The organism is Tropicimonas marinistellae (assembly GCF_001509585.1).
Lineage (GTDB): Bacteria > Pseudomonadota > Alphaproteobacteria > Rhodobacterales > Rhodobacteraceae > Tropicimonas > Tropicimonas marinistellae.
In genome coordinates, this window is record NZ_LNCI01000012.1 from 1 (window position 1) to 57044 (window position 57044).

At 61.6% G+C, this 57044-nt stretch carries 56 protein-coding genes and 1 pseudogene (1 of these 57 running past the window's edge); 36 read left to right on the forward strand and 21 right to left on the reverse strand.

The features are described from left to right. The 5 genes from ARC39_RS21280 to ARC39_RS21300 form a co-directional block, all read right to left on the reverse strand. A partial coding sequence (locus tag ARC39_RS21280; RefSeq protein WP_236545334.1) for a VIT1/CCC1 transporter family protein occupies positions 1 to 440 on the reverse strand: 440 nt, incomplete at its 3' end. A 130-nt stretch (positions 441 to 570) separates the two neighbouring features. Next, positions 571 to 1008 carry a diheme cytochrome c gene (locus ARC39_RS21285; RefSeq protein ID WP_068117614.1) on the reverse strand — a complete coding sequence of 146 codons (438 nt, stop codon included), beginning with the start codon at positions 1006 to 1008 and terminating at the stop codon, positions 571 to 573. A gap of 18 nt (positions 1009 to 1026) precedes the next feature. Then, on the reverse strand, positions 1027 to 1419 hold the full coding sequence (locus ARC39_RS21290; RefSeq protein ID WP_068117617.1) for a DUF1924 domain-containing protein: 393 nt from the start codon (positions 1417 to 1419) through the stop codon (positions 1027 to 1029). Further along, positions 1416 to 2546 (reverse strand): cytochrome b/b6 domain-containing protein, encoded by a 1131-nt coding sequence (locus ARC39_RS21295; protein WP_068117620.1) that lies wholly within the window; start codon positions 2544 to 2546, stop codon positions 1416 to 1418. The genes ARC39_RS21290 and ARC39_RS21295 overlap by 4 nt, the downstream gene beginning before the upstream one ends. 172 nt (positions 2547 to 2718) lie before the next feature. Further along, on the reverse strand, positions 2719 to 2937 hold the full coding sequence (locus tag ARC39_RS21300; RefSeq protein ID WP_068117623.1) for a GDCCVxC domain-containing (seleno)protein: 219 nt from the start codon (positions 2935 to 2937) through the stop codon (positions 2719 to 2721). Between the two features lie 439 nt (positions 2938 to 3376). Between ARC39_RS21300 and ARC39_RS25425 the strand changes: the two genes are divergently transcribed. Next, positions 3377 to 3763 (forward strand): MerR family transcriptional regulator, encoded by a 387-nt coding sequence (locus tag ARC39_RS25425; protein WP_078059401.1) that lies wholly within the window; start codon positions 3377 to 3379, stop codon positions 3761 to 3763. A 67-nt stretch (positions 3764 to 3830) separates the two neighbouring features. Here ARC39_RS25425 and ARC39_RS21310 read toward each other — a convergent pair whose 3' ends face one another. From ARC39_RS21310 to ARC39_RS21325, 4 genes are read right to left on the reverse strand one after another with little or no spacing between them, the layout of a single operon-like run. Continuing rightward, on the reverse strand, positions 3831 to 5174 hold the full coding sequence (locus tag ARC39_RS21310; protein WP_068117630.1) for a sensor histidine kinase: 1344 nt from the start codon (positions 5172 to 5174) through the stop codon (positions 3831 to 3833). Further along, entirely contained in the window at positions 5171 to 5842 is a 672-nt protein-coding gene (locus tag ARC39_RS21315) for a response regulator transcription factor (RefSeq protein WP_068117633.1), read from the reverse strand. The genes ARC39_RS21310 and ARC39_RS21315 overlap by 4 nt, the downstream gene beginning before the upstream one ends. A 4-nt stretch (positions 5843 to 5846) precedes the next feature. Beyond that, positions 5847 to 6194, reverse strand: a complete 348-nt coding sequence (locus tag ARC39_RS21320) for a PepSY domain-containing protein (protein ID WP_078059402.1) — start codon at positions 6192 to 6194, stop codon at positions 5847 to 5849. A gap of 50 nt (positions 6195 to 6244) precedes the next feature. Continuing rightward, positions 6245 to 6730 carry an EF-hand domain-containing protein gene (locus ARC39_RS21325; protein WP_161471002.1) on the reverse strand — a complete coding sequence of 162 codons (486 nt, stop codon included), beginning with the start codon at positions 6728 to 6730 and terminating at the stop codon, positions 6245 to 6247. A 401-nt stretch (positions 6731 to 7131) separates the two neighbouring features. Between ARC39_RS21325 and ARC39_RS21330 the strand changes: the two genes are divergently transcribed. Beyond that, positions 7132 to 7752, forward strand: a complete 621-nt coding sequence (locus ARC39_RS21330) for a class I SAM-dependent methyltransferase (RefSeq protein ID WP_068117640.1) — start codon at positions 7132 to 7134, stop codon at positions 7750 to 7752. A 285-nt stretch (positions 7753 to 8037) separates the two neighbouring features. Here the strand turns inward: ARC39_RS21330 and ARC39_RS21335 are convergent, their stop codons facing one another. The 3 genes from ARC39_RS21335 to ARC39_RS25430 all read right to left on the reverse strand — a co-directional run bounded on the left by ARC39_RS21335 (position 8038) and on the right by ARC39_RS25430 (position 10550). Then, entirely contained in the window at positions 8038 to 8994 is a 957-nt protein-coding gene (locus ARC39_RS21335) for a cation diffusion facilitator family transporter (protein WP_068117644.1), read from the reverse strand. Beyond that, positions 8984 to 9745, reverse strand: coding sequence for a transglutaminase-like domain-containing protein (locus tag ARC39_RS21340; protein ID WP_149866507.1), 762 nt, complete (start codon positions 9743 to 9745; stop codon positions 8984 to 8986). The genes ARC39_RS21335 and ARC39_RS21340 overlap by 11 nt, the downstream gene beginning before the upstream one ends. 376 nt (positions 9746 to 10121) lie before the next feature. After that, on the reverse strand, positions 10122 to 10550 hold the full coding sequence (locus ARC39_RS25430; RefSeq protein ID WP_078059404.1) for a MerR family transcriptional regulator: 429 nt from the start codon (positions 10548 to 10550) through the stop codon (positions 10122 to 10124). 173 nt (positions 10551 to 10723) lie between these two features. Between ARC39_RS25430 and ARC39_RS21350 the strand changes: the two genes are divergently transcribed. The 7 genes from ARC39_RS21350 (at position 10724) to ARC39_RS21385 (ending at position 14897) form a co-directional block, all read left to right on the forward strand. After that, positions 10724 to 11326: an SCO family protein gene (locus tag ARC39_RS21350; protein WP_068117650.1), complete on the forward strand. Its 603-nt coding sequence runs from the start codon at positions 10724 to 10726 to the stop codon at positions 11324 to 11326. Between the two features lie 56 nt (positions 11327 to 11382). Beyond that, positions 11383 to 12140, forward strand: a protein-coding gene (locus ARC39_RS25435; RefSeq protein ID WP_149866508.1) for an IS5 family transposase whose coding sequence is annotated in 2 segments (ribosomal slippage) — positions 11383 to 11704 and positions 11704 to 12140 — 759 coding nt in all. Because the reading frame shifts where the segments join, the coding sequence is not laid out codon by codon here. A gap of 40 nt (positions 12141 to 12180) precedes the next feature. Next, complete coding sequence (locus ARC39_RS21365) at positions 12181 to 12603, forward strand: disulfide bond formation protein B (protein WP_068117658.1); 423 nt, start codon at positions 12181 to 12183, stop codon at positions 12601 to 12603. Next, positions 12600 to 13259 (forward strand): DsbA family protein, encoded by a 660-nt coding sequence (locus ARC39_RS21370; protein ID WP_068117661.1) that lies wholly within the window; start codon positions 12600 to 12602, stop codon positions 13257 to 13259. The genes ARC39_RS21365 and ARC39_RS21370 overlap by 4 nt, the downstream gene beginning before the upstream one ends. A gap of 27 nt (positions 13260 to 13286) precedes the next feature. Further along, entirely contained in the window at positions 13287 to 13751 is a 465-nt protein-coding gene (locus ARC39_RS21375; protein ID WP_068117663.1) for a copper chaperone PCu(A)C, read from the forward strand. Then, positions 13751 to 14374: an SCO family protein gene (locus ARC39_RS21380; RefSeq protein ID WP_068117665.1), complete on the forward strand. Its 624-nt coding sequence runs from the start codon at positions 13751 to 13753 to the stop codon at positions 14372 to 14374. Before ARC39_RS21375 ends, ARC39_RS21380 begins: the two co-directional genes overlap by 1 nt. A gap of 73 nt (positions 14375 to 14447) precedes the next feature. Continuing rightward, complete coding sequence (locus tag ARC39_RS21385; protein WP_068117668.1) at positions 14448 to 14897, forward strand: DUF411 domain-containing protein; 450 nt, start codon at positions 14448 to 14450, stop codon at positions 14895 to 14897. A gap of 26 nt (positions 14898 to 14923) precedes the next feature. Here the strand turns inward: ARC39_RS21385 and mntR are convergent, their stop codons facing one another. Continuing rightward, positions 14924 to 15382: a manganese-binding transcriptional regulator MntR gene (gene mntR / locus ARC39_RS21390; RefSeq protein WP_068117672.1), complete on the reverse strand. Its 459-nt coding sequence runs from the start codon at positions 15380 to 15382 to the stop codon at positions 14924 to 14926. Between the two features lie 216 nt (positions 15383 to 15598). Here mntR and ARC39_RS21395 point away from each other — a divergent pair, with 216 nt between their 5' ends. Genes ARC39_RS21395 through phnE form a run of 4 tightly spaced genes read left to right on the forward strand, consistent with a single transcriptional unit; the run spans position 15599 to position 19768 of the window. After that, positions 15599 to 17356: a cytochrome c peroxidase gene (locus ARC39_RS21395; RefSeq protein WP_236545336.1), complete on the forward strand. Its 1758-nt coding sequence runs from the start codon at positions 15599 to 15601 to the stop codon at positions 17354 to 17356. Then, positions 17356 to 18231: a phosphate/phosphite/phosphonate ABC transporter substrate-binding protein gene (locus tag ARC39_RS21400; RefSeq protein WP_068117677.1), complete on the forward strand. Its 876-nt coding sequence runs from the start codon at positions 17356 to 17358 to the stop codon at positions 18229 to 18231. The genes ARC39_RS21395 and ARC39_RS21400 overlap by 1 nt, the downstream gene beginning before the upstream one ends. Beyond that, positions 18228 to 19010 carry a phosphonate ABC transporter ATP-binding protein gene (locus ARC39_RS21405; RefSeq protein ID WP_068117680.1) on the forward strand — a complete coding sequence of 261 codons (783 nt, stop codon included), beginning with the start codon at positions 18228 to 18230 and terminating at the stop codon, positions 19008 to 19010. The genes ARC39_RS21400 and ARC39_RS21405 overlap by 4 nt, the downstream gene beginning before the upstream one ends. Then, the gene (phnE, locus tag ARC39_RS21410) at positions 19010 to 19768 is read left to right on the forward strand and encodes a phosphonate ABC transporter, permease protein PhnE (RefSeq protein WP_068117684.1); all 759 of its coding nucleotides are present in this window, start codon (positions 19010 to 19012) and stop codon (positions 19766 to 19768) included. The genes ARC39_RS21405 and phnE overlap by 1 nt, the downstream gene beginning before the upstream one ends. Before the next feature lie 35 nt (positions 19769 to 19803). Here the strand turns inward: phnE and ARC39_RS21415 are convergent, their stop codons facing one another. The 4 genes from ARC39_RS21415 to ARC39_RS21430 all read right to left on the reverse strand — a co-directional run bounded on the left by ARC39_RS21415 (position 19804) and on the right by ARC39_RS21430 (position 24462). Further along, positions 19804 to 20316, reverse strand: a complete 513-nt coding sequence (locus ARC39_RS21415) for a L,D-transpeptidase family protein (protein WP_068117687.1) — start codon at positions 20314 to 20316, stop codon at positions 19804 to 19806. Between the two features lie 63 nt (positions 20317 to 20379). Continuing rightward, positions 20380 to 22728, reverse strand: coding sequence for a heavy metal translocating P-type ATPase (locus tag ARC39_RS21420; RefSeq protein ID WP_078059405.1), 2349 nt, complete (start codon positions 22726 to 22728; stop codon positions 20380 to 20382). A gap of 229 nt (positions 22729 to 22957) precedes the next feature. Beyond that, a complete protein-coding gene (scpB, locus tag ARC39_RS21425; protein WP_068117689.1) occupies positions 22958 to 23539 on the reverse strand; it encodes an SMC-Scp complex subunit ScpB in 582 nt (193 codons plus the stop codon). 2 nt (positions 23540 to 23541) lie between these two features. Beyond that, positions 23542 to 24462, reverse strand: a complete 921-nt coding sequence (locus tag ARC39_RS21430; protein ID WP_068117694.1) for a DUF1403 family protein — start codon at positions 24460 to 24462, stop codon at positions 23542 to 23544. Positions 24463 to 24621: 159 nt separating this feature from the next. Between ARC39_RS21430 and ARC39_RS21435 the strand changes: the two genes are divergently transcribed. Further along, positions 24622 to 25731 carry a tyrosine-type recombinase/integrase gene (locus ARC39_RS21435; RefSeq protein ID WP_068117696.1) on the forward strand — a complete coding sequence of 370 codons (1110 nt, stop codon included), beginning with the start codon at positions 24622 to 24624 and terminating at the stop codon, positions 25729 to 25731. A gap of 4 nt (positions 25732 to 25735) precedes the next feature. Here ARC39_RS21435 and ARC39_RS21440 read toward each other — a convergent pair whose 3' ends face one another. Continuing rightward, complete coding sequence (locus ARC39_RS21440; RefSeq protein WP_068117699.1) at positions 25736 to 26044, reverse strand: type II toxin-antitoxin system RelE/ParE family toxin; 309 nt, start codon at positions 26042 to 26044, stop codon at positions 25736 to 25738. After that, positions 26031 to 26276 (reverse strand): type II toxin-antitoxin system ParD family antitoxin, encoded by a 246-nt coding sequence (locus ARC39_RS21445; RefSeq protein WP_068117965.1) that lies wholly within the window; start codon positions 26274 to 26276, stop codon positions 26031 to 26033. The genes ARC39_RS21440 and ARC39_RS21445 overlap by 14 nt, the downstream gene beginning before the upstream one ends. A 122-nt stretch (positions 26277 to 26398) precedes the next feature. On the opposite strand from ARC39_RS21445, the gene ARC39_RS21450 reads away from it, so the two are divergent. The 12 genes and pseudogenes from ARC39_RS21450 (at position 26399) to qatD (ending at position 40833) form a co-directional block, all read left to right on the forward strand. After that, a complete protein-coding gene (locus tag ARC39_RS21450; protein ID WP_068117701.1) occupies positions 26399 to 27280 on the forward strand; it encodes a recombinase family protein in 882 nt (293 codons plus the stop codon). Positions 27281 to 27609: 329 nt separating this feature from the next. Next, entirely contained in the window at positions 27610 to 28812 is a 1203-nt protein-coding gene (gene repA / locus ARC39_RS21455) for a plasmid partitioning protein RepA (protein WP_068117703.1), read from the forward strand. Next, positions 28812 to 29777, forward strand: a complete 966-nt coding sequence (repB, locus tag ARC39_RS21460) for a plasmid partitioning protein RepB (protein WP_068117706.1) — start codon at positions 28812 to 28814, stop codon at positions 29775 to 29777. The genes repA and repB overlap by 1 nt, the downstream gene beginning before the upstream one ends. 225 nt (positions 29778 to 30002) lie before the next feature. Then, a complete protein-coding gene (repC, locus tag ARC39_RS21465) occupies positions 30003 to 31097 on the forward strand; it encodes a plasmid replication protein RepC (RefSeq protein ID WP_068117709.1) in 1095 nt (364 codons plus the stop codon). Positions 31098 to 31231: 134 nt separating this feature from the next. Further along, positions 31232 to 32958, forward strand: a pseudogene (locus ARC39_RS21470) (ParB/RepB/Spo0J family partition protein). A gap of 198 nt (positions 32959 to 33156) precedes the next feature. Beyond that, positions 33157 to 33984 carry a type IV toxin-antitoxin system AbiEi family antitoxin domain-containing protein gene (locus ARC39_RS21475; protein WP_068117712.1) on the forward strand — a complete coding sequence of 276 codons (828 nt, stop codon included), beginning with the start codon at positions 33157 to 33159 and terminating at the stop codon, positions 33982 to 33984. Further along, on the forward strand, positions 33981 to 34844 hold the full coding sequence (locus ARC39_RS21480) for a nucleotidyl transferase AbiEii/AbiGii toxin family protein (protein ID WP_068117714.1): 864 nt from the start codon (positions 33981 to 33983) through the stop codon (positions 34842 to 34844). Before ARC39_RS21475 ends, ARC39_RS21480 begins: the two co-directional genes overlap by 4 nt. Positions 34845 to 34914: 70 nt before the next feature. Then, a complete protein-coding gene (locus ARC39_RS21485) occupies positions 34915 to 35820 on the forward strand; it encodes a restriction endonuclease (protein WP_068117717.1) in 906 nt (301 codons plus the stop codon). 145 nt (positions 35821 to 35965) lie between these two features. Beyond that, positions 35966 to 37882, forward strand: a complete 1917-nt coding sequence (gene qatA, locus ARC39_RS21490) for a Qat anti-phage system ATPase QatA (protein WP_068117721.1) — start codon at positions 35966 to 35968, stop codon at positions 37880 to 37882. Next, entirely contained in the window at positions 37882 to 38745 is an 864-nt protein-coding gene (gene qatB / locus ARC39_RS21495) for a Qat anti-phage system associated protein QatB (RefSeq protein WP_068117724.1), read from the forward strand. Before qatA ends, qatB begins: the two co-directional genes overlap by 1 nt. Then, positions 38742 to 40085 carry a Qat anti-phage system QueC-like protein QatC gene (gene qatC, locus ARC39_RS21500; RefSeq protein ID WP_068117727.1) on the forward strand — a complete coding sequence of 448 codons (1344 nt, stop codon included), beginning with the start codon at positions 38742 to 38744 and terminating at the stop codon, positions 40083 to 40085. Before qatB ends, qatC begins: the two co-directional genes overlap by 4 nt. Then, complete coding sequence (gene qatD, locus ARC39_RS21505; protein ID WP_068117729.1) at positions 40075 to 40833, forward strand: Qat anti-phage system TatD family nuclease QatD; 759 nt, start codon at positions 40075 to 40077, stop codon at positions 40831 to 40833. Before qatC ends, qatD begins: the two co-directional genes overlap by 11 nt. A gap of 50 nt (positions 40834 to 40883) precedes the next feature. On the opposite strand, the gene ARC39_RS21510 is transcribed toward qatD, so the two are convergent. Continuing rightward, on the reverse strand, positions 40884 to 41129 hold the full coding sequence (locus ARC39_RS21510; RefSeq protein WP_068117731.1) for a WGR domain-containing protein: 246 nt from the start codon (positions 41127 to 41129) through the stop codon (positions 40884 to 40886). Next, complete coding sequence (locus ARC39_RS21515; protein ID WP_068117734.1) at positions 41119 to 41937, reverse strand: BrxR family transcriptional regulator; 819 nt, start codon at positions 41935 to 41937, stop codon at positions 41119 to 41121. Before ARC39_RS21515 ends, ARC39_RS21510 begins: the two co-directional genes overlap by 11 nt. Before the next feature lie 71 nt (positions 41938 to 42008). On the opposite strand from ARC39_RS21515, the gene ARC39_RS21520 reads away from it, so the two are divergent. The 10 genes from ARC39_RS21520 to ARC39_RS21565 form a co-directional block, all read left to right on the forward strand. Beyond that, positions 42009 to 43154 carry an exonuclease SbcCD subunit D gene (locus ARC39_RS21520; protein WP_068117738.1) on the forward strand — a complete coding sequence of 382 codons (1146 nt, stop codon included), beginning with the start codon at positions 42009 to 42011 and terminating at the stop codon, positions 43152 to 43154. Continuing rightward, entirely contained in the window at positions 43151 to 46207 is a 3057-nt protein-coding gene (locus ARC39_RS21525; RefSeq protein WP_068117741.1) for an AAA family ATPase, read from the forward strand. The genes ARC39_RS21520 and ARC39_RS21525 overlap by 4 nt, the downstream gene beginning before the upstream one ends. Positions 46208 to 46222: 15 nt before the next feature. After that, the gene (locus ARC39_RS21530) at positions 46223 to 46513 is read left to right on the forward strand and encodes an HNH endonuclease domain-containing protein (protein ID WP_068117744.1); all 291 of its coding nucleotides are present in this window, start codon (positions 46223 to 46225) and stop codon (positions 46511 to 46513) included. Positions 46514 to 46995: 482 nt separating this feature from the next. Next, positions 46996 to 48729, forward strand: coding sequence for a J domain-containing protein (locus ARC39_RS21535; RefSeq protein ID WP_236545338.1), 1734 nt, complete (start codon positions 46996 to 46998; stop codon positions 48727 to 48729). Positions 48730 to 49098: 369 nt separating this feature from the next. After that, a complete protein-coding gene (locus ARC39_RS21540; protein ID WP_068117750.1) occupies positions 49099 to 50028 on the forward strand; it encodes an ArdC family protein in 930 nt (309 codons plus the stop codon). A 73-nt stretch (positions 50029 to 50101) separates the two neighbouring features. Beyond that, entirely contained in the window at positions 50102 to 50491 is a 390-nt protein-coding gene (locus ARC39_RS21545) for a DUF3768 domain-containing protein (protein ID WP_068117753.1), read from the forward strand. A 151-nt stretch (positions 50492 to 50642) separates the two neighbouring features. Beyond that, complete coding sequence (locus tag ARC39_RS21550; RefSeq protein WP_068117756.1) at positions 50643 to 52616, forward strand: ParB/RepB/Spo0J family partition protein; 1974 nt, start codon at positions 50643 to 50645, stop codon at positions 52614 to 52616. Positions 52617 to 52686: 70 nt separating this feature from the next. Next, positions 52687 to 53280, forward strand: coding sequence for a regulator (locus ARC39_RS21555; RefSeq protein WP_068117758.1), 594 nt, complete (start codon positions 52687 to 52689; stop codon positions 53278 to 53280). Beyond that, the gene (locus ARC39_RS21560) at positions 53280 to 53936 is read left to right on the forward strand and encodes a DUF6927 domain-containing protein (protein WP_068117760.1); all 657 of its coding nucleotides are present in this window, start codon (positions 53280 to 53282) and stop codon (positions 53934 to 53936) included. The genes ARC39_RS21555 and ARC39_RS21560 overlap by 1 nt, the downstream gene beginning before the upstream one ends. A gap of 111 nt (positions 53937 to 54047) precedes the next feature. Further along, positions 54048 to 57044, forward strand: partial view of a strawberry notch family protein gene (locus ARC39_RS21565; protein ID WP_068117763.1) — the 5' portion only. It continues 1263 nt past the right edge of the window; the window shows 2997 of its 4260 coding nt (coding positions 1–2997); its start codon is at positions 54048 to 54050; its stop codon lies off the right edge, out of view.

A 57044-nucleotide genomic window follows, 5' to 3' on the forward strand; every position in this document is an offset into this window, starting at 1 on the left:
TCGTAGCTCATCATCATGTCGGCGACGAGTTCCGGGCACTTTATTAACTCGCGCGACATCCGGTCAGCCGGAACGGATTCGAGACCACGTTCGACCAACATCTGTACGATCTCGCATCGCTCGCGTTCCGGGTTGGCATTCAACTCTTCCAGTTCGATCCTGCGGTGGGAAATGTAGAGATCGCGCTGCGACCGGGTTGAGAGGAACTCGCCCAGCCCCATCGAGACAGCGTCCGCAAAGAGATTGGCCAGGCCGAACACGAGAACCGCAAGAGCCCCGATCTGCGCCGCGCCATCGGCCGAGGCGCCTGCAAATCCCGCGACGATGGCGAATGTCGTGACGATCCCGTCATTGCCGCCGTAGACGATCTGTTTCAAAGATTCCTGAATTTGCCCAAGGCCGTGTTCTTCCCGGCGATGGGTGCCCCAGTCGATGTCCACCTATGGCGCCTCAGTTATTCCTGTTTGTTATTGCGAGATATGCCCGCCCACCTGACAGGTCGCTGACGGACGGGCCCGCAATTCGCCGGGGCGACGGTTCATGTTGCCCGCCGCCCGGCACAGACTGCGGTCAATCGTCCTCGAAGATTCCCCGCTCGGCCTGCTTGTGGCAGGCATTGCAATTTGCCCAGGATTTCGCCTCTTCGAACTGGCGCTTCGAGACCTCCTCTTCGTGTTCTTTTCGGAACCACGGGAGTTCGGAGATACGAAGCGGTGCAGCACCCGCTTTCGAGCGGTCTCGACCGGCATTGGCCACCAGATAGGCCTCGATATCGGCGCGGGTTGCCTCGTCCAGTGTGGCGTTCTCGCCGAAATGGTCCTCGAGCGTTGTCATCATCACCGCCCAGGATTGCGGCGGCAGGAAACCGGCCGGATAGGCCATATGGCAGGCGCTGCATTCCTCCTGCGTGGCGGCGTGGGTCACGGGCGGCATGTATTCCATCTCGTCCGCAAGAGCGGCTCCGGAAAGCGCGAAGGCGGCGATGGCGAGAAGTGGCGTGAAGTTCATGTTCGGTTTCCTTGTGGGTCAGAGGCTGGCGAGCCAGGCGAGGACATCGGCCTTCTCGGCGGCAGTGCAGTCACGACCGAGCACGGAGTTGCAGTTCCGGCCGAACCATTTTTCGACGAACTTGAGGTCGGTGAAGCGCTCCGGATTGGCCGAGGGCGCCAGCGGTTCGATCGGCTTGCCGGTCCGCGCCTGCCCGGCGGCTTTCGGGTCAGCCGTGTGGCAGGTCGTGCAAGAAGGCGTGTCGGGCTTGCCGCCGGTGTGGTTGGCCATGAACAATTCCTTCCCGCGTTCGGCGGATGCCTCGGCCCCGGCCTCGGCTGAGTATTGGGCCAGAAGATCGGCGGGCGATGTCGACTGCGCGACGGCCGGAGAGGCCAGCAACGCAAATGGCAAAACCAACAGGTATTTCATTTTGAGGTCTCCTTGGGGATTTTGATCTGGAAGGGGCTGAACCATCCGGTTTCGGCATCGGCATGGCAGGCCGAACAGTTCGATTTCGAATAGACCGGCGCATGCTGGAAGGTCTCCTCCGCCAGGCTCTCGTGCAGATCGGACCACGCTTGGGTCTCGGCGATAGAGCCGGTCGGGCTCTCCCGCTCGTTCGCAAACAGGTGGGCTGGTCGGGTCTGTGCGGTCGAAGCGTCATGGGCGATCAGCCATTCGGTGATCCGGGCATTGGTCTCGTCATCGAGGCGCGCGTCCTCAATGAAGTGATCATCGAGATTGGCCATGATCACCTGCCACTCCGCCCCTGACAGCAGGCTGGGGTGATAGGCGAGGTGGCAGGCGGTGCATTCTTCGGCAAAAATCTCGTCGAGCACGGCTACCGGCGCTCTCTCCGGCACCCCAGTGTCCCGCTGCCAGACCTGAACCGTCAGACCGGCCAGAAGGGCAATAACGGTCAGCGCTATGCGGGGGTGGGAAATGACTTTTCTTCCGCGATGATCCCCCGGGCGGCGCTCCTTGGTGCCGGTCACCATGGACCGGACGAGGTTCTCCCGGCTGCGCCGACTTTCGAAGATCGCGGCCGCGACATGGGCAAGGATCATGACGAGGAGCAGAGCCGCGAGAACTTCGTGGAGCTCCAGACCGGCCTCGCCGATCCCGTAGGGCAGCGAGAGGAGCGGTCCTGTTCTTAAGACTCCTCCGAGCCCGGTCAGCCCAGTGATGGCAAGTAACCCCACGACCGCCATCAGTCCAAGCATCATCAGGCCACCGGCCGGGTTGTGACCGAGGTGGCGGCCAGTATCCCCTCCCGTCAGATGGGACAGGATCGCGGCAGGCGGGCGCAGGAAGTCCCGGAACCGGGCATGGGTCGGCCCAAGGAAGCCCCAGACGATGCGGGCCGCAACCAACGCCATCGCGAGCAAACCCGAGACGATGTGCAGCTTGATCCAGGGCGCACCCAGAACAAACCCGGTCACGGCGGCGGTCGAGATGCTGACGACGAGTGACCAGTGAAACAGGCGGACCCAGATATCCCAGACGAGGACCTGTTTCCCTTGTGGGGCAAACTGCGTGGATGTCGCGTCGGTCATTCTCTGCCTCCAACGCCCAAAACAGGCGACTGAAGGCAAAGTCTCACAGGTGCACTGACACCGGCCTGATCAAGGCTGTCAGCGAGGTGTCAGTTTGGCTGTCGTGGCGGCTTAGTCGGTGGATCGATTTTCGGAGAACCTGTTTCCTGAAGTTCGGCCTCAGGGAAGCGTTTCAACCGCAGCAACTGTCGCCCTTCTGGATCGGCGGACAGGGCACGGTTCCGTAAGAACAGAAGACGCAGCAATCCCCGGGCAGCGGTTTCAGCACCTCGCCGCATGACTTGCACTCGTAGAACCATTGGCAACTGTCGGTCGGCATGGTCTCGATTTCGGGTTTGCCGCATTTCGGGCAGGTGATCGTGCTCTTCAACTCAACGATCTGGGTATTCACGTTCGGCTACTCCGTAACAGGGAAAACATCGTTCGAGCCGCCTCTTCTTCCCAAAGGGGCGAGGACGCCGCCAACAGGAATGACACGGTCGCGAACCCAAGCACCACAAGTGTCGAGCGCCGCCTCCGAGCGCAGGACCACCGACGCCACAGACGTACCCAGCCCCAGGCCAGTATCGGCCCAACGACGACGAGTATCTCGGTCCGGTAGGCGACAAACGGACCAAGCATCGTCAGCCACGCACCGCCCAGCCCGATGATGGAGAGCCCGATCGGCAAGAAACAGCAGGACGCGGAAAGCAGCGCAAGAACGCCGGCCGAACCGACAAACAAGCGGCTGGGACCTCGATCAGTGGCTTCGGCAATATGATCTGTGTTCGACATCATAAGGCAGAACATGCATCCTGTAGTAACTACAGGTTCAAGCGAAAGTTCATCACATGCACGCGATTGGCGAAGCATCACGACAGAGCGGAGTGCCAGTTGAAACGATCCGCTACTATGAGCGGGAGGGTGTCATTTCGAAGGCTGGAAGGACAGCTTCCGGTCGGAGGGTATACACCAAGGCCGATATCGCGGAGTTGCGGTTCATCCGGAGATGCCGCGATCTGGGGTTCCCGCTTCCGATCACTCGCAAACTACTATCGTTGTCCTCTGGAGAAACGGACGATTGTGGTGAAGTCCGGGCTTTTGGTTTGTCGCAACTGGCCGAGGTTCATTCCAAGATAGCTGAGTTGCAGGAACTTGCGTCAGCTCTTGAGGAGTTGACTGCCAACTGTGCCGAAGGATCGACAAATTGCCCGATGCTCGACCAACTTCGGTCGTAGCTGGAGAACTCAAGCGACTTCAGAGCTCTTTGAGGTTGCCAACCGGAACCCACAATCGACACGGCGTTCACACTTTCGGAAGGGCCATCTGAACTGACAAGCCCGGGTTGCCGGGGCGAAGTTCCAGCTTGCCGCCGAGCGCTTCCACAAGCTCAGAGGCGATGGCCAGCCCAAACCCGCTACCGGTCGAGGTCTCGTCAGCCCGGGCGCCCCGGCGCGTCATCTCTGCCAATCGTTCGGGCGGAATGCCGGGGCCGTCATCGTCAATCCGGATCTCCACAATCTGGCCGGTTTCGCGGGCGCTTATTCTAATTCGCGACTTCGCATGACGGGCGGCATTTTCCGCGAGTGCCCCCAGTATCTCGGTCAGTTCCCCGGCTTCAGCACGAACCTCGAGAGTGGGCAAAACATCCAACTCCCAGGAAAGCGCGTTACCGGGTGAGGTTCTGTTCAGCACCCTGATCACGGAGCTGGCAACCCCAGCGACTCGGCAGCGAGCGGACTCACGATGCAGGGATGCCCGGGCGCGCGTCAGTTCCCTGTCTACATGACCCCTCATCGTCTCGACGGTTTCCTCGATGGCCTCCGCATGTTTCACCTGCCCGTCGTCGCGCAGCCGTCCGGCCTCGCCAAGCATCGCCTGAAGCGGTGTCTTGAAGCCGTGTGCCAGATCGGCGGCGCGCATCCCGGCACGGGCAACCTCGTCTTCCCGTTCCGCGAGGAGAGCATCCACTTCTTTGGCCAGGGGGATCACTTCAGTTGGAAAACCCTCGCCAAGGCGCTTCGAGGAACCGGACCGGATATTGGCGACCTGCGTCTCGACACGAGCAAGCGGGCGCAGCCCGATCGCCACCTGAACCGCCATCGCTAGAATCAGCACCGCCGCCAGGACAACCAGATAGGGCAACAGATCCGAAGCAAACTCGTGGCTGGCAGCCTGAAGATCCGCCCGGTCGACAGCGACCGCGGCGCGCATAGGTGTCTCGCCCAGTCTCGCAGGCAGCACCACGCTGCGTTCGACCGTCAGGATCGACTGCTCTGCAGGCCCTTCGAGCATGTGGACATGCTCACCGCCATCGGCGAGTTCATCGACAGGCAGCGGAATTTCGTGATCCCAGAGCGAGCGAGACCGGAGAAGCCGTCCCTCCACGGCAATCTGCCAATAAAGACCCCCGAGGGGACGGTTGAAGCGCGGATCAGCCGGCTGGTTGGAGAGGAATATCTTCCCGTCGGAATCGCGTTCGACCCCGGAGAGAACCTGGTCGAGTTGCACCGAGAGTTCCGCCAGCGCGCGGCGTTCGACATGGGCCGAGAACAGCAGAGATATCCCGACGGCTGCAATCGCCAGTGCGACCACGACCGCCACCGCTCCGGTTGCGAGAAGCCGCCGGCGAAGCGAGTAGGACCTCACCCTTCCGGCTCCGACGGCTCGAGGTAATAGCCGAAGCCACGCCGTGTGCCGAGGATCCCGGGGCCGAGTTTCCGCCGCAGACGCGTGACGACAGCCTCGAGCGCATTGGCTTCGCGAGCATCCTCATCGCCATAGAGATGCTCAAGCAATTCGCCCGGAGCGATGATCCTGTCCCGGTGTAGCATCAGGTAGGCGAGGAGCCGGTACTCGAGAGCCGTGACTGACATCGGAACCCCGCGCAGGGAAACGGACATCCGGTTCGTGTCGACAACGAGATCACCTGCCTGCTGCATGGCGGAGCCACGCCCCGCTGAACGCCGCACCAGCGCTCGAGAGCGTGAAACCAGTTCCTCCATGCGAAAGGGTTTGGGCAGGTAGTCGTCCGCGCCTGCGTCGATTCCTTCAACGCGTTCCGTCCAGGCGCCGCGCGCTGTCAGCACGAGGACCGGCATTTCGCGTCCATTGCCGCGCCAACGCTTCAGCACTGTCAGGCCGTCGAGCTTCGGCAGGCCGAGGTCAAGGACGACCAGATCATAGTCCTCGGTGTCGCCGAGGAACCAGGCCTCCTCGCCATCCGCGCAACTCTCCACCCGGAACCCCGCGCTCTGAAGCGCTGTTCCGAGGTCAGAGGCAATCCTCGCGTCATCTTCGACGACGAGCGCGCGCATGGGATCAGTCCTCCTCTTCCTCAAGAACCTCGCCGGACTTGGCGTCCACCAGAACCTCGAGGATGCGGCCGTCCGGCGTGATCAGTTCGAATTCGTAGACATACTGCCCGTGTTCGCGCTCCAGTTCGACCTCGAGCAGTGTCGCGGAGTACCGCTCCGACACATCCTGCATCACCGCAGCGAGAGGGAGGATCTCGCTGCGGGAGGCCGCTTCGCGGGCAAGGTCATGATCGGACTCGGCAATGCCCGGTCCGGCAAGAAGGAGGGTCAGCAAGGGGTATGCGTATTTCACAGGAGCCAGTATCGCGGGGTCGACCTGACAGCCGCCTGACAGCCGCTGCCTTTGTCTCATATACCATCACCTGGAGTGCCCGCACGCCAGTCAGAAAGGGGTGGCCCGGTTCAGCCGTTGTTCCAGCGCATGCCGCGCCCTTGCCCATTGCCGCGCCCATTTCCCCGACCCTGACCCATCCCCGCACGGCCGAAATCTGCGGATGTCAGAACGCCATCGCCATTGAGATCCATGCGATCACGCCAGATCTGCGCGCCGGCAACGTATTCGTTTCGAGTGACCAAACCATCCCCATTGGTGTCGATCTGGGAACGGACAACCTGCCGTGTCCCGCGCAATGAACTGCTTTGGCGACCACCAACAGATTGCGGGGTGATCCGGTCGAACTCGGCGGCGGACAAGGCGCCGTCGCCATTCGTGTCGTAGGTGGAAAAGAGCGAGGACCGCCGGGTTTCGACCTCGCTCAGGGTGACCTTGCCGTCATTGTTTGCGTCCCAACGCGCCATGAAACCGCCGCCCGTCGTGAACTGTTGAGCCAGGGCAGAGGTTCCAAGAATGGTCAGTGTCATTGCAAGCGGAAGGGCGAAGCGTGTCATGATATCCTCCAAAACATCAACGTCGCGCATTCCTGATACGAACCCTGCGCCGACTTCCGTTGGTTGTCTGCAACAAATTGGAACTGACCTCGCGCACGAGGAACTACTCAACGCTCGTTCCATTTTGAAGGCGCAGTGCGATCCCTGAGGAATCGTAGAAGCCCGGCTTTTTGCGTGTTGGCATGGGTCGAAAGAAACGGCAGCCGCACCTCCTTGCCTTCGGGAGCCAAAAGGTAACGCTGGGATAGGCGACCCCTGAGTCGGCGGCCGATGACGCAGGCACTTCTCTACTCAGCCGGACATCACAGATCGCTGAAATCGGTGCAGTTGCCCCGCTACCTTGATTAAATTCCAACATTTGAATATATAGCGTTCAACGCGAGCAAGCGGGGAAGCGAACCGTGGAAAACAGTCGGACGACGCATTGGGAGCAAGTCTACAGCGAGAAAGCGGATACCGAGCTAAGCTGGCATCAGGAAGATCCTATCGTCTCCCTTGAACTATTTGATTTAGCCGGAGCTACATCGCAGTCGTCGGTAATCGATGTTGGCGGCGGAACCTCCTGCCTAAGCACGCGGCTGATGGAACGCGGCCTGCGGGACGTGACGGTTCTCGACCTGTCCGGCGCTGCGCTGGCCTCCGCGCAGCGGCGACTTGGGCCCATCGGTGAGAGCATCAACTGGGTTGTTGCCGACATCACTTCCTGGGAGCCGGCACGGCACTACGATATTTGGCACGACCGCGCCGCGTTCCACTTCCTCGACGATGCGGACGACCGCGCAGCATATGTTGACCGGCTTTCACGCGGCCTGCGACCAGGTGGACACGCTGTCATTGCCTCCTTTGCCACAAACGGACCGAAAAAATGCAGCGGCCTTCCGGTCATGCGATACGATCCGGAGACCCTCGCCAACACTCTCGGGGGTGCTTTCGCACCCGTTGCGTTTCGCTCTCATGTTCATTTTACCCCTTGGGGCAGCGCCCAGTCGTTCCAGTATGGTCTGTTCCAGAAGCACCGTTGAGTGCGACCTGGCCGCTTTCATTTTCTCGTCGATGGTGAGGGAGCACTTACTGATCGATCGAAACAACCGGTTCCGGTTCCTTTGATAGGCGCAGCTTCGCCCGGTTCATCCAAGCATACTCCTTTTGGCGAGTCCGCCAGACGAAATTCGAGACCAAGCGTTACTGCAACTTGAAGTTTAGAACGGCGAATTTCTCTGTAGATCACAGAACGCGGCGAGCAGCGCGAGGGTACGTGGCGCCTGTTCTCGGAGCGGATGGGAAAGGATCCAACGCCCCTCTGGCCATCAGTTTCCATGCACTTCGCTATTTGTAGGCCTGCTGTCGTGTCCAAACAGTGGCGCAGCCTTGTCGCACACGCCGCATTGCTCGAATTCCAGAGTCGAGTGGCGGATCCCAAATTCATCTGCCAGACCAGCTTTCAGCCTGGACTTCAGCGCCTCAAGACGATCCCATTCGACACTATTGACAACAATATGGGCATCAAGGGCGGGTGAGTTCTCCTCCATTTGCCATAGATGCACGTGGTGGACATCCACAACCCCGGAGCTTGAACGCAGGCGCGCAACGACATCGCCTCCATCGATTTCTGGCGGGCTGCCCAACATCAGCGTACGGATCGGTGTGCCGATCTCTGCAAATGCCAGGTAAAGAACATACAGCGCAATGCAAATGGTGATCGCTGGATCGACCCAACGCAAGTCATAGAGAATGATCAGTGTTCCGCCGATGATGACCGCAACCGACGCCAACGCGTCGGAAAGATTGTGCAGGAACAGTGCCCGAATGTTCTGGCTGCCTTTTTGCATCGAGTAGGTCATCAAGGCAGTCAGCGCATCCACCCCAAGAGCCAAACCCGCAATGATGACCACTGTCCAACCCTGTACTTCGGGCGGATTGATGAGGCGCGAGCCGCCCTCATAGATCAGGTAAAGTCCAATTGCGATAAGCGTGGTGTAGTTGACCAGTGCCGCCACCGTCTCGATGCGTCCGTAGCCAAAGGTCATGCGCTTGTCCGCCGGACGTCGTGCAATCTTGCGTGCCGCGAAGGCGATGACAAGCGCGGCCATGTCAGAGAAGTTGTGAAGCGCATCTGCGATCAGTGCGAGAGAACCAGCAAAAAGGCCGCCTGCGATTTGGGCCACTGTCAGAATGCCGTTCGCCCAGATCGCGACTGCAACCCGCCGGTCTCCACTTGTCGGATCAAGATGTGCGTGGCTGTGGCCGTGATGCTCATGCGGCATTTGCAGGCCCCTCGTGCTTGTGTGTAATGGACTTGCGAGGTTTCAATCGGCCTGAACGAAGCGCTCGGACGCGGGCGTTCATCCAGTGGCGGATCAGGTTGCGATAAAGCCAGCCACGGATGTGACCAAACGCCTGATCATGTGCAGCATAGAACATGTCGGGCGTGTCGAACCTTCCCAAATCCTGCACGATCCCGGACGTTTGAATGAACGTGTCGCTTCCGTTCCAGGCAACCGGCGGAGCGCTCAGGCATTCAGTGCCCACGCCATAGCCACAGAGACTTTCGTCGCTAGCGAACGACGTCTGCAAGACCCGTAGGAACGGCGTGTCGAGGATAAACCCCTCGAGGTTGATCCACGTCCCGTCCAGTTCGACTTCGACCCACGAATGGAGGATCTCTTTTGGTGTAATCGGGTAGACCAGTTCCGGAACGACACCGCGCTGGAGGGCCTTGTGAATCGTGAACCCGTGGATGCGGCAGCGGATGCCTGCGCCCCGCAAGAGCGCCATCAGGAGCGTACCTTTCGTGTTGCACTGGCCAAAACCATCAGCAAACACCTCTGAGGCTGGAATATCGTCGGCGCGGTTGTATCCAAAGGCGATCTCGTCGCGAACAAACACATAGATCGCACCGATCCGATCACGCGCGGGTAAATCGCGCCAGCCTCGCTCGTCGATCAACTGGGCAACCGAGGCTGCATTGAAGTCTAGAAGAGGCGTGGCAGCAATCAGTGTGTCATTGTCCAGCACAGGAACATCTCCTTGAATGGTTCAAGGGACTATGTAATTGCTACAGTCGCTGTAGGTTCAAGCGCTGTTTTCAAAAAGCGCGTGGAACATCCAGAGTAACGCATCCAAGTACCAATGAAGCGATGGGGCCGACCAGAGTCCTTCGAACTGGTCGCCGACCCTTCGCGACCCAAACCGATACAGTGAGGCCGGAATTGAAGCCATCACAGGCAAGGAAAGCGCCGCCAGCGGTTTTGATTGCGACCTGCTTTGGCGCGCATGCGAAATGAACTCTGGCAAAGCTGCGGTTGCGAGGCGTCAGGGTCAAAGCAGTCGCAAACTGCGAGGTGGCCGGCCATCCTGGCAAACTTTGGAAACGACAATAATTGCGCGGTGCTCAAGACCCGATTTTTTCGTGCTCGGTCAGGCATTCGGAATGGTCTCTCAGGATTTCGAGAACGCGGCAACGCGCGGTGTTGCCTCCACCGCATTCCTTTACCATACGCTTCAGTTCCGTGCGCAAAGCTTCAAGGCGGGCCATCCTTTGCTCGACCTGTTTCAGCTGCCGCCTCGCAATTTCATCAGCTTCGTGACAAGGCCGGTCTGGCTCATCGGAAAGCTGGAGCAACTCGCGGATCGCCTCCAGCGGGAAGCCCAGTTGCCGGGCGTGCCGGACAAAAGCCAGGCGGTCGAGTTCGGCTTCACCATAACGTCGTTGTCCGCCTGCGGATCGACCCGGTTCGGGCATCAGACCGATTTGCTCATAGTACCTGATCGTCTGTACCTTGGTTCCGGTCTTCTTTGCGAGCGTGCCGATCGTGAGCATGTGCAAACCCTCAAAATCCTCTAGTCTATGTAGATTTAGCAGAAGTGCGACGCAACCCTTACGCATCACAGAACCGCGATCTTGTTTCAGCCGTCGGTAATACGGCTTGAACCTACAGTGGCTAGAGGATGTAAACGCGCAAGAAGCCAAGAATCAACATCGGGCGGGCGGACATGCGTTTATCGGGTTTTCAGAAGATCTTGTGGGGGCTGGCAAGCATCGCTCTACTCGCCTTTGCAGCTTTTCAAATCACCGGGACCCGGACCAATCAGGACGCAGCTACTCGAGATCCAGCCTTCCGCGCAGCTTTCAAACTGACGGATCATCGGGGCATGGTTCAGACCGAGGAGGACTTTTCCGGGCGTTGGATGCTCATCTTCTTCGGGTTCGCGAATTGTCCGGATGTCTGTCCAACGACGTTGTCCGAAGTTGCTGTTGTCATGGAAAGATTGGGCACAGAGGCAGACAAAGTGCAGCCGATCTTCATTTCGATTGATCCTCAGCGAGATACGCCTGCCGCGCTGGCACAGTTTGTCCCGCTATTCGACGCAGACATCATCGGGCTAACCGGTACGACAGAACAGATCGCGGAAACAGCCGGCCATTTCCCGATCTATTTCGAGCGTCTCGAGGAAACCACGGCGCCCGATGGCTACACGGTTAGCCATACCTCGCACTTGTTCCTGTTCGGTCCCGAGGCGGATTTTGTCACCTCCTGGGCCTACGGAACAACCGCGGAAGAAATCCTCGCCGATCTTAGGCTCTGGACCCATTGATTTGGTTGCGGTCACCGCGCCGGGCTGATTCAAGCTCCTGAAGTTCAGGAGGCGTGATGAGCAACTTGTTCTGGTTGAATGACGAGCAGATGGCTCGGTTGAAGCCGTATTTTCCCAAGAGCCATGGCAAGCCACGTGTCGATGATCGGCGTGTGTTGAGTGGGATTATCTTCATCAATCGCAACGGCTTGAGATGGTCGGATGCTCCACGGGAATACGGTCCGCCCAAGACCCTCTATAACCGCTGGAAGCGGTGGAGCGAAAAGGGCGTGTTTGCCCGGATCATGGAAGGACTGGCCGCCGAGCATTCCGATCACAAGGCGATCATGATCGACGCAACCTATCTCAAGGCACATCGCACGGCATCCAGCCTGCGGCTGAAAAAGGGGGGCGCGGGCGACTGATCGGGCGCACGAAGGGCGGCATGAACACCAAGTTGCACGCCGTCACAGACGCCTCCGGTCGCCCCATCCGGTTCTTCATGACAGCCGGTCAGGTCAGTGACTACACGGGCGCAAGGGCGCTCCTGAGTAGCTTGCCAGCCGCCGACTGGATGATTGCTGATCGCGGTTACGATGCCGACTGGTTCCGAGACGCTTTGAAAGACAAGGGGATACGCCCGTGCATCCCCGGCAGGACGTCACGTGACAAACCTGTCCGATACGACAAACGCAGATACAAGCGCCGCAACCGCATCGAGATCATGTTCGGTCGTCTGAAGGATTGGCGGCGCGTTGCAACCCGTTACGACAGGTGTCCGAAGGTGTTCCTATCGGCCATCGCGCTCGCTGCCGCCGTAATCTTCTGGCTCTGAAACTCAATGAGTCTGGAGCCTAAGGAAAGGATCTGATCCAGTGACACGATTGACCGGTGAAATGGCGTTGGGCGTCGCCTGGCTGACGGCGCTTTTCGCATCTCTTTCCGTCTTGTTTATCGGTGAAGTGCTCGGGCAAACGCCTTGCCTGCTTTGCTGGTATCAACGCGCCTTCATGTTCCCGCTGGCGATCATCCTCGGCCTTGGCCTGTGGTGGCAGGACTGGCGCGTAGGCCGCTACGGGATCGCACTGGCTGCCGGTGGTGCGGCCGTGGCAGCCTGGCACCTGGCACTTTACAGCGGGCTCGTCCCGGAACGTATCCAGCCCTGTACTGCCACAGGCCCATCCTGCACGGACGACAACCAATTGGTCCTCGGCATTCCGATTCCGCTGATGGCATTTGCCGCCTTCACACTTATCGGCCTGCTCTCGGCCCTTTCGATCAAGGAGACACAAAAATGAACCGACGCAGCCTGATCCTGTCCGTCCTCGCCCTCGGCGTAGCCGGTTTCGGCGGGGCGGCTTGGTATGTGACCCGCCAAGCGTCCAATACCGGCGGAGAATCCATCCCTCCGGAACTAGCGAGTGCTTTGGAACGCCCCTATTCGCCGGCTTTCGGTCCCGCGGACGCGCCCGTGACCATCGTCGAGTTTTTCGATCCGGCATGTGAGGCCTGCCGCGCCTTCCATCCGATCGTCAAGGACATCATGGCACAAAACCCGGAACAGGTGCGTCTGGTAATTCGCTACACGCCATTCCACGGACTGCCCTCGGAAACCGCAATTAAGATCCTGGAAGCCGCACGGATGCAGGACAAGTTCGAACAGGTCCTGAATGCGTTGTTGATCAATCAGAATGCATGGGCTGCGCACGGCGCGCCCGATCTTCAGAAGATTGGCGCCATCGCTGCCGGGGCGGGTCTCGATCTGGATCTGGCATTGGAGCAGATCAAGTCGCCCGACGTCGTGGCCATCTTCAATCAGGACCGGACGGATGTCGAAACCGTGGGCGTCCGTCAGACACCGACGTTCTTCGTCAATGGCAAGCCACTTGACCCATTCGGCGAGGCTGAACTCAGGCAATTGGTTGCGGCGGAAGTCGCAGCGGTCGGCGGCTAGATGCTTAGCGACATCAGGAAAATTGAAATGAAGAACATGATAAAAAACAGTCTCGTGACACTTGTGATGGCCATTAGCTTCGCTGTTCCTGTCCTGGCGGGATCAGAAGATGTTGTCGTCGAAGATGCATGGTCACGGGCGTCAATCGGAATGAGCCGTCCGGGCGCGGCATACATGACAATCCGCAACACCGGCGATGAGGCGATCATACTGACTGGCCTCCGCACCGATTTGGCGATGATGCCCGAAATTCACCAGACTTCGACGAACGCGGAAGGTGTAAGCTCTATGGCACCTGCGGGGGAGATCAAGATAGCCGCTGGTGGTGAGGTCGCGCTCGAACCGGGTGGGTTGCACGCGATGCTGATGCGCTTGCAGCGTCCCATGACGGAAGGGGAGAGCTTCTTACTGAACTTGGTTTTCTCGGATGGCAGCGAGGTGATGATCGAGGTTCCGATCCTTGGAATTGCGGCGCGGGGCCCTGAGGGCTGATGCGGCGACGAAGAATTCTTGGGTACGGAGCAGCGTGTATCGGTGCCGCAGCACTCATGCTCTTCGTAGGCTGGTGGCAGGTTGATGGCCCCGGGGCGCCCGAACCGGCGGGCCAGTTGCCCATACCTCTATCCGCCATGGATTTCAGCCTGACGGATCACAAGGACAACAAGGTTGGGCCGGGGACATTGGTCGGGCGCCCGACGATGGTCTTCTTCGGCTTCACCCACTGTCCGGACGTCTGCCCGACCACGCTATCGGACATTTCAGGTTGGCTGGACGACCTTGGACAAGAGGCCGAGGAATTGAACGTGGTGTTCATAACCGTCGATCCAGAGCGAGACACTGTCAAAGCGATGGCGGAATATGTCGGCTATTTCCATCCGGGGATCCGTGGCTGGACCGGCGAAGAAGAGGAAATCGCCAAAGCAGCGAACGGCTTCCGCGCGCGCTATTGGCAGGTGCCGACCGAGGGCGGCGACTACACGCTGAACCACACTTCCAGCGTGTTCTTGTTCGATGCCGAGGGTCATTTCGTCAGCACCATAGATTACCATGAGCCGAGAGAATTCGCGGTGCCGAAAATACAGCGAACAATGAAGGAGACAGGTGAGGCTTCCTAGTCCTGCGCCCGCGTTCTTCCCCTGCGTCTGGGCATCTGGCTGGCTCCAATCACTTCCGAAAAGGTTACACGAGATGAAATTGTCACTAACTGTCCTGGTTCTCGCAGCCCTTCCCGCCATGCAGGCGCTCGCACAGTCGACTCCAATCGAGGTGTACAAGACCAACGGCTGTGGTTGCTGTCTTTCCTGGATGGATCACCTCAAAGAGAACGGTTTCGCGCCAAGCGGCGAGGACATGTTTGGGGGCCTCCTTGTTCGTTTCAAACTCGACAAAGGGGTCCCTCAACGAATGATTTCGTGCCACACCGCAATTGTCGACGGTTTCGTGATCGAAGGTCATGTGCCTGCGTCCGATGTTCAGCGGCTGCTCGAGGAACGGCCTGACGCAATCGGTCTCGCTGTCCCGGGAATGCCATACGGGTCACCCGGTATGGGACCCGAGGAAGAACGTGAGGCCTATGACGTCTTTCTGATCCGCAAAGATGGATCTACCGAGGTCTTTTCCAGCTATTCCAGCAACTAGGTAGCTTGCGGCTTGCGAGACGCAGCTCAGCATTTTTCAAGCGCCCTTTCAAAGGCTGCCAACGTCGTCTTGCTCACGTGATGCTCGATACCCTCTGCATCTCGCTCGGCCGTCTCTTCATCGACTCCGAGGAGTTGGAGAAATGCCACCACGATCCGGTGTCGACGACGACAGGACTCTGCCAGCTGCTGCCCTGCTTCCGTGAGGAATATCGCGCGGTAACGCTCACGCCGGACCAAACCGGCCGCCTTGAGTCTTGAGATGTTCTTGGTGACCGTTGGAGGCTTCACACCTAGCCTCTCTGCAATCTCGATCGGGCGGGCCTCTCCGCGTGCCTCGATCAGTTCGGCGATCAACTCCACATAGTCTTCTGCCATCTCGCTTTCGTGTGCTTGCCGCACGACTGCAAATCCTTCCGCCTGCGCTTCGGGTGCCCGCTCCGCGGACTGAAATGACTCACGTTCATGTGATCGCTGCTTCGACATATCGAGACATTGCACCCGGAAGGAAAGATTGACAACTTGTTTGCTTTGGGTAGAAAATTTAGCCCAAGCTAACTTTTCAGATGAGGAATGATGGTGATCCGAGAGCTCCAGGGACTACTGTTTATGGCGTGCGCTGGTGCGTTCCTGTCGTTTGGACCCACAAATGCGACTCCTGCAAAGGAAACACCCTGGCTCCCGGATGCCGCGGCCTATCGGTTGACGCTGTTTCTTGGAAGTCTTGAGCCGCTCCCCTGGAACGACGTCGCCTCGGCGTGGTCGGACACACACCGCAATTCGGAGTTTTCAGAAGGCGCGCTGGCGTGGCTGCGCGATACCAGCGATGTCGACACCGGACCGCTGCTGGACACCATAGAGAACAAGGATCGACAGGCACTTTTTGCCGCGGCAACGCAGCTTGTTGCGCTCAGGATCGAGGAAGAGCTTGATCGCGCGCTCGACGCCGAAGATCCGGCAACAGCGCAACAGGCCGTGCGGACTGCGCGCGAGATCTACCGCGCCTTCGCAGACGGCATCGCCGCAGCCGATCCCGGAGCTGCGCGGCAGATTGGTCTCGCTTGGTTGGAGTTGAATAGTGCGACGGGCTCTGCCGGTGTTCTTGGTGCGGGGGGCACGCCTGCCGACCGCGAAGCGATGGCCGAAGCACGAACCGCAATCTCCGACTACCTTTCCGCCAACTATCTGGTGGACGAGTTTGCTCCCCGACAGATTTTGAACACACTGCCGGAGACCGTTGTGCTCACCGGACGTTCCGTCGAAGTTCCGCCAAGCCTGCCGCCGGGGTCCGATATCTTCGATCAGGATCCGCTGCCACTGCTCGTCCTCAATTTTGAAGAACAGGGAATCGATGAGTCTGACCTTCCGCTTGTTGCTTACGGCGACATGTTGTTCGACAGCGCGCAGATCTTCGGCAGCCCGGCGCGCGACCTCGGAATCGCCTGCTCGACCTGCCACAACCGCTCGGACATAAACCAACGTTTCTTCATCCCCGGCGCCAGCCATCAGCCGGGCGCAATTGACGTGGATGGCGCCTTCTTTAACCCCGTCTTCAATGACAGGCGCGACGACCCACTCGACATCCCCAGTCTCCGCGGATTGCGCTTCACCGGACCATATGGCCGGGACGGCCGATTTGCCTCCCTTCGGGACTTCACGCGAAACGTTATCGTCAATGAGTTCGGCGGTGCCGAACCCACTCCTTTCATGCTCGATGCGCTCTTGGCTTACATGCTCGAATTCGACTTCCTGCCAAACACCCTGCTGACAGCGGACGGCAAGTTGACTGGTCAAGCCGCCGAGGCCGCCCGGCGCGGCGAAGCGATATTCGACCGGCCATTCGCGGGTCTTGGAGACCGGTCTTGCGCCAGCTGCCACGTACCGGACGGAAACTTCCTTGATCGCCAGGCGCATGACATAGGCTCGGCCGAACCGGCCTATGCAGGCGCGCGCGCCGGCGCATTCGACACGCCTACCTTGCTCGGGACAGTCTATACGGCACCGTACTTCCACGATGGTTCATTGCCGACCCTCGCCTCGGTCGTGGACTGGTTCGACGAATCCAAGTCGCTCGGGCTGTCAGAGACCGAACGCGCCGACCTGACCGCGTATCTGGAGGCGGTGGGTTCGGCCGATGAACCCTATGAAACTTTCGATGCCGAGAACACGGCCTTCCGCCTCGCGTTCTCGGAACTCACCACTTTCGCGTCGACGCTGGACACACTACTGCCCCGCCGGGACGCAGAGCACATCCTCCTCCTGACGGATACCGTCGCCACGGACCTCTCGGCCGACGCCAGCACGATGTCCAATCTGACCGGACGGCCCGAGGTTTATGCATTGGCTGAACGGTTGGCGAAAGTCGGCGTCGCGGTCCGCGACGAGGACTGGGAGGCCGCCGAGGCCCATTGGTCAGCTTTCAAGGACGAGGCCAGGTTAATCGAAGAGAGAGCGTTCTGATGCCAATCCAATGGAACCGCAGGGCAGCGCTGGTAATTTCTGCCGCAGGCATGTTGTCCCTTGCGACTCGGCTTGCGGCGGAGGAAGGCCGCCTCCGCCTCGCCTTCATCCCGCAGGAGAACCCGCAGAAACTCCTCGGCGACATTGAGGCCATCACTGGATGGTTGTCCGGGGAAATTGGCGTTCCCGTCGAAGGATTCGTCACCATTGACCATGCCGCTGCCGTCGAGGCACTCCGAAATGGCGATGCTGACATCTCCTTCATGGGCGCGCTGCCATTCGTGCTGGCCGAGGCCGAAATCGGCGCGGTGCCGCTTTTGTCCGAGGTCTACCGCAACGCACCGAGCTACACCGGCCGAGTCTTCGTCCGCCGGGACAGCGGGGTCGAGTCGCTTGCCGACCTGCGAGGCCGGGATATCGCCTTCGCTGACCCAATCTCGGAATCGGGCTACCTTTATCCCCTTGCCGAGTTCATGAATGCCGGGCTGATCGACGGGCCCGGCGAAGCAGAGGCCTTCTTCGGCCGTGTCTTTTTCGCGGGCGGCTACCAGCAAGCCATGCAAGCGGTAGCCGAGGGTTTGGTCGATGCTGCGGGCGCAAGCCAATACGCCGACCTTCTTCTGACGCCAGAGCAACAGGCCGCGGTGACCTGGATCGCCGAAAGTGAAGCGATCCCAAGCCACCTGGTGATAGCGCGTCCGGGCGTGGACGCCGACCTCCAGCGCCGGTTCGTCGATGCGATGATGCGGCTTAACGAGGCGGATAACCGCGACATGCTTCGCTACATCTACGGACCCGACGGCTATGTGAAGGCCGATCCTGCCGCCTACGATGGCGTGCGCGACATGGCCCGGCGGTACGGGCTCCTCGAATGAGCGTAGCGGCGCAGATAGGCGACGTGAGTTTCGCCCATCCTGGGGCGGACCTTCCATCGCTGGATCGCGTATCGCTCACCGTTTCGCAGGGCGAGAGTGTCGCGCTTCTTGGCGCTTCCGGAGCTGGCAAAACGACCCTTCTGACGCTGCTCGACGGGCGGCTCCGCGACTGGCGCGGTCGGGTTTCGGTCCTGGGCATGCCGCTTGATCCCGACAACGCTCCGCCGCGCGCCCGCCGGGCTGACACTGGCTTTGTCTTTCAGGAGTTTGCGTTGGTCGAGCGCTCCACCGTGCTGCGGAACGTGCTGAACGGACGACTTGGGCGCATGCCATCCCTACGCGCATTTGTTGGCTCTCCCTCATCACTCGATCTGGAAGCTGCGCGAATCGCGCTCGTTGATTGTGGGATAGCAGATCTGGCCGAACGCCGGGTCGACAGCCTTAGCGGAGGGCAACGCCAGCGAGTGGCCATCGCGCGCTGTCTGGCGCAGGAACCGCGCCTGATTCTCGCGGATGAACCGGTGAGCAGCCTCGACCCGGCGCGCGCTGCAGAGATCCTGGCGTTGTTGACCGAGGCCGCGCGTGCGCGCGGCGCGACTGTGTTGTTCTCGTCACATCAACCTGATCTCGCGAGGCGATTTTCTGATCGTATCGTCGGAATGAAGGGTGGGCGGATCGTCTTCGACGGGGGGGTAGCTGACCTTGGCGACGCTGCAACGTCGGACCTCTATCGCGAGACGGTGACAGTTCCAGGCATCGACCTTCGGGCGGTAAACTGATGCGCTCGCGGGGCCTTGGCAGTTTCGCGGTCGGAGTATTGGTTGCAGGTGCAGTCGTGTGGTCGATCGTCACCACCGATGTCGAACTGTCGCGCCTTCTTTCGGCCGGTCCGCGGATCGCCGACTTTCTAGGTCGGATGCTTCCGCCCGATCCGACTGTAGTGGACGAGATCATAAAGGGCGGCGCGGAAACTCTGCGCATCGCGATCCTGGGATCTTTGGGCGCTGTATTCCTGTCGGTGCCACTTGGGATTCTTGCGTCCGAGACGATGGTCTCACCGGCGATCTACCGGCCCATCCGGATGCTGCTCGCCTTCATTCGCGCAATACCGCTGATCCTGGTCGCCATGCTCATGGTCGGGGCGGTCGGTCTCGGTCCCTTGCCAGGCATCATCGCGGTCGCCTTCCATGCCACCGGCATGCTTGCGAAGTTCTATGCCGAGGCGATCGACGGTGTATCCCGAGCGCCCATCTCCGCACTTGAGAGCGCCGGCGCCGGTCCGCTCGCGAGGCTCAGGCACGCGATCTGGCCGCAAATGGCACCGGTCGTCGCCCGCGACACGATCTTCCGGTTCGAACTGAACTTGCGCGAGTCGCTGGTTCTCGGAATCGTTGGCGCGGGCGGAATCGGATTTTACATCCAGACCTACGTGCGCTCGTTCCAGTACGACAAGGCGGCGAGCGTCACGCTGGCAGTCATCGTTATGGTGATCGCAATCGAGGCACTCAACGTGGCCCTGCGCCGTCGTTTCAGGTAGCCTGCACGATCGTCACCAGTTCGCATTCCGACCTATCAGGCAAAGATGTCGATCGGTGTCCCGTCCCTCACCATGGCGTAAACCTCCTCGATCTCGCGATCCTTGACGGAGATGCAGCCTGCCGTCCAATCTCGAACATTCGTGGGGTCGACCCCGCGCCGTGGTCCACCATGGATGAAAATGTCCTTGCCGGGCGAGCGTCCCTGCGCCTCGGCGAAAGCGATGTCGGCCTCATTTGGGTATGAAATACCAACAGAAAGGTGGAAAAGGCTGTCGGGGTTCCTCCGGTCAATCACGTAGGAACCTTCGGGCGTGCGACCGTCCCCCTCGAACTGCTTGTGGCCCTCGGGCGCAAAGCCCAGCCCGATCGGATAGGTCTTCAAGACGCGATCGGCTCCATCGAGAACCAGCAAGCGCTGCGCCTTGTAGATGCGCAACCGGGTCACCTCAGGTCCCGAATAGGTGCGGAACTTGCTTGCGCAGCCTGACAGAAAGGCGGCAAGCCCTCCGAGCAAGACGGCGCGACGTGGAATTTGGATATGTTTCACTGCTCAGTGCCTCTTTCGTGAGGTCTCGTATTCGATTGACGCTACAGTGCAAATGATGACCCATCAATGCCCGTGAACAAGCGCTCCCTTTGCCACCTGTCTACCTAACTGCTCGCCGCCCGATGGCGGTACGTTGGCCTTGTGACCATTCAGCAACCTCAAGGCATTCGCGACCACGAGCAACGAGACGCCGACATCCGCAGCGATTGCGCCCCACATCGATGCCATGCCAAAGGCGGTTGCGACGACGAAGACGCCCTTGGTCGCCAGCGAAACACCGATGTTCTGGCGGATAATCATCATGGTCCGCCGCGAATGGGCAATGAGCCACGGGACTTTGCCGATGTCATCCGTCATCAGGGCGATGTCCGCTGTCTCGATGGCCGCGTCCGAACCGACGGCGCCCATTGCGATGGCGTAGTGCGCCCGCGCCATGGCAGGGGCATCGTTCACCCCGTCGCCGATCATGGCCACAATATTGTGGCTTTCGACCAGTTCCTCGATGGCCGCCACCTTGTCCTCTGGCAAAAGCTCGGCACGTACCTCGTCGATGCCGACCTCGGCGGCGACGGCTCGCGCGGTGCGTTCGTTGTCGCCCGTCAGCATGACTATGGTCTTCACGCCCTGCGCATGAAGCCGTGCGACAATACCCTTGGCGTCAGGCCGGATCCGGTCGCGCAGTTCCAGGATGCCGATCACACCGGTTGCGTCGCCGACGGCCACCAGCGTGTTACCAGCTCCCTCAATCCGGTCTCGAAGGTTGGTCGGAATGGCGCTTCCGAATCCCTTCTCGTCGGCGAACCGATCTGACCCGAGCCAGACCGACCGGCCCCCTGCCAGTCCTTCCAGTCCCCGGCCGGGCACGGTGCGCGTGTCTGCGGCCGCCGACACGGCGATGCCGTCGGACTCGGCCCGTGAGAGGATTGCAAGCGCCAACGGATGCGATGACCGCGCCTCCAGGGCTGCCGCAAGCGTCAGCAGATCGCGAACTGAGGCCCCGCCGAACGGATGCACTGCAGCAACCTCCGGCTCGCCCATTGTGATGGTACCGGTCTTGTCCATCGCCAATGCCGTGGTCCGGCCCGGCGCCTCGACATAGGCTCCGCCCTTAATGAGAACACCGGCCCGGGCTGAGGCTGTCAGTGCGGCAACGATGGAAACCGGGGTCGAAATGACCAGCGCGCAGGGGCAGGCGATCACAAGGAGCACGAGTGCGTTGTAGAACCAGTAATCCCATGCCCCGCCAAAGAGGAGCGGCGGCAACAGCGCGATGGCGATGGCCAAAACCATCACGATGGGCGTGTAGATGCGCGCGAACCTGGCCACCCACTGTTCCACCGGTGCACGGCGAGCATGGGCGTCGCCCACCATGCGGATGATCCTGGCGAGGACCGTATCCGAGGCCGCCTTGGTTGCCCGCACCGTCAGGGTGCCTTCGCCGTTGATCGTGCCGGCATAGACCTCGTCGCCAGGCTCCTTTGGAACCAGCGCACTTTCACCGGTGATCGGAGCCTGATCGACGGCCCCCGCTCCATCCACGACTTCGCCGTCGAGCGGGATTCTGTCCCCACCGCGCACCACGAACCGTGCGTTGATGGCAACGAGGGAAGCCGGAACATCGGCTTCCGAGCCGTCATCGTATAGAATTCTTGCCGTCGGCGGCGCCAAATCGAGAAGCGCAGAAACCGCATTGCGCGCCCGCCCGACGCTCCAGCTCTCGAGATAGAGCGACAGCGAGAAGAAGAAGGCAACCGTCGCCGCCTCGAAGAACTCGCCAATGGCTATGGCTCCGGCAACCGCGACCACCATCAGAAGGTTCATGTCGGGCGACAGTCGCCGCGCAGAAGACCACGCCTTCGGGGCCACGAGCCAGACACCGAACATGATCGCGACTGCGAAGAGCACGGCTTCGGCCACTGGCATCTGGGCCTCTCCATGGCCTGCAAAGAGCCCGAGAGCCCCACCCATGCCCGTCTCGAAGATATGCCAGAGAAAACCCGCCGCCCAGAAGCCGCCACTGAGGGCCGTAAAAAGTCGCTGCCGGGCCAGATGGGTCGCCTGATCTTCCGATGCAGTCCCGGCATCCCAGGGTTTTGCACTCATTCCGGTGGTCGCGACCAACTTCGCCACCTCGGCGTCTGAAACGCGTTCCGCGCTGTCGAGAATGATCATTCGCCCGTTGATGACATCGAAAGCCAGATGCTCTTCCCCGCCGACCTTCGGTCCGACGACCTTGTTCAGGATCGCCACTTCTTCGGTGCAGTCGAGGCCGGAAACCTGAAAGCTCCGCCCGACCGACGGCGCAGGCGTCTCGGAAGCGATATCACCGCAGCTTTGCCCGCCTCCGCAACAGCTCTTAACGCGCTCCTGCGCGGCGTACGATTGTTCTTGATTGTGGGCATCGGAAGGCATGGGCGGACCTCGAGATTCGTTTATCTCGTGAGTACATAGTCCCTACAGCAACTAGAGCTTCAAGATCTGTTTTTGGATGTAGTCGGCTTTGATGATGTGACCACCCCTTACGGCATCGACGTACCGAGCCGGGTCCGCAACCATCCACAAGAGACAGTGGTCGCGTCATCTGATGTCATATGGCGTGAAAAAAGCTGCAACCGAGTTCAAGATACGTACTATCCTTTCATTACCATTGCTCACCTTGCGTCACCTCCCGATCCGATAAATCGTCCAGGCTCCGCAAGTCGAACGCCAACAAGAACACCTTGGTCGTTACGAACGTGAAAGCCGCCCCACGAGACGGGCTCCGTGGCCCCGGTGCGATCAGATCCCGCTCCCTCAGCCGTCCGATCACCTCCCGGCCTACCTCCTTCCCGAAGATCTCTCCGAGCGCCTTGCGCGTCACCGGTTGGCGATAGGCAATCGCGGCAAGCACCGCCAGGTCGAACTCGGAGAGGTCCAGCGCTTGATCCCCGACGTTGGATGCAGCCTTGATGACCTCCGAATAGGCCGGGCGCGAGCGCAGCACCCAGCCATCGGCCACCGCGGTCAATTCATAGACCCGCCCCTCAAGCTCAGCGGCCAGATCCTCGATGAGCAGCTCCACCGACACCCCCTGCCCCACCACGCGCTTGAGCGCCTCGCGCGACACCGGCGATGACGACGCGAACAAAACTGCCTCCACCCGCCGCATCCATTCCCGCCAGCGCAGCTCCGCTGGTAGGCCCTCCAACTCCCGGTCCAGTGACGCCTTATCATACCGTGCCATGATTACAGCCCATAGAGCCGGAAGGCCTCGCGCCCGGTCAGTTCTTGCACCACGCCGAGCGCCACCAGCCGGTCGCAGAGCCGCCGCGCCGAGCGCCCGGTCATCGCGACTTTGCTGCCGCGGATCACCGGCGACAGCGCCACCGAGGGGGTCACCGCATCCTCCGACAGGAACAGCCGCACCGCCTCCCCTGCCCCCTTCGCCCGCAACTTCGGCGCCACCGCGCGCAGCCTTACAGCACGCCGGGTCAGATCCCCCGACAGCGCCACGCTCCGCACCGCCGACTGCACCACCGCCCGATGGCAGGCGACCGACATTTCCACGCCCTCCTTCCGCAAATCCGCCCGCCTCAACGCGCGCCCAAGCAGCGGCGCCGGAAAGGGCCAGCCAAGCGCCTTCGACAGCTCGCAATCCGCCAGCATCAGCGCCGCCTCCGCGGCAACCTCCCCCGCCAAAGCAGCCTCCAGGCGCAGAGCCGCCTGCTCCACCGGGCTGCGCGCCGGGTCCGGCTCGGTTAGGATCAGCGCCTCCGCCACAGCGAGTGTCTCCGCCAGCCGCGCCCGCCAGATCCCTTTCAACGACAGCCGCGCAACCCGCCGCCAGCCCCGGAACATCGTCCCCGCCGGCCCGAGGCTCTCCCCCGCCCGCTGAAGATGAACCTCATCGCGGATCTCCGCCGCCCGCTCCGACCTCCCGGCCCGGACAAGCCCCGCTTCCGCCGCTTCAAGCGCCAACCGGTCCCGCACCAGATCCTGCGGGACATCGTCCCGATACCCGCCAAGATGCTCCTGCAGCACCGCCAGCGCAGCGCCTGACCGAAAGGCAACAGTTTCAACATCTTCCGCCAGATCCCTCGTGACCCATCCGGGCATTCGGGCTAGGTCTGGAATGTCGTGATACGGAATCGGCTGCTCGTTGTTCATTGCGCGTACCCTACCCCGCCGCGGCGCTTTCTTCAAGAAAATGTGGGATAAACCGCCCCACCTTGCGGGATCCCATCATGTCCAATAATATTGCATTATCGGACGTTTTGGCGATACGCTGCTGCACAGTCTCAGGAATAGTGAATCTGTGGGGAGAAGATGGCGCCAGAACGCGAGAAATCGACTTCAGCACCCTCTGGCACGACAGACGATGCTCCGATCGACGAGAGAGATCAAGCGGCCAGCGAGACCATCTCCCTGCCCCCTCATGTCGCCGGCTCCGGCACACTTGACCGTCTGGTCGATACCGCCCGGGGCTACGCGGAGGCTTCGGCGGCCAAGAACACGAACAAGGCCTATGCCGCCGACTGGAAGCATTTCGCCCGCTGGTGCCGGCTGAAAGGCACAGATCCGCTGCCCCCGTCGCCGCAGATGATCGGCCTCTACGTTGCGGACCTGGCCACGCCGACGGGCAACACCCCTGCCCTGTCCGTTGCGACCATCGAGCGCCGCCTGTCGGGGCTTTCCTGGAACTACGCGCAGCGCGGTTTCACCCTCGCCCGAAAGGACCGCCACATCGCCACGGTGCTGGCCGGGATCCGGCGCAAACATGCCCGCCCGCCGGTGCAGAAGGAGGCAATCCTGCCGGAGGACATCCTGGCGATGGTGGCCACCCTGCCCTTCGATCTCCGCGGCCTCCGGGACCGGGCGATCCTGCTCATCGGCTATGCCGGCGGCCTGCGCCGAAGTGAAATCGTCAGCCTCGACGTGCACAAGGACGACACACCGGATTCCGGCGGCTGGATCGAGATACTGGACGGCAGGGATGGCGGCGGCACGCTGCTGACGCTCGATGCGAAGACAGGATGGCGCGAGGTCGAGATCGGGCGCGGATCCTCGGAGCAGAGCTGTCCCGTGCACGCGCTTGAGCAATGGCTGCACTTCGCGAAGATCGATTTCGGACCGGTCTTCGTGCGGTGCTCGCGTGATGGGACGCGCGCGATGGAAACCCGGCTGTCGGACAAGCACGTCGCCCGGCTCGTGAAGCAAACCGTGCTCGACGCCGGCATCCGCGCCGACCTGCCCGAGAAGGAGCGACTTGCGCTGTTCTCGGGTCACTCCCTGCGCGCCGGTCTCGCCAGTTCGGCGGAAGTCGACGAGCGCTACGTCCAGAAGCATCTCGGGCACGTCTCGGCCGAAATGACCCGCCGCTACCAGCGACGGCGCGACAGGTTCCGGGTGAACCTGACCAGGGCCGCGGGGCTGTGACCGGTCATCCCTCCAGCAGAAAACCCGTCAGGTTCTGTTGGGCATGCAGGATGCGGATGATCTCCACCCCTTGCTCCTCCTGCCGATAGATCACCAGATGCGCACCGCTGGGATGAAGCCGCACCGGAGGCGAAAACTCGGCGCGCTCACGGGCCATTTCAGGGAACCTGGCAAGCAGGTCGAAGAGAGCAAACAGGCCATCCGCATAACGGTTCGCCTGCTCGACACCCCAAGTGTCGGCGCCGTAGCGCCAGATCTGGGAAAGATCTTCCTCGGCCGCGGGCCGAATAGACCAGCCGTCATTTCCCGGCATGTTGTTCGAGCATTCGGGCCTTGAACGCGACGCGATCCAGCGCTTCGGCCGGACCACTGGCAAGGCCAACATCGACAGCGCCCTGGATCTCAGCGATTGCCTCCGACCGCAAGCGGTCACGACGGATCAGATCGCGCACATAGTCGCTTGAATTTGCGTACCGGCCCGATCTGGACTGCTCCTCGACCCAGGACTTCATGGGGTCCGGCAGAGAAATATTCATGGTGCCCATCTTGGTCTCCTTGTCGTAACACATGTATGGCAAACTTTGCCATACGACAAGATTTTCCGGCAGGTGTCTCGTTCAACCGGTCGTTTAGTAGCGATACCCTAAATTGCAAACGGCCCGATTTCATGCCCCTCATAGGCTACGCGCGCGTCTCCACAGAGGATCAGACCCCCCTGCCCCAGTCTGAGGCCCTCCAAACTGCGGGTTGCGTCGAAATCTTCGAAGAGCACGCCTCGGGCGGCAATCGCGCGCGACCGGTGCTGGCACGCGTGCTCGAACGCGTCCAGAGCGGCGACACGCTGGTCGTTGTGCGGATCGACCGGCTTGCGCGGTCTCTGTCGCACTTGCTCGAGGTGATCGAACGTCTGGAGGCCAAGGGAGCTTTCTTCCGCTCCCTGCAGGACCCCATCGACACCGCTTCCCCGCAGGGCAAGTTCACATTGCAGGTTCTGGGCGCCGCGGCCGAGTTCGAGCGCGCGCTAATACGTGAGCGCACAAAGGCCGGGCTTGCCTCTGCGCGCGCCAAAGGGCGCGTTGGTGGCAATCCTGGGCTGCGCGCCAAGGATCCCGCTGCGCTGCGCAAGGTGCGGCTGGCGCGACAGGACGGCTACATGGAGCGCTTGAACGAAACTGCGCAGGATTGGGTGCCCCATGTGCGCCGTTTGCGCCCCGATATGGCTTGGGAGGACGTCCTGCGGATCATCAATGGCCCGCTGCCCCACGGCCGCCACTGGACCCAAAGCCGTTTACTCCGCGCTGTGAAGGCATATGTGCGGGACGGGTTCCTGCCCGCTGAAGTGCTTGGACGCGCTGGACGTCGCGAAACCGACGATCGCCTGCCTGCGATTGTCGCGGCAATCAAAGGTGCTGACCCCGAGATCACCTTGCAGGCAATCTGCGACCGACTGGAATCCATGCGTGAGCGCACCCCTCGCGGTCGCACCAGCTGGCAGCCTTCCTCAGTCAGAATGCTACTGGAGCGGGCCGAGCGACTTGGGCTCGTCTAATCGGCGACTCGGTGCCAATCGCGCAATCCTTCAGAAGCTACGATTCGCCGAAAGACCTCGCCGCGACACCTAGGGGTCGGCTGCGCCCAAACCACAACATGTTCGACAACGAACTAGAGCGGACTGGAATTTATCCTTATCCAATCGACACTTAGAACACTTTTTCTCACCCAAACGCACGACCAGCTCGAGTTCGCGCCCTCCGCCTTCAAAAAAATTGTTGTCTGGCGATAAGTTGCGTGTCATGAGTGCTGTAGTCGCAAAAAAGCGAAAATCGCGCACTTTAGCGTCGAAACACAATCGACCCATCAAGAGGTCACGAGGGCAGCATGAACAGCAAGGCAGATTTCCCAGGCGCAAAATCAATTGCAGCTTCCATTTCTGCCAACGCCGCGCGTCTGTCGGATGCCCTCAACCATCATATGCGCAACAGCTTTCAGCCGGAAAGCAGAAAGATGCTGCGCAAGTTTCACCCTGCAGAGGTCTCGGAGCTGACAGGCATCAGCATGTCGAACCTGAGAACGCGTCATCAGGAAGGCGACTTTCCCGAAGTCGAAACAGACTCACGCGGCAGGCGTCTCTATTCCGCTGAAGAGATCGACCAAATCCGCAGAGTGATGGCGCGGACCGGTCGCAACGGAGAAGCTTACTTGCCAGGCCGGCGGGATGGCGACAGACTTCAGATCATCTCCATCGTGAATTTCAAAGGCGGCTCGAGTAAGACGACGACGGCAATTCATCTGGCCCAACGCTATGCCCTCAGAGGGTATCGCGTCTTGGCCGTAGACATGGATCCCCAAGCCAGCCTAACGACTATGTTCGGATACCGCCCAGAAATCGAATTTGCCGAAAGCGGCACGGTGTACGACGCCCTGAAATACGAGGATCCGGTTCCCCTGAGCCAGGTCGTCCGCAAGACTTACTTCCATAACCTCGACCTCGCGCCAGCCGGATTGTTGCTGTCTGAATATGAAACCGAGACGGCTTACGCGCTTCAGCACAAGGTCGATCCTCCGTTCACTCAGAGGTTGGCCATTGCGCTCGATGAGATCGAGGCCAACTACGATCTGGTGATCATCGATTGCCCACCGCAGTTGGGCTTCACGACGATGACGGCATTGCTTGCGTCAACCGGCCTCCTGATTACCGTCGTGCCGAGTATGCTGGACGTCGCCTCCATGGCCCAATTTCTTGAGATGGCGGGAGAAACCGTCAGGACTTTGGAGGAAGCGACAGGACCGATCGACTGGTCGTTCCTCAAGTACCTCGTCGCGAGGTTCGAACCGACCGATGTCCCGCAATCGCAGATGGCTGGGTTCCTAAGGTCAATTTTGCTCGACCAGGTACTCACCACGCCCATGCTGAAATCCACTGCCATTTCCGACGCTGGGATGACGCAGCAGACGATCTATGAACTAGAGCCGAGCCAGGTCGTCAAGAAGACCTTGGACAGGATACTCGAAAGTGTAAACGGCGTCGCAGACGAGTTCGAAAAGACGATTCAACAGGCTTGGGGGAGGACAGTCGAGTAATGGCGCGTAGAAACCTTTTCCAGCCCCCTCCCCCACCGGACACGACCGAGGACGTGGCAACGGCTGACCTCAAACCTCGTTTCCCCAACACCGGTGCGATGAGCGGTGTGAAATCGACCCTGAAGGATTTATCCAGCAACGCTGTACGGGAAATTCCGGTCGATCTCATCGAGGAAGACGGGCCGAAAGACCGGCTTTCATTCTCCGATGCCGACGTCGCGTCTCTTGCCGCGAGCATCAAGGAACATGGGCAGCAGGTGCCGATCATGGTCCGCCCGCTCGCGGACAAACCGGGTCGCTACAAGATCGTTTATGGTCGTCGCCGACTGCGGGCCCTGCAATCGATCAGAGTACCGGCCAGAGCCTTGGTGCGCACTCTTTCGGACGAGGAGGCGATCCTTGCCCAAGGCCAAGAAAACTCACACAGACTGGATCCTAGTTTCATTGAAAAGGCGTTGTTCGCCGCGCAGCTGAGCGACAATGGCTACGATCAGCCAGTGATCCTCGACGCACTTGCCATCGACAAGCCTATGTTGTCGCGAATGACTAAGGTTGCCCGCACGATACCGGAGACTGTGATACAGTTGATCGGCTCGGCACACGGCGTCGGCCGCCGCCGCTGGGAAGACTTAGCTGACAAGGTGAAGGACAGCAGTGCTGACCTAGTTCGGATGGCTTCTGATTTGGGCCTGGATCAGATCCCTACCTCGGACGACCGCTTTGCGCGCGTCAGCGACGCCATTTCAAGACTTGGCAAACCCGCGAGGTCCACAAAGTCCGCGGCGCACATGGTTATCTCAAGCGACGGCAAGACACTTGCAGAGGTCAAGGATAGCCCGCGCGCTTTGACCGTGAAAATGCCCAAAGTTGATACCCCGGAATTCGCTCGATGGATGCGAGACAACGCAGAAGTTGAGTTGAAACGTCTCTATGAGGCGTGGAAGTCGGACCAGCAGTCCGGCTGACAGACAGGCGAGCAGAGCAACAAAAAGGAGCACGAGAAACAGCCAGAAAAGAAAGAGCCCCCCAAGGTCATCCCCGGAGAGCCCAATCTGTTCTTAGCACCCTCAGATGTACCAGCTTCTCCGCAGCAGTCAATAACAACCGATTCGGTTGATCGATGATCTGTTGCCTTTTCTCAAGAAATCGGGGGATCTGGGCCTTTCCCGACCGGTTGTCGTGAAAAATTCATGGCATTTACTCAAGCATCCGCCTCCGTTGGAGAGCGGACGGAGATCTTGTTGTCCGCGGACAACGCCCGCCCCGAACGTCACATCATCATCGACACACTGCGCCAGGCTGCTCCGTTGATGGGTCTGAAAGCATCAGTCATTGCGACGCTCGACGCGATGCTCTCGTGCCTTCCGCCGAAAAGGCAACACAACACCGTCTTCGCATCGAATGCCACACTTGCGTTCCGGCGAAATGGGATTTCCGACCGAACGATAAGGCGCCACGCAGCCATTCTCCAAGAACTCGGGCTGCTTGTTCGCCGTGATAGCTCAAATCGAAAAAGGTTCAGCAAGCGAAACGTAACCGAAGGCACCGCCCTTCGGTTCGGGTTCGACCTCACACCCTTGTTTCAACGCTTCCCAGAGCTTGCAGAACTTGCTGCCCAGGCCGTCCGCGAAAACGACCAGATCGCCTATCTCAAAGCGAAGATACGAGCCGCAGCAAACGACATCCTGCAAGCCGAACCCGACGACGTTGATGCGTTAATCGCTATACGCACCCTTCGCAGAAACCTTTCACTGGATGAATGCTGCAGCCTCTTGGCTGGCCTCGACGTCGAGGCCATGGACGCCGAACAACCTTGTGAAGCAGTCGTCGCCGGAGAGGAAAAAATGTCCGGCAGAGACGGCCAAAATGTCCGCCACCATCATAACTCAAACAAAGAACATATTGATAAAAGAGGACAACACACACCGAAAACTCGACCATCCCATCCAAACACAATACCCCTTAGCGTTCACGAAATCCTTAGCGCCTGCCCTGAAGCAGCCCAATTTTCACTCACACCAGTGAAGACTATGTCCGACGTGGTTTCCCACGCACGAACTCTCGCGCCAATGCTCGGGATAGACTCGAGAAACTACCAAGATGCTCAAGAACAGCTGGGCATAGAAGGGACAGCGCTTACCGTCTGGGCGATCATGCAGTTCCACGAAAAGGTCCAAAAGGTCGGTGCCTATTTTCGGTCGATAACGTCTGGGAGAAACAGCGCTGACTTCGTTCCAGAACAGCTTGTTCGGCGTCTCTCTCGGGCACAAGCACAACCGATTTAACGAAAGTGCCATACTGCTTCCGCCAAAAAATTGTCCGCGGACAACTACGGCCGAAGGAGAGCGGGGTTGTGAAGGGGGTGACGGGAAGTGAGATCGGGAGAGTGGCTTCCGGCGCCCGTCGTGGACAAGATCTGATGGTGAAATCTGCCCAGAAAGTCACCCTGTCTCCGTCCAGGGACATTCCCTTCGACAAGCTCGTGCTGAGCCAGTCCAACGTTCGGCACATCAAGGCCGGCGTCTCCATCGAGGAACTGGCCGAGGATGATTCCGAGACTGGCAAGTTCGAAATCCCCGCCGGTGGTCGGCGCTTCCAGGCTCTGTCGCTGCTGGCGAAGCAGAAACGTCTGGCGAAGACGACTCGCTCGCTGAGAACATGCAACGCGTTGCCCTGCATCCGATTGATCAGTTCCGCGCCTTCTTCGTAACCCCGCAGGTGGTCAAACAACGCCCAAAACTCGCCGCCGTGGCCCCTGCCCTGCTCGATCGTCTGGTCAGCGAGAAGCTTCAGGCTGAAGCCGAAGCCATCGCGACCGAGGGCTGGAAATGGATCGAGGTCTCGCTCGACCTGCCCTATGGCTATAGCCACGGTTTGCGGCGGCTGAGCGGAGACCCGGCGCCGATGACGGATGACGAAGGCGCGGCCCATGCCAAGCTGCTTGCCGAGTACCGGGCGCTCGAGGAGGAATACGAGGGCCAGGATGAGTTCCCCGAAGAGATCGACGTGCGTCTTGGGGCGTTGGAAGTCGCGATGGAGAAGCTCGAGGCTCGGCCGTTGATCTTCGACGATGAGGAGATCGCGCGGGCAGGGGCTTTCGTGACGCTTGATCGCTATGGCGAGCTTGTCGTCTATCGGGGCATTGTGCGGCCCGAGGATGAGCCTCGGGAAGACGCCGACGTCCACAGCGGTGAACAGGCTGTAGGCGGGCAGGGCGCTGAGCTTTCAACGGGGCGCAGCGCGGATGGTGTCGGCCATAGCACGGTGATCACTTCCGCTGGTCAGGCGCTTGGCGCGAACGTGCCCGACGACGAGGACGATGGTGCACTAAAGCCCTTGCCCGAGCGGTTGGTCATGGAGCTGACGGCGCACCGAACCCTGGCGCTGCGGGAAGCTGTCGGGCGTTCTCCTGACGTCGCCCTGACGCTGCTGCTCCTGAAGCTCGTCAATGACACCTTCCGGTCATCCAATTCGACCGGCAGCTGCCTCGAGGCTTCGGTCCGTCACGTCTACATGTCGGCGCAGGCGAGCGATCTGAAGGACAGCGTGGTGGCCAAGCTGGTGGACGATCGTCACGCGGAGTGGGAGGCCGACTTGCCGCTTGGCGACGATGCCGTTCTTTGGGACTACCTTGTTTCCCTCGATCAAGGAACCCGGCTCTCGTTGCTAGCGCATTGCCTCAGCTTCGGGATCAACGCGCTCCATGAGAAGGTGAACCCCTATGGTGCCGGTATCTCCGCCAGCGGTTTGACCAGGAGGACGACCCAGTCTGACTTGGTCGCACAAGCGGTCGAACTCGACATGGTCGAGGCGGGTTGGGAGCCGACGGTCGATACCTACCTGAACCGCGTGCCCAAGGCCCGGATCCTCGAGGCCGTGCGCGAGGCGAAAGGGGAGGGGACTGCGCAACTCCTCGATCACCTGAAGAAGGGCGAGATGGCGACCGAAGCCGAGCGTCTGCTGAAAGGCAGCGGCTGGTTGCCTGAGGTTCTTCGCCGTCACGATCTGGCAGCACTCGACAGTGCGGAAGGGCAGGGGGCGCCTGAGCCCGTTTCCGACGCCGATCAGGCCGAAGATGTCGACCTGCCTGCCTTCCTCACCTCTGACCTGCCGGGTGATGAGGCGTCGATGATGGCTGCGGAGTGATCTACGCCATCGGAGGGCGGGGAAACCCGCCCTCAACCACACAAAACGTAACAATATCAATTACATGAATGCATTCTTGCGCATTCAGGATGAGGAATCATGTTGGGAAATCCGTAAGATGTGCGGAATTTTCTCCACGACTTGGCTCCAGGGAAAACATCATGTAGCTTAAACCGCAGAAAATGCGGATTTACGTACATGATTCATGAGAGGCGCACGACACTTGCCGAATATGTGACTGAGCTTCAGTCGAAGGGCCGGATCGTCTTCGATGCGGAGGAGGCGGTCGAGGCCCTCGGCACCAATCGCGGCGCGTTCCTCGACGCCGCTCAGCGTCTCCAAAAACGTGGTCAACTGATCAGTCCGCGCAAGGGGTTCTATGTCGTCGTCCCGCCGCAATTCGCATCTTGGGGCGCGCCGCCACCGTCCTGGTACATCGACCCGCTCATGCGGCAAGAGCAGCAACCCTACTACGTCGGCCTTCTAAAGGCTGCGGAACTGCATGGCGCGACCCACCAAGCCGTCATGGAGTTCCAGGTCGTGACCGGCAAGCGCATGTCCAAGATTCGTGCGGGCCGCAATCTCATCGTCTTCTACTACCGAAAAGAGATGGCCGTCGTCGCCGACGGGATCGAAGACATCCAGACCGATACCGGACGAATGAAGGTTTCCTCGCCGGCTTTGACCGCACTCGACCTCATTCGCTATGGGCGAGGGACGGCGGGCATAGACAACGTCGCCACCGTTCTCGCCGACCTCGGCTCAAAGATCGATGGCGATCAACTCGCATTCCTGTCCCTTCATTTCGAGAAACCGGTCGCGCAGCGCTTGGGCTATCTGCTCGACATCCTCGACCGTCGCAGTATCACGCGGAAGATGCACGAGATGCTGATGTCGCCGGGTCAGCCGCCATGGACGGAACTCGATCGGGCAGAGGCGAAGGACCCACTCTTCGCGTCCGATCCGGTCGAGCGGGATCAGAGATGGCGGGTCATCGTCCGTCGGGTCCCGGAGGTCGATGAATGATTCCGGGCCAGAACATCGTCGAATGGAGCCAGACGGCGCCGTGGGCCGAACGGCGGCAGGTCGAGCAAGACCTGATCATCTCGCGCGCGCTGGTGGAGATATTCGACGATCCGTTCCTCGCATCCGAGCTCCGATTCAGGGGTGGAACCGCCCTCAACAAGCTGCACTTCCCGGAACCGCTCCGCTACTCGGAGGATATCGATCTCGTCCGCACATCGGCGGGGCCGATCGGTCCGATCCTGGACAGGTTGCGAGATCGCCTCGAGCCATGGCTCGGTCCCGCCCGCTTCGAGCAGAGCCAGGTAGCCCCAAAATTCCGCTTCCGGGTCAAGGCGGAGGATGGCGGCGAACATCCCATCCGCTTGAAGCTTGAAATCAACACGCGTGAAGTGGCGGCCTACGACCCGATTTTGATGGCGCCCTTCGCCGTCGAGAACCCCTGGTTCTCGGGTGCGACGACGATAGCGACATTCTCGAACGAGGAGATGCTGGCGACCAAGCTGCGTGCGCTCCTTCAAAGGGACAAGGGCAGGGACCTGTACGATCTGGCTCATGGCCTCGAGGTCTTCGACGGCCTCAACCACGCTCGTACCGTCGAAGTGTTTGCACAATACCTGGCCGACGGCGACACGCCGATCTCACGCGCACAGGCCGAGGAGCGGATGCTCGCGAAGCTCGCGAGGGGCAATCTCTTGATGGATCTGCGACCATTGTTGTCAGCGGACTCGGCCGCGGGCATCAACGACGATGCGACCGGGCACGCCGTTAAGGTCATCTTCGAAAAGCTAGTTGTCGAGATACCCGGCGACCCATGGGCGAGGACGCCGGAGGCCAAAGCGAGACTGGGGATAGAATGGTGAGCGACGACACTCCCAACCCTATCATTCCAGGTCCGCCGGCCGTGTTGCACTCCGGGTCGCGGGGGGTGGCATGAACCTGATGGAGGAACAATCCGTGGAGGATCTCGCCGACCTCCTTTACAACTTCCTGCCGGCGAGCGGAAACTCACGCACCGCTTTCCCGCTCGCCGCGGCGAAGGTGCAATGCGAAGACCTCTGGGTCGCGGGAAGCAAACGCCCCGCGATCGTCCAACTCCTGTCAGCGGCGCTAGGCCAAAGACGGCACAAGTTCGGCCCGCTCATCCTGGCTATCGTGCGGCAATCCATGACCTGGCGGCGGGGGAGGGGCGAGCCGCTGACGCGCGACGAGGTAGCAAGGCTGAACGAGATTCTCTTGCGGCTATCCATCAAGATACCCGAATTGAACGAACAGGGCTTCTTGGACTCCCTGCACCGGCCGCATGCGCGGCGAGAAGATTCCGCGCGGACGGACGACACCCGGCCCACCGACGAGGTCGCAAAGGGTCTCTCGCAAAGGCTTGTCGGGCTCTACGAGTATCCGCCGCAGCGGAGGGGCTACGAATACGAGCGGTTTCTCACAGAGCTTTTCGATGCCTACGGGCTAACGCCCCGCAGCCCATTCAAGCTGGTCGGCGAGCAGATCGACGGAAGTTTCAAGCTGCACGGAGACACGTATCTCGTCGAAGCCAAATGGCACGCCGGCAAGACCGGACAGTCAGACCTTCTCACCTTCGCGGGCAAGGTCGCGGGGAAGGCGACCTGGTCCCGGGGCCTCTTCATCAGCAATTCGGGTTTCTCCGACGTTGGTCTGAAGGCATTCGGCTCCGGTCGCCGCACGAACATCATCTGCGCCGACGGGCTCGATCTGCACGAAGTGGTTCACAACCGGCTGTCCTTGGTCGAAATACTGGAGGAGAAATTGCGTCGGGCGGCGGAGACCAACCGCGCTTTTGTGCCGGTGAGGGAACTCAGATGATCGTCTGGACGAAACCTCCCAAACCTCGAAAAACGGATCGGTCAGCCAGATTAGACGCAACGAGACAAGGAACGAGAAGTCGATTCTTCGAAAGACCTACTTAGAATAACGAAACCCATATTTCAGAACGGCGAAGTGAGATCAGATGATAATCCCGGACAATGAGACAGCGACCGACATGATCTATTCCGAGGCCGTCTCGGCGACGGTCGCGCGTGTCATCCTGGACGCCGGCGACGAGCCGCTGACCATCGGTGTTCATGGGGATTGGGGCGCGGGCAAATCGAGCGTACTCCTCATGCTGGAACAAGCCTTCACGGGGGATGACAGGACGTCGGTCGTCCGGTTCAACGGCTGGCTGTTCCAGGGCATGGAAGACGCCAAAACAGTCGTCATCGAAACAATCGTCGAGCAGCTGCTTCGCGACCGGGCGACAACAACCAAGGTGAAGGACGCAGCGCTACGGCTCCTCAAGCGTGTTGATCTCATGAAGGTCGCTTCGAAGGCCGGCGGATTGGCTCTGACCGGACTCACGGGGATCCCGTCACCCGACATGCTTGGCGGCCTGATCGGTGCAGGCAAAAAGCTTCTGGCCGACGGGACTGATATGACGGTCGAAGACGTCACCGGCTTTGTTAAGGGGGTCACCGACTGTCTGGCCGAAGCAGACGCCGAAACCCTTCCCGCACACATTCACGCGTTCCGACAGGAGTTTGAGGAACTGCTCCGGGCCGCGGACATCGACCGGCTCGTTGTCGTGGTCGACGATCTCGACCGATGCCTTCCCGCGACCGCAATCGAGACGCTCGAAGCCATCCGGCTTTTCCTTTTCGTTCCCGGCGCCGCCTTCGTGATCGCCGCCGACGAGGGCATGATCGAGTATGCCGTTCGGACCCACTTCCCCGACCTTCCCCTTTCGACGGGACCGTCGACCTACGCTCGGAACTATCTCGAAAAGCTGATCCAGGTCCCCTTCCGGCTCCCGCCGTTGGGATATGTCGAGACAAAGATCTATCTAACGCTCTTGGTGGCCGGACGATCATTCCCGCCGGGATCATCAGAATTCGCGCGGCTGCTCGCACTGGGGCGCGAGGCGCTAAGGCGCCCCTGGGACGGGCGCGGACTGAGCCGCGGTGCCATCGAGGATGGCCTCGGTGCGATTTCACCCGAGGTCGAGAACGCTCTCATACTTGCCGACCAACTGGCGTTGCCGCTCGCCGAGGGCGCACACGGGAATCCCCGCCAGATAAAACGGTTCCTCAACACACTGAACCTGCGACTCGCAATAGCAGAGGCGCGTGGCATCCGCGACGATGTGAATCCGGCGGTCCTCGCCAAACTCATGCTCGCCGAACGTTTCAAGGACGATTTCTTCGAGCGCATCGAAGCCGAGGCGGCAGTTAGCGGAAATTCGAAGACCATCGACGCCCTCGAAGCCGGTCTGGTCGCAACCGATGGCGCCGCGACAAAGGAAACCAAGGGGACCGCTCAAAAGGCGGATGAAGCGCCCGTCGGGGAGGAGCATGTTGCCGGTGAATGGGTCCGGCGTTGGGGCGCGATGACGCCGACGCTCACGGGCGAAGATCTCCGGCCGTACCTGTTCGTATCGCGCGATCGGAAGGCCCTGTTTACGGCAGGCTCCGGTCTCGCACTCAAGGAAGATTGGATCGAGAAGCTCTGCGGCAGCACCCTTGGTGCCAGAGCGGCTGCGATCGAAATCGCGAAACTCACGCCGGGCGAGATCGAGCCGATCTTCGATGTCGTCTCATCGAGGGTCAGGGCCACAACAGAGCTTCGGAGGAAGCCCGCGGGCGTCGACGGCCTCATCGAATTGTGCCGGATCGCGCCGTTCTTGCAGACACCGACCGTTCGCCTTCTCGCCGAATTGCCGACGGGCCAGCTCGGTCCATGGGCGGCCACCGGTTGGGACAAGGTCCTGACGGACACCGGCGCGAAGAAGGAGTTTCAGGCCCTGAAGCGGGAATGGTCAAAGCTGGACCAGAACGCGCCGCTCCAGCTCGCTGCCGGAGGTAAGCGGGCCGGAAGGAAGGAGGGGCGCTGATGGGTACGTCAAGTTCGTACGGGGGACCGTCGTCGGGCCTCGTTCCTGATTGGGTTGACGGCGTAGATGCAGGGATGGATGCCGGCGGCGGTGCTGAGGGCCCCGAAACGCCTGACGGCGAGGCGGCCCCCGGCGAGAACGCCGCCGAAGGTCAGCAGCCCGACGACGGGGCAGCGTCATCGCCTCTGGCGGGCGGCTTCGGATATCCGCGCGGTCAGTTCACTCGTTTCACGAACGGTGGCGGGAACAAGTCCCTCGGTCGGGCGTTGCGTGGCTATGTCCGGGGCGCGGGAGGGGGGGCCGCCGCTGCGAGGCGGATGCCGGCATCGACGCGGGTGGCGTCGGGAGTGGCGGGTCTCGCTAGCGCCGTCGCGACCGAGGGTGCCGAGGCAGCGCTCGCACGTTTCAATCTCGAAAGTCTGGCCGGGAGGCCCGCAGTCGAGGTGCTTGAGGCCGTGGCCGACGCGATCTGCCCCGAGGGCGGGACGATTGACGAGTCGATCGCCAGGGATGCCATGCTCGAAGCGATCGCTGATCTCGCAGAGGAAGATCCGGGCGCGTTTGACGACCTGACAGCCGATCAGCTGAACGACTTTCTATGCGATGTGATTGCGCGCAGTATCGTGACAAAGGTGTTGAACGAGATCGGAACAAACGCGCTCCACGGCTCGGCATCGGACGCCGATTTCCGGGAGGCCGAGCAAATCACCCGAGATTACACGCAGGGGAGGGTCCGGGACGCCTTAAGCAGCCGTTTTGACGTCGATGCGAGATCGACCCAGGCCGATATAGATCGCAGTATCTCTGAAGTTTACGCCGACACATTCGACATGCTCGAGGCCGTGTTGGAGACTATGCAATGAGACGGCGTGTTTTCATCAGGCTCGGCAAGGGCGACGTATCTCCGGATGCGGACGCGACCGACATCACGATCGATATGATTGATGCGTTCGGCACACTCGATCGGGGTATGAACCAGCTGCTTGAAAGGCTGTTTCAGTTAGGCACCCGGCCGAGCGAGACGGTCGTCGATCTGATGATCGTGGCCACCGCCGTCTACGCGGCGGATACCGGGATCTCGCGTGAGCGCTATGCCGACGACGGGTGGACACGGATAATCGATCTGAGCGTCCCCGTTGCGAACCCGGACCTTTGGTCAGCATTCGCCGCACGTCTCTCCTCGATGCTGCGATTTCTCACCGGCGATCATTGGGCTTTCGTATTCAGGCCGAGGCCAGAGGGTTACGAGGAAATCGCCCGTCAACCGGACGAGATGGATTTAACCGATTTCTCGTATGTCAGCCTGTTCTCCGGCGGTCTCGACAGCCTGATCGGAGCTATAGACCTCCTCGCATCCGGCCAACGTCCGCTCCTGGTCAGCCATTATTGGGATGGAGAGGCGTCGAGCGCGCAGCGGCAACTCTTGGAAGTCTTGCAGGAACGTTACGGCGACGCGTTCGCCTCGATCCGCGCCTATATCGGATTCCGTAAGACGGACTTCGCCGAGGCGGGGAGCGACAACAATCAGAGGGCTAGATCCTTCCTGTTCTACAGCCTGGCGATCGTCGCCGCGGATGCCGTCGGCTCGACCAACAAGGTTCTCATCCCCGAGAACGGCCTCATCGCTCTCAACGTGCCGATGGACGCCCTGAGGCTGGGCTCGCTGAGCACCAGAACTGCCCACCCGCATTTTATCCAGTCCATGTCCGAACTGGCGGTGGGCCTCGGGATCGACGCGACGCTGGAAAACCCATACCGGTTCAAGACCAAAGGCGAGATGGCCGCAGAATGCCTTGACAGGAACCTCCTGGCCGAACTCGCGCCGGTCTCCATGTCGTGCTCGCATCCGGCCCAGGTCCGCTTCGAGAGCGTTCCGCCCCAACACTGCGGGAGGTGCGTGCCATGCCTTATCAGGCGTGCCGCGCTCGCGGCCGGGCTCGACAGTTCCGACACGACACCATACTTCCTGAACGACCTGCATGCGAACGTGTTGGATTCGCGGTCGGCGGACGGCAAGAACATCCGCTCGTTCATGTTCGCCGCCGAAAATCTGCGGCGCGCTCCCGCAAAGGCGCGATACCTAGTGCAGAAGCCAGGTCCACTGCAGCTTGAGGATTTGGACGACTACGTAGACGTCTATCGGCGCGGCATGGCCGAAGTCTCCAAGATCTTGCGCGGAGTGAGGGTTGCACATGGTCGGTGACATGGGGGCCGCGCCGGTTGACTTCCATTGCCATCTCGACCTCTGCCCGGATATGCGGGCGGCCTTTGACCGATGTGACCGGGCCGGATGCATCACGCTCGCGGTCACGACCACCCCGAAGGCTTTCGGGCGCAATCGGGCCATGGCGGCCACGACTCGCCATGTTCATGCGGCCCTTGGCCTGCACCCGCAACTCGTTGCCCAACGGGCCGGCGAGTTCGCGCTGTTCGAGGAGGCCGCTCCCTCGGCGCGGTTCATCGGCGAGCTCGGCCTAGACGCCGGCCGCCGCTTTTATCCCTCCTTCGAGCTGCAGGTTCAGGTGTTCGAACGTGCGATGGCCATGTGCGCCCGGCTCGGCGACAAGGTGATCAGCCTACACAGCGTCCGAACCGCGAAACAGGTATTGGATGTCATCGAGCGCACCGGGGCGCATCGGACCTGCACCCCCGTCCTTCACTGGTTCACCGGCTCTGGCCCTGAGGTCAGACGGGCGATAGATCTCGGCTGCTACTTTTCGGTCAACGAACAGATGCTCAAGTCGCCCCGTGGCAGGTCGCTGCTCGAAGCAGTGCCGCTAGCGCGACTGTTGACCGAGACGGACGCGCCCTTCCAGTCTGAGACCGACGGCCCGAGGGCGCCCGGGGACGTTGACGGCGCCGTTCGACTAATTGCGGAAAGCCATCGGAAGCGGGTCGAGGAAATAAGGACCAGCGTCAGGGCGACTGCCCGCGCGCTCGTCGAAGAGTGACGATCGCGACCGAGCCGCCGATGGGTTGGTCAGTCCGATTGCTGCGCGCGTCAGATGCCGTACGTCGCGCTGATCTCGACATAACCTCGGGCCTTCTTTTCCGTCACCAGGGCGGACATCGCGGAGACTGCCTCGGTCCGCGACTTGTACCAATCCACCCGATGCCGGCCGCGCGTACCGCGACGGCCCCAGATACGCTCGACACCCGCGATGTCAAACAGCCCGTCGGTCAGCTCGACGTGGTAGAACCGATCCATGTTCACATCGGGATCGGTCCGCGCCAGGTCAATACGCATGGTGCTCGGCCGCGGTCATCGGCTGATAATCTCGGGACACACATTCCAGGCGCGGGTTCTCCTGATCGAGTCCCCATCGCCGCGCCGTGTAGAACTCGAGGGCTTTCCGCACGCGCAGCTCGAGGCATTCTCCCTCGATCCCAAACTCGATACGCACGACCCGTCTCTGTTGCTCCGTCAGATCACGATGCGGCCTCAGCCTTAGGATCGCGCAGGTGTTCCAATCCACGTCCTCGGGGACGTCTGACGCTTCCCGGCGGTTGACGAAGGACCTGGACGGATCGATGCGGGACGGGATGAAATCCCGGAAGTCCTGGCGCGTGTAGCACCAGGCGCGCACATGAAGCCGCACACCGTCTGAGGCGAAACGGAGAGGGGCGATCCATCGGGTTTCTAGGTCCGGATCTCGCATCGATTGGTAGACAATCTCGATGGCTTCACCCGCGAGCAGCGCGCGGTAGAGTGGCCTGAACGTTTTTACCGTCTGCGTGCGCTGAAGGTCTGGCAACGTCTCGATCAAGGCCCGGTCTCGTACGCCGAGGAGTTCCTCGAGCTCGTCCGTGGAAGCTTGGCCGCACAAGCGGGTGAACCCCTCCGTGGTAAGATATCTTTTCGAGGAGGGGTCGTATCGCAACGCCTCTGCGCCAGACGCTTCCAGGTAGACCTTGAAGTCCAGCGCCGCCTGCGGATTTGAGATACCGAACCGGTCGATGAGCGAGGCACGCGTCGCCGCGCCGTCCCAGAACAGCAGGCGATCAAGGTATTCGAGGCGTTCTCGCTGAGCATGTTTGAGGTCTTCAAAGGCCATGGCCAGTCCTACCTTGACTCCCCAAAATAGTCCATATAAAAAATACACGTATAATATTTATTGGTGCGGACATGAGGGTACTTCATACAGCCGACTGGCATCTCGGAAAGACCTTGCGGGGCTTGTCGCTTCACGAGGATCAGGCCCACGTCCTCGATCAGATTTTCCGAACGGTCGTCGCGGAAGGAGTCGATCTCCTGATCGTCGCCGGGGACGTCTACGACAAGGCCTCGCCCTCGGAGTCCGCCGTCAAACTGTACAGCGATTTTCTGGAACGGGTGTATCGGGACACCGACACCGCGATCGTTGTGATCGCCGGAAACCACGATTCCGCCCAGAGGCTTGGCACCGCCTCGCGTCTCTTCGACCCTAAACGCATTCTCGTCAGGGGGCCGGTCTCGAGCGACGAGGTCCCACTCATACTCGACGACGGGGCAGGTCAGGTCGCGATCTCGGCCCTGCCATACGCCGAAATCTATGCCGCGCGCCGCGCCTTCGCGGACGAGACCATCCGCTCGCCCGAGGATGTGTTGCGTGCGCAGATCGGCGCGGCACGCGCGCAAGTTCCCGAAGGCGCGCGCTGGATCATCGTCGCGCACGCCTTTGTCATCGACTGCCAGCCGACGGACAGCGAACGCACATTGTCGGTCGGTACGGTCGAAACCGTACCGACGAGCATCTTTGACGGGGCCGACTACGTGGCGCTCGGGCATCTGCACCGCCCCCAAAGCGCAGGAAACGACACGATCCGATATAGTGGTGCGCCGCTCGCCTTCGGCTTCGACGAAGCGGGCACCACAAAATCCATGACCCTCTTCGATCTGGATGCGCAAGGGCATGTCATGGACCTGGAGCCTGTAGCCTTCCATCCGCTACGACAGGTGCGCGAGGTGCGAGGGTATCTGGCAGACCTTGTCGCCGAGGCGGAAGCGCATCCGAGCGAGGATTACATCCGTGCTATCCTACTCGATGAGGGCGCGCTGATCGAACCCGCCGCTCAGCTACGACCGCATTTCCCGAACATCTTGCAGACGTTGCGGGAGACCACCCGCGAGCTGGTGATGACGAGCGCGGGCCGGGCAACGTCCAAGCTGGATGATCCGATCGGCGTCATCGGAGAGTTCCTCGAATACGTGCGCGGGGAGGGCGCGTCGGAAACGGAGCTCGGTGTGACCAAAGCCGTGCTCGACGGACCCGTCATGGAGGAGGTCGAATGAAACCGATCCGCCTGACCATGACCGCGTTCGGACCCTACGCCGGGACCGAGGTCGTTGATTTCTCTGCGCTCGAGGCAAGCATCTTCGGGATCTATGGCGAAACCGGCGCGGGCAAGACGACCATCTTCGATGGCATCTCCTTCGCGCTCTTCGGTCAATCCTCCGGCGCGGAACGGGCTCCCGAGGACATGGTGTGCCATCACGCCCATGCCACCGATCTCACCCGGGTCGAACTCGTCTTCGATCTGGGATCCGAGCGCTACGTCGTCTGGCGCATCCCGCCCCAACAGCGGGCCGCGCGCCGAGGGTCCGGCACTACGTCTCAATCGCATGAGGCCTATATCTTCCGCGCGACCGGCATGGCGCTCGAGGAAATCACCGAGGACAACCCGGGCGAGGTTCTCGCGGAGAAGAAGGTTGGCGCGGTCGATGCGAGGATCGAGGAACTCCTCGGATACAACGCAAGACAGTTCCGTCAGATCATCCTGCTCCCGCAGGGCGATTTCCGACGCGTCCTGACGGCCAGCTCTGACGAACGGTCGCCCATCCTCAAGCAACTTTTCGACGTCGGGCTGTATGAGACCTTCGTCGCCCAGATCAAGACAAGGGCGGCCACGTTCGCCCGCCGGATCAGTGACGAAAGGATCCGGCGATCGACCCTGCTCGGCGACCAGACCGAAGGGCAGCTGGACGAGACCATCCGTTCAATGACCGAGGAGATCACAACGCTCGATGCGACGATCGAGACCCAGACCAAGAAATCGGATGAACACCAGAAAGCCTTCTCAGCCGGCGAGGCGCTGGCCCAACGGTTCAACGCCCTCGCTTCAGCCAGAAACGACTCCGACGCATTGCGCGTCGAGGGCGAGACGGTGGACACCCTCCGCGCCCGACTGAAGCGCGCGCGTGCCGCCCAGGACGTTCTGGTCTCGGAGGCAGCGTCGCGAACCGCGCGTCGGGAGCACGCGGGCGCCAGCGATCGGGACCGGGAGGCGCAAGACGGTTTCAAGGCCGCGGTCTCGGCAGCCGAGCTTGCCCGGGAGACGTTGAAGCGAACGGCAGCGAAACATGTGGAACGCGAAGCCGCCCGCGCCAGGGCGTCTGAACTGCGGCGGCTGAAGGAAATCCACGACCGGTCCGCATCCCTTTTGGGCGAATTGACCTCCGTGCAGGCTGCGACGAGCGCGGCCGAAGAGGCTGTGACCAAGGCGTCAAACAAGAACGCTGAGGCGGACAGCGCCCTCTCGGCCTTGCGGGAGTTGCAGCGTCAGCACCCGCAACATGTCCGGGCCCTGCAGAACGCCACAGCCGTCCTTGCCGCGCTCGAACGTGAAGAAGAGGCCTTGGGCCGTTTCGAGGCGGCCGTCGCCCGGCGGGATCGGCAAGCCCTGGAGATCGAACGGTTGGTCGGGATTCACGAATCGTCCAAGGAGTGTCTCGTCTCGGCGAGATCCGCCTTCGCGCATGCCGAACGCGATCTGACCGAGATTCAGGCTTTGCATGTGGCACGCAAGCTCGCGCCGGGCGAGCCCTGTCCGGCTTGCGGCTCGCGCGACCACCCCGACCCCGCCACCGGCGATCCCGAGCGTCGTGGGCGCCATGACGAGTTTGAGCGCGCCGGGGTGGCCCTGCGATCCGTCGAAGACGACGAGCTCGCCGCACGGACCTCTCTGGCGGCGGCACGCGCCACGCTCGAGGAACGGCAGGCCGAAGTCGACGCGCTGGCACGACCCGAGCGAGATCGCCCGGCTCTGGCGCCGTTGCTGGCCGAGGCCCGAGAGACAGCCGCGCGGCTCGGGGCCGACACCAGGTTCGCCGAACTCGACGCCAAGCTGACTTCAGCCGAAACCGCCGCGCGGGGGGCCTCTGCCGATTTCGAGGCCGCGAAGGAGGCGCTGTCAGCGGCCAAAGCCGCAGAACTCGCCGCCCAGACCGCGTACGACACGACGCTCAAGGACGTTCCGAAGGAGTTGCGAGACGGTGAGGCCCTGTCCCGCGCCCTACGGGCGGCGATCGATGATCGTGACACGCTCGCCGCAGAGCACGATGCCGCCGTCGAAGGCGAAAAAGGTGCGGCGGTAACGCTCGCGGCGTCCGAGCGGGCGGCAACGATCGCCAAGGATCAACTGGCCAGGGCGACCGAGTCACTGTCCAACGCCCAACGCGAATTCGCCGATCAGCTCCAACGGGCCGGGATGGACGAGGAGACCTTCCGGGACGCGAAGGCCGATGCCGACCGACGGACCGAACTCGAGGATCAGATCAGCGGATACGACAGGAGAGTAGCGGCAAACGCCGAGCGGCTGAGAGGCCTCGAAGAGGAGATCGGGGATCGTAGCGAGCCCGATTTACCCGCGCTCCGGGCGGCGCGAGACGAGGCGCAAAGCGCCCTCGAGAAGAGTCGTGACGACAGATCCCGTCTCAAAGGACTGCTCGACAGCCGACGGGATCTGCGCCGCAAGGTTCAGGACCTCACCGTCGCGATCAACGATCTGGAGGATGAATACGGGCCCGTCGGCGGCCTCTCGGACCTCGTCAACGGCAACAACGAGCGCAAGGTGCGCCTCCCTGACTTCGCGATCGCGGCGATGTTCGATGAGGTGCTCTCCGCGGCCAACCAGCGCCTCGGCCCGATGACCGATGGCCGGTACCAGCTCCTACGGCCCGAAATCACGGGCGGCGGTCGCCAGAAACAGGGTTTGGACATTGCCGTTTTCGACGGCAATACCGAGCGCGCCCGGCCCACGAAAACCCTGTCCGGCGGGGAGGGGTTCCAGGCCTCACTCGCTCTGGCGCTCGGCCTCTCAGATGTGGTCCAGCGCAACGCCGGCGGTATCAAGATGGACGCAATTTTCATCGATGAGGGGTTTGGCACGCTCGACGAGGAAACGCTGAACACCGCGCTCGAGACGCTCTACGAGCTTACAAATGACATGCGGTCGGTCGGCCTGATCTCACATACCGAACAGGTCAAAGCCATGATTACCGAGGGCTTCGACGTCGAGGCGACACCGTCCGGCTCCCATATTCAACGACGCAATTCCACGGTTTAAATCCAGGAGGTCTCAATGCCGTATTCGACAAACCCCAAGGCACAACACGTCTGGCAAAAGGCGCGACGCGTCAAAGGAAAGAACCCCAATCTTTACCGACAAGATTCCCAGGGCAACCTGATCTACAAGTCGGCTTACGACAGGGACAGCCCCATGGGCTGGCAGGTTGATCACATCTGGCCGAGGTCCAAGGGCGGATCAGATGCGCAACGCAACCTTCAGGCGCTTCAGACCGGTGCCAACAAACGCAAGTCGAACAAGACGCCGCGGCGGCAAAGCACGCGGTACCGCAAACGTCGTTGGTAGGGCATCGATCCGTGGCATGACCTGATTGGCCGGGAAGACCGCAACGCCACAACCTTGCACCTATTGGGTTGTGTGCTGTCTCCTTACATCCTTGATTGGTGCTATCGCCGCGCCTTGGGAGGCAGCATACTACTTTCGATGCATTTCGAGGGTTTAATATGGTTGGCATTTTCAAACGGCTTTTCGGAGGGAGCGCATCGGACGAAGCTCCGCGAGCGAGATCAGCGCAGGAGCAGCCTAAAGAGAAAACCCGACCCGACCCGAACTCGGAGACTATACGGGTTTCGGATCCGTCCCTGCCTGGAGGTTCCTATTTCGCTCAACTCGAGCGTCTGACCGCTTGCATCTCGGCAAGAAACTACCCGGAGGCCGCCACTGCGGCGCGTGCGAGCCTGCCGTTGTTGCGGGAATGGCTGCGGGATCCCGCCGGTGACGGACTGCGCCTCGACATTAGGATACCGGCTCTCTCTCAGGGTGGTACCATGATGGCCATCACCGGCGACCGGGATGGACTGTCCGAGTTGCGTGCCCTCGTTCAGGAATTTGATTTCCTAGAGTCGTATCGGGAGGAGGCAGATGAGCATTTCATCGACTTGGACCTCGTCAACCGGATTCGGGATGTCATCCGCGCTAAGCCGGGCGTTCTGCAAAACCAGATGAAGACCGAGTTGGGGATCACTGACGGGCGCAGGGCCAGTCGACTGGTCTCGTATTTGGAAAAGTCAGGAGAGGTACGACGCGCGAAAAGCGGCAAGACCCATGAGCTCTACTTGGCTGATTTCGCGATGCCCGAGGCCGTTGCCGAGACGATCTACACCGAGCCCAACAACCCGGGATCGCATCGGAGAGAGGCTCGAGCGACACGGCCCCGCGAACCGGACCTAAAGCATGTAAACGTCGTGCCCCTTCCGCCTTCTCCAAATGCCTGGGAGCGACCGGTCGAACTTCTCACAACGCAGGAAATCTTCGCGGACCCTCACGGTGCTTGGCACGAGATCGTGGTTGAATCCATCCCGAAGGAGGACCGGCCCGATCCCGCGTTCCGCAGGCATTACAGTACGCGGGGAGGTGCGCTCTCATTCGACGACCTTGCGAAGTCGGATGCGAGCGTGGGTGCGCCCGGGGCGGTGATATTCAGCAATGGTAAAGGCCAATCAGGAACACCCGTATCCTTGCGCCGTGACCCCTATCACGTTTCGGTCCACCCGGAAGGTGAAGGATTTGCCCTGCGCTCGAAGAGCAATGTGTTGACGGTCTATGACAGAGACTTGCAGGTAGAATTCGAAACCGACCTCGCGCGCGCACCGGAAGTTGCGGCGAACCGGGACCGCTTGGGCCTGCCAGAGAGCGAGACCCACCGAGCGCTACGTTGCATCGCGCTAACGCCCGATCGGGACCGCTATCTTTTCACGCATATAGACGAGGCCTGGTGTATCGATCGGAACGGCAAGTGTCTCTGGGGCCTCCGAATGCCGGCCAAGGAACCTACCCGCATCCGGATCGGTGGTGCGAGCTTTGGTACAGCGGCCGAGATCAACGACGCTCTCGAGGTGATGGGGTTGGTTATGCCGGTCACGCCCGACGAAATCCGCCAGCGATACCGGAAATTGGTGCGGGAATTGCACCCGGACCTCAATCCCGGAAACGAGGAGCGGATGAAAGCTGTTAATGTCGCGTCCGAGCGGCTGACCGGTCTGGACCCCGAACAGCTGGACGGCAGTGAGGCAGGAGACGACGGTTTTGAAATCGTGATCAGCTTTGGCGCTGCGGCTCAGGCGGATTGGATCTATGCCGCTGCCTTTTCGGGAACCGGAGAAACCGCGCTTCTCGGCACTTACGCCGGCCGTATTGTTCGCGTGGACCGGGACGGCACACCGACAACGATCTATGACGTCGGTTCCGTTCCGGTTCGAATCATCGAAACCGAAGCCTTCCTCTATGTGATGACCACGACACGTCTTTATGTCCTTGATGGTGACCGGATGGTGGCGCTGGAGGATTGTTCGGCCAAGTGCGACTTGCTCGTCGGCGGTGGGATGGTCCTTCTGGTGGAGAGCAAGGGCGTTCGTGTCTTCGCCGAAGATGGCCGACCACTCGGTATCGCCCTGACAAAGACGCCTATCCGACGAGCGTATGTAGATGAGACAGATTTGGTGATCGAAACACGCACGCATCGCGGTCGGTTTCGCGGTGTGGGCGCAGGCGGGGTCCGGTAGTCACACGCAACGGTCAGAGAACCTCGTGGGCATATATAGAGTGATATTATCCAATTATCTAACCAGAGATCGCCGTGGCGCGCGGATTTCAGAGGGTAACGCTAGTGCTCCTGCATATCGTGGCCGCTGCCTTGGGTTCGGCCTCTGTCGGTTTGCCAGACCCCCGCTGGAAATAGTTCAGCCAGTCCTCCGTCGTTGTGACCTGAAAAGTTAAAGCGGGCTTTGGGTCCTGACGGATCCGGAGAATGCGGAAGGGGTCTGGCGGGGTTCCGCAGGGGGCCTGCCACCTCACCGCGGGGTTACTTTCCAAAACCGTTCTCCGGTCCGCGCACGGCTGCCGTGCGCTCCTTCTGACATCGGAGACCACCCATGGCCAAATCCAAGCCCAAATTCGACGCCGCGGCGTCGATCACGAACGAACTCATCCGGATCATCGAACGCGGAGTCCTGCCGTGGCGCAAGCCCTGGACGGCGGGTGGCAGCTCCCGGCCTCTGCGGGTGTGCGGCGAGCCCTACCAGGGCGTCAACAACTTCCTGCTGACCATGCGGACGACGATGGCGGGCTACGCCTCGCCCTTCTGGATGACGATGCCACAGGCCAACGCCATGGGCGCCAGGATCCGCAAAGGCGAGAAATCCTCCCTGGTGGTCTATTACGGGCAGAGCCGGAAACAAGGAGAAGGCGGTGACGCGGCTGACGAGGGCGAGGCCGACGACGCCCGCGTCTTCCGTTTCCAGAAGTCTTACAGGGTCTTCAACGCATGTCAGATCGAAGGGCTCCCGGACAGTTTCCATCCCGACCCCGAGCCCGTGCCGGATCATCCGGCCGCGGAGCCGATCGCGCATATGCAGGCCTTCTTCGAGGCCATCGACATCAACACGGTGTTCGCGGGCGATGAGGCCTATTACATGCCGGCTGTCGACAAGGTCTACATGCCGCCCATCTCACGGTTCCAGGACCCGCGGAACTTTTACGGCGTTTGGGCGCACGAATATTCTCATGCCACAAAGGCGCCGCATCGCCTGAACCGCAACTATGGCCTGTCCCGGTTCGGAAACACGGCCTACGCGCGCGAAGAAATCGTCGCCGAGCTCACCGCCTGTTTCCTGGGCCAGCGACTCGGGTTCACGGCGCATACGCTCGAGATGAACGCGGCATACCTCTACAACTGGATCCGCGTACTTAGATCAGATTGCAATGCGATCTTCAAGCATGCGGCCGACGCGCAGCGGGCCTGCGACTATCTGATCGCCCGGTCGGAGGCGGGCAGGGTGGGGGATGCCGATCGGGCCGCGTGAGGTGATGCCTCAGAGCAAAGGAAAAGCTGGCCTTGGGTCTGGTGGTTTTAACCCATCCGGAAAGGACAGACCCATGAGCAATCCAGAACCCGCCGAGCTCTCCCCGCCCGACGCCGCCGCCATCGCCGCGCAGAACGACGCTTTCCGGAGGCTTGCCTGCCTCGGTATCGCGCCGGATAAACCGATCCAGGGCCGCATGCACGTCACCCGCTCCTTGATGGAGGCGGGAGACGGCTTCATGGCCGAGGCCGTGAAGGCCACCGGGGAATTCGAGACTTTCGAGCCCGAGAACGATCCCGAGGGCTGGCACGATTTCGGGGCGGTCACGATCCGCCGCGAGACCGTGTTCTGGAAAATCGATATGTTCGAGGCCGACTCTGACTTCCGATATGGGGCCGAGACCCCCGACAACCCCACGACCACCATGCGCGTGCTGACCATCATGATGGCGCGTGACTGGTAGGGGAGGGCGCACCTCCCTCTTCAACATCGACAGGCCCGCTGACCCTTCGAAAGGGAATGCGGGCCTTTTGTCCTTTTGATCCCCGGATCGGGGGATCGGTCAGGCCGTCCGGGCTCACCCGGGTGGCGCAGAACCCAGAGAAGGACATCTCATGACTCGAAGCTTCAAACCCGTTTCCGTCGCCATCGGCGACCTCGTCCCGCATCCCGCGAATGTGCGGACCAACTCCCCCGAGAGCTACGCCTCCGAGAACATCGCGCATCTGAAGGCCAGCATCGCCGTCCTCGGCCTGCTGCAACCGCTGCTCGTCCAGAAGCTCTCGGCCGGGTTCGGCGTCCTCGCCGGCGGCCGGCGCCACGCGGCGCTCTTGGAACTCGTCGCGGACAAGACCGCCAAAGGCTTCACCAAGAGCACGAAGATCGACTGCCGACTTGTCCCGGACGATTGCGACGTGACCACCGCGCTGTCGCTCGCGGAGAACATCACCCAGGCCCCGATGAACGCCATCGACGAGTTTGAGGCCTTCGCGCGGATGATGGAGGTCGACGGCCAGACGCCGGAGACCATCGCCAAGACCTTCGGCACCACGGTCGCTGTCGTGAAAGGCCGACTGCGCTACGGGCTCATCCATCCCGACATCCGTGCCGCGGCACGGGCGAAATCGATCACGCTCGATGTGATGAAGGCCTTCGCGGATCATCCGAGCCAGGAGGTGCAGCGCGAGGTCTTCGAGGCGCTCACCAAGGAGGACAACTATGTCCAGGCCTACACCGTCCGGAACGCGTTGAAGTCGCGCGGGGTCCAGGTCAGCGACGATATCGGGGCCTTCGTGCGGAAGGACTACGAGGCGCGTGGCGGGGCCATCGCGGCCGATCTCCTGGACGAGCATTCGGTGCTCGAGGATTCCGCGCTGGTCGAAACGATCCTGCTGGAAAAACTCGCCGCCGCCGCCGAAGAAGCCCGCGCCGAGATCGGCTTTGCGTGGGCCGATGCGGTGGTCCAGTACGACTATGCCGCCATGGCGGACTACGGCCGGGTCTATCCCGGTCCGGTCGAACCCGATGAGAAGGGTTCGAGGCGCGTCGATGAGATCACCGCCGAGCTTGAGAAACTCGAACATGAGATGGAGAATGAGGAACTCGAGGATGAGGCCTACAATGATCTCTACGAACGTGTTGACGAGTTGGAGGCCGAGGCACGGGATCTGCAGGAGGCCTACAGCGCCGAGGATCTTGCGAGGTCCGGCGTGATCGCCGCCTGGGCGCATGGCAAGATCTCCCTGTATGGCGGGATGGTGCGCCCCGAAGACAAGGCTGAGAGTTCCGGCAACTCGTCCTTCGTGCCGGGCGAGAAAGGTGCCGCGGACAGCGACGAAATCACCTATCCCGCCTCGCTGACCGAGGATCTCAAGACCGAGCGGGCAATGGCGCTCGGTGCGGCCATGGCCATGCACCCGGAGGCCACGCTCGACCTCACGCTCTTCAAGCTCGTCACCGACGTTTTGGGCCACGGCATGGGCGTCACCCAGGCGATCAGGGTCGATGCGCGCCAGGAATATCGCAGCCATGCGAAGATGGACGAGATCGACGGCACCTCGCTCGAACAGGTGGCCGAAGTCCACGATGCGTTGGATCTCTCCTGGGCCGATGACGCGAAATCCCCCGCCGACCAGTTCGCCCTCTTCCGGGCACTCGATGCCGGCGAGAAGGCGAAGCTTGTCGCCTACGCCACCGCGGCAACCACGCAGTCCTGTTTGGCGCGGGACCGGCAGCGCGACAGCCTGATGTTTGATTTCGAGGTCGAGATCATGCCGGACATCCGGGCGCACTGGACCCCGAACGCGGCGCTCTTCAACCGGTTCAAGAAGGCGTGGCTCCTGAAGATCCTCGGCGAGGAGCTGGGGCTCGCGCAGGAGGCGGTGACCCTGGCCTCGTCGACAAAGCGGCAAGTCGTCGAATTCTGCGACAAGCTCTTCGCCGAACCCTTCGCCACACTCACGGATGCTCAGCGCACGGCGGTTGCTTCCTGGTGCCCGCCGATGATGCAGACGGCAGGCGTCGAACCGGCCGAGACGCCCGAAGCCGGGATGCCCGAAGACGAAACCGAGGTCGCGGAAGCGGCCTGATCGAGCAGGCGACCCGCACCGCAGCGCCGGTGCGGGTCGCACCCCTCCCTCCTACATACAGGTAAATCCCATGGCACTTCTCAGCTTTTCCGCGACCAGCGTCGCGGCCCAGATCGCGCATGCGCGCGGCTGTTCCACCTTCCTGCCCAACTGGAACGGACCGGTTGGCAAACCGGCCCTGATCCTGATCGTCGGCAATGGCGTCCATCTGCGCTCGAACGGGATCGATGGTACGACAACGCGGATCGTCACCACCGAACGCGCCGATCCCTCCCATGCCTTCGCCGAGGGCATCAACCCGTTCCGCGATCCGGACTGGATGGCGGCCCGGCAGGCGGCGTTTCGCAACCTGACCGGCCAGTTCTACACCGATATTCTCGATGACGTGCAGATGCTCATCGATCGGGGACACGATACCATCCGTCTTGCAACCGATGGCCACACGATCCGCGTCTTCCTGCGTCGCCCGGCCGACTACCTGATCGGGGGGACCTATGATGTTCCCTCCGGTCTCGGCGGCACCTTCCGGGTGATCCTCAGGGACGCCACCGACACCCATGCAATCGTGCAGAACTACGGCAACTGCGAAGATTTCGACGAGATGCTGCCCTACAGGGTGCCGCTCGATGCGCTCATCGAAATCGATGACCGGAGGGCGGCATAGTGGGCTGGCTCTTCTACACCGACCGCCGCGTGAAGAGCTACGCGGACGAGAAAGCGGAAGTCGCCCGGCTCTGCACCTTCGAGACGGAAACCCGCCAGACATTGTTGCGCAAGGCCTGCAAGGTCGGCTCGACCTGGTATGCGGCAGCGAAGATCACGAATGTCGACTGCTCGCCTGTCGAGGATGCGACCTATGTGACCGACGAGGACGGATCGATTACCTTCGCCGCCGTCTTCCTGACGCGCTACGACGATGGCTGTTGGGGATACACGGACATGGAGGAGAGCGCCGGGCCGGTGGAGTCACGAGCACCGCTCAGCCTTCTGGCCCTGCTCTCCGAGCTGAAGGATCCCGACAGCTATGCGCACGCTTGGCGCCAGCGCTGCCGGGACTGGGCGGCGATCCCGGACTACGAGGAGGGCGACAAAATACGGCTGGCTGCACCGGTCACGCAGACCGATGGCAGCACCTGCCAGATCGTGACCGCCACCCACTACCGGCGCGGAGGGAAAAAGCGCCGGTGCTATCGTATCGAAGAAACCGGCGGGCTCGTGCGTCTATCGAAAGCCTCGCTTGCCGGGTCCGAGCTTCTCAGCTCCGCTAAGGGTGACGCGAGCCCCGTTCTGGCGGAGTTCTTCGCCGGGAAAAGCTCCTGACAGCCCCCTCTTCGTGGTCCGTCCAGCTTCAGGCCGCCTCTGCGCATTCGAAAGCGTAGAGACGGCCTTCTGTCCTGTCGGACCCGCAACCTGACTGGAAGGACAGACGACATGGCCAATCAATGCCCCAAGCACGGACCCGATATCCCATCACAAGCCCGCCTCCGGGAGGCCCTGTCACAGATCGCTAGGGAGATCGAAGACCAGCCCCTCAGAAGCTCGTCGCTGGCGCGGATCATGCGCGAAACCTTCGATGGCAGCGACGCGGGCGGTGCGTGGTCCTGGCGCATGGCCTATGACATGATGCAGGCCGCCGCGGCTATGCACTTGATGCGGGACGGCGGTTCGGTCGCCTTTTCGACCGCCAGATTACTGGCCTCGCGGCTCCTGACGGAGACCCGCCGATCCGAAGCGCAAATCCGCCTGCAACAGTTCAGCACCCCGTTGCCCTACGCCGCTCTGGTCGCCCGCGCCGCCGCCATCCGCTCCGGCGAGACCTTTCTGGAACCCTCGGCCGGCACCGGCGCACTGGCCGGTTTTGCCGTCCTTGCTGGCGGCAAACCGATGCTCAACGAGATCGATCCCTTCCGCCAGGTGCTTCTCGATTTGGTGTTCGAGAGCGAGGTGACCGGTTTCGACGCCGAGCATATCGACGATCTCTTGACTGTGCCCGATCTTCCGGGCGTCATCGTGATGAACCCGCCCTTCTCCTCTTCGGCCGACCGCGCGCGCGACAAACACATCGCGGCGAAGCACCTCGTCTCAGCCGCCAAGCGCCTCGCGCCCGGCGGGCGCCTCGTGGCGATTATGCCGATGGGATTCACACCGGAGCGGGACGCGGCGCATTGGGCGCGAGCCTCGGCCATTGCAAGACCGCGCCTCGCGCTCACGATCCCCGGCCATGTGTACCGCAAGCTCGGCACCACCGTCGAAACCCAGCTCATGGTCTTCGACAAGGTGCAGGAGGAGGTCGAATGCGTCCTCGCGGTCGTCGATGATCTGGATGCGGCATGGCAAATCGTCGATGACATCGCCGCAGCTCGATCGGTCACCCCTCTTGTCCAGACCAGTGCGCAGGCACGGCCTGGGTCGCGCCGGGTCGGTGTCCCTATTGCACGTAAGCGCCCATTCGCCCAGGCAGCATCTGCCAAACCCAAATCGCATGCCGCCATCCCGCTCGCCTTCACCAGCCTCGGCACCCCCCGCGAGAACATCCCGGTCTCCGACATCTACGCTCGCTATCGCCCGCAGCGGATCGAGATCACGGGCGCGCGGGAACATCCCACGCCGCTCGTCGAGAGCATCGCCATGGCCTCGGTGGCGCCGCCGGCTCCGTCGAGCGAAGCCGGCGCCGATCTACGCCTGCCCGGCCGCCTGATCGAAGAGGGCCATCTATCCGAGGCCCAGCTCGAGACGATCCTGATGGCGAACGATGCCCACGCGCGCGACCTGCCGGGGCGATCTACCATTGACGTGGACCAGACCCGGATGACCCGCGCCGACGACGATCCGGAAGCGAAGGCCTATCGCCTCGGATACTTCCTCGGCGACGGCACCGGCTGCGGCAAGGGCCGGGAATGCGCCGGGCTCATCCTGGTCAATTGGCTCGCGGGCCGTCGCAAGGCGGTCTGGATCTCCAAATCCGCCACGCTCATCGAGGACGCGATCCGCGACTGGACAGACCTCGGGGGCTCGCCCGCCGACATCCAGCCGCTCTCGAAATGGAAGCCCGACCAGCCGATATCCATGGGCGACGGCATCCTCTTCGTGACCTATGCCACGCTGCGGTCGGCGGGCAAATGCGGGACGACCCGCCTCGACCAGGTTCTCGACTGGATGGGAGCAGAGTTCGACGGCGTGCTGGCCTTCGACGAGGCCCATGCCATGCAGAATGCTGCCGGGTCCGACGAGGGCAGGGGGGGCAAACCCTCCCAGCAGGGGCTCGCGGGCTTGCGCCTGCAGCTCGCCGCGCCCCGGGCGCGGGTCTTCTATGTCTCGGCGACCGGGGCCACCAGTGTTCACAATCTCGCCTATGCCTCCCGCCTCGGGCTCTGGGGCCAGGGGCCGGAATATCCCTTCCCGAGCCGCGAGAGTTTCGTCTCGGCGATGGAAGCCGGCGGGGTGGCGGCGATGGAAGTCGTGGCCCGCGACCTGAAGACGCTCGGATTCTATACGGCGCGGGCGCTCAGCTTCGACGGCGTGGAATATGACGTCCTCGAACACGCGCTCACCCCGGCCCAGATCGAGATCTACGACGCCTATAGCCTCGCTTTCCGGACGATTCATCACAATCTCGAGGCGGCCCTGACCGCCACCGGCGTCAACGATGCCTCCGGCCAGACCAACGCCTCCGCCGCAAAGGCCTCGGCCAAGTCTCGGTTTGAGAGCACCAAACAACGCTTCTTCAACCACCTGCTTCTGGGGATGAAAGCGCCGACGGTCATTCGCGCCATCGAAGAGGATCTGAAGGACGGATTTGCCTGCGTCATTCAGGTTGTCTCGACGGGCGAGAGCCTGCTGAAACGCCGGCTGGACGCGATGGACCCCGAAGACGAACTGACTCAGGGAGCCTTGACCCCGCGTGACTACGTTCTCAGTTACCTCGAACAGGCTTTCCCGATCCACGCCCAGAAGCTGGTGGAGATCGACGGCAATGTCGTCGCCGAACCGCTCCGCGACGCGAACGGCAAACTGGTGGTGTCGCGCGAGGCCGAGGCCTTGCGCGATGCGGCGATGATGGAGCTGATGGCCCTGGCGCCGATCCCGTCGGCGCTCGATCAGATCCTCTGGGCCTTTGGCGACGAGGCCGTGGCGGAGGTGACCGGGCGAGGGATCCGCCCGCTCAAGGGGCAGGACGGTGCGCTCTTCATCGAGAAACGCAGCGCCAGCAGCAATTCATCCGAGGTGACGGCATTCATGGCGGGAGAGAAGGAAGTGCTGATCTTTTCGGACGCCGGAGGGACGGGACGCTCCTATCATGCCGCCCGGACCGCGAAGAACCAGAAGCGGCGGCGGCACTATCTGCTGGAACCCGGCTGGCGGGCCGATGCGGCGATCCAGGGGCTCGGCCGCACGCATCGATCGGCTCAAGTGTCAGCACCCTTCTTC

Bases quoted from the DNA above. Each gene is read 5' to 3' on its own strand.
- ARC39_RS21285 (WP_068117614.1), bottom strand. From the start codon at position 1,008: ATGAACTTCACGCCACTTCTCGCCATCGCCGCCTTCGCGCTTTCCGGA.
- ARC39_RS21290 (WP_068117617.1), bottom strand. From the start codon at position 1,419: ATGAAATACCTGTTGGTTTTGCCATTTGCGTTGCTGGCCTCTCCGGCC.
- ARC39_RS21295 (WP_068117620.1), bottom strand. From the start codon at position 2,546: ATGACCGACGCGACATCCACGCAGTTTGCCCCACAAGGGAAACAGGTC.
- ARC39_RS25425 (WP_078059401.1), top strand. From the start codon at position 3,377: ATGCACGCGATTGGCGAAGCATCACGACAGAGCGGAGTGCCAGTTGAA.
- ARC39_RS21315 (WP_068117633.1), bottom strand. From the start codon at position 5,842: ATGCGCGCGCTCGTCGTCGAAGATGACGCGAGGATTGCCTCTGACCTC.
- ARC39_RS21320 (WP_078059402.1), bottom strand. From the start codon at position 6,194: ATGAGACAAAGGCAGCGGCTGTCAGGCGGCTGTCAGGTCGACCCCGCG.
- ARC39_RS21325 (WP_161471002.1), bottom strand. From the start codon at position 6,730: ATGACACGCTTCGCCCTTCCGCTTGCAATGACACTGACCATTCTTGGA.
- ARC39_RS21335 (WP_068117644.1), bottom strand. From the start codon at position 8,994: ATGCCGCATGAGCATCACGGCCACAGCCACGCACATCTTGATCCGACA.
- ARC39_RS25430 (WP_078059404.1), bottom strand. From the start codon at position 10,550: ATGCTCACGATCGGCACGCTCGCAAAGAAGACCGGAACCAAGGTACAG.
- ARC39_RS21350 (WP_068117650.1), top strand. From the start codon at position 10,724: ATGCGTTTATCGGGTTTTCAGAAGATCTTGTGGGGGCTGGCAAGCATC.
- ARC39_RS21370 (WP_068117661.1), top strand. From the start codon at position 12,600: ATGAACCGACGCAGCCTGATCCTGTCCGTCCTCGCCCTCGGCGTAGCC.
- ARC39_RS21375 (WP_068117663.1), top strand. From the start codon at position 13,287: ATGAAGAACATGATAAAAAACAGTCTCGTGACACTTGTGATGGCCATT.
- ARC39_RS21380 (WP_068117665.1), top strand. From the start codon at position 13,751: ATGCGGCGACGAAGAATTCTTGGGTACGGAGCAGCGTGTATCGGTGCC.
- ARC39_RS21385 (WP_068117668.1), top strand. From the start codon at position 14,448: ATGAAATTGTCACTAACTGTCCTGGTTCTCGCAGCCCTTCCCGCCATG.
- mntR (WP_068117672.1), bottom strand. From the start codon at position 15,382: ATGTCGAAGCAGCGATCACATGAACGTGAGTCATTTCAGTCCGCGGAG.
- ARC39_RS21400 (WP_068117677.1), top strand. From the start codon at position 17,356: ATGCCAATCCAATGGAACCGCAGGGCAGCGCTGGTAATTTCTGCCGCA.
- ARC39_RS21405 (WP_068117680.1), top strand. From the start codon at position 18,228: ATGAGCGTAGCGGCGCAGATAGGCGACGTGAGTTTCGCCCATCCTGGG.
- phnE (WP_068117684.1), top strand. From the start codon at position 19,010: ATGCGCTCGCGGGGCCTTGGCAGTTTCGCGGTCGGAGTATTGGTTGCA.
- ARC39_RS21420 (WP_078059405.1), bottom strand. From the start codon at position 22,728: ATGCCTTCCGATGCCCACAATCAAGAACAATCGTACGCCGCGCAGGAG.
- scpB (WP_068117689.1), bottom strand. From the start codon at position 23,539: ATGGCACGGTATGATAAGGCGTCACTGGACCGGGAGTTGGAGGGCCTA.
- ARC39_RS21430 (WP_068117694.1), bottom strand. From the start codon at position 24,462: ATGAACAACGAGCAGCCGATTCCGTATCACGACATTCCAGACCTAGCC.
- ARC39_RS21435 (WP_068117696.1), top strand. From the start codon at position 24,622: ATGGCGCCAGAACGCGAGAAATCGACTTCAGCACCCTCTGGCACGACA.
- ARC39_RS21440 (WP_068117699.1), bottom strand. From the start codon at position 26,044: ATGCCGGGAAATGACGGCTGGTCTATTCGGCCCGCGGCCGAGGAAGAT.
- ARC39_RS21445 (WP_068117965.1), bottom strand. From the start codon at position 26,276: ATGGGCACCATGAATATTTCTCTGCCGGACCCCATGAAGTCCTGGGTC.
- ARC39_RS21450 (WP_068117701.1), top strand. From the start codon at position 26,399: ATGCCCCTCATAGGCTACGCGCGCGTCTCCACAGAGGATCAGACCCCC.
- repA (WP_068117703.1), top strand. From the start codon at position 27,610: ATGAACAGCAAGGCAGATTTCCCAGGCGCAAAATCAATTGCAGCTTCC.
- repB (WP_068117706.1), top strand. From the start codon at position 28,812: ATGGCGCGTAGAAACCTTTTCCAGCCCCCTCCCCCACCGGACACGACC.
- repC (WP_068117709.1), top strand. From the start codon at position 30,003: ATGGCATTTACTCAAGCATCCGCCTCCGTTGGAGAGCGGACGGAGATC.
- ARC39_RS21475 (WP_068117712.1), top strand. From the start codon at position 33,157: ATGATTCATGAGAGGCGCACGACACTTGCCGAATATGTGACTGAGCTT.
- ARC39_RS21480 (WP_068117714.1), top strand. From the start codon at position 33,981: ATGATTCCGGGCCAGAACATCGTCGAATGGAGCCAGACGGCGCCGTGG.
- ARC39_RS21485 (WP_068117717.1), top strand. From the start codon at position 34,915: ATGAACCTGATGGAGGAACAATCCGTGGAGGATCTCGCCGACCTCCTT.
- qatA (WP_068117721.1), top strand. From the start codon at position 35,966: ATGATAATCCCGGACAATGAGACAGCGACCGACATGATCTATTCCGAG.
- qatB (WP_068117724.1), top strand. From the start codon at position 37,882: ATGGGTACGTCAAGTTCGTACGGGGGACCGTCGTCGGGCCTCGTTCCT.
- qatC (WP_068117727.1), top strand. From the start codon at position 38,742: ATGAGACGGCGTGTTTTCATCAGGCTCGGCAAGGGCGACGTATCTCCG.
- qatD (WP_068117729.1), top strand. From the start codon at position 40,075: ATGGTCGGTGACATGGGGGCCGCGCCGGTTGACTTCCATTGCCATCTC.
- ARC39_RS21510 (WP_068117731.1), bottom strand. From the start codon at position 41,129: ATGCGTATTGACCTGGCGCGGACCGATCCCGATGTGAACATGGATCGG.
- ARC39_RS21515 (WP_068117734.1), bottom strand. From the start codon at position 41,937: ATGGCCTTTGAAGACCTCAAACATGCTCAGCGAGAACGCCTCGAATAC.
- ARC39_RS21520 (WP_068117738.1), top strand. From the start codon at position 42,009: ATGAGGGTACTTCATACAGCCGACTGGCATCTCGGAAAGACCTTGCGG.
- ARC39_RS21525 (WP_068117741.1), top strand. From the start codon at position 43,151: ATGAAACCGATCCGCCTGACCATGACCGCGTTCGGACCCTACGCCGGG.
- ARC39_RS21530 (WP_068117744.1), top strand. From the start codon at position 46,223: ATGCCGTATTCGACAAACCCCAAGGCACAACACGTCTGGCAAAAGGCG.
- ARC39_RS21535 (WP_236545338.1), top strand. From the start codon at position 46,996: ATGATGGCCATCACCGGCGACCGGGATGGACTGTCCGAGTTGCGTGCC.
- ARC39_RS21540 (WP_068117750.1), top strand. From the start codon at position 49,099: ATGGCCAAATCCAAGCCCAAATTCGACGCCGCGGCGTCGATCACGAAC.
- ARC39_RS21545 (WP_068117753.1), top strand. From the start codon at position 50,102: ATGAGCAATCCAGAACCCGCCGAGCTCTCCCCGCCCGACGCCGCCGCC.
- ARC39_RS21550 (WP_068117756.1), top strand. From the start codon at position 50,643: ATGACTCGAAGCTTCAAACCCGTTTCCGTCGCCATCGGCGACCTCGTC.
- ARC39_RS21555 (WP_068117758.1), top strand. From the start codon at position 52,687: ATGGCACTTCTCAGCTTTTCCGCGACCAGCGTCGCGGCCCAGATCGCG.